Raw genomic sequence first — 57671 nt, 5'->3', positions numbered from 1 at the left:
CACCGCGGTGCGTGCCGAGGAGGAGATGGCCGACTCGGCCTCCTCGATGCCGATGGCCTCCTCGAGGACCTCCGGCTCGTCGAAGAAGTCGTCGATGATCTGGTGTTCCTGGGCACGCCGCGGGGTCCGCTGCAGGCGCTGGATGGGCCCGCGGTCCAGGATCAGCCAGGCGCGCATGCAGTAGGCCGCAGTGAGCGGCACGCTGGCGCCGACGGCGGCCAGGACGATGGTCCCGGCCGGGCCCACACCATCCTGCACGCCGTGCTCGGCCTGCGCGAGCACCAGCTCCTTGGACACGAAGCCGACCATCGGGGGCACGCCCGCCAGGGCGAGCAGACCCAGGCCCATCGGCCGGCGCAGGGAGCGGTAGCGCTTGGTGGCGGAGGCCACGTAGCGCACCACCGTTCCGCCGGTGAGCACGCCCATCCAACCGACGGTGAGGAAGAGCAGCGCCTTGAACCAGGCGTGGGACAGCAGGTGCATGATCGCCACGTCCGGCCCGGTGCCCCCCGGCACGACCGTGAGCGCGGCGAGCATCAGGCCGACCTGGCTGACGGTGGACCAGGCCAGCAGGCGCTTCAGGTCGGGTTGGGCGAAGGCCAGCAGCGCGGCGAGCACGACGGTGACCGACACCAGCACCGCGAGCAACAGGCGGGCGGGGCCGGCGGCCTGCAGCAGGGGAAAGAGCTGGGCGAGCACGACGGTGCCGGCGGCAACCATGGTCGCGGCGTGGATCAGGGCGGACGCCGGGGTCGGGCCCTCCATCGCGTCCGGGAGCCAGTCCTGGAAGGGCAGCTGCGCCGACTTGCCGGCGACGCCGACCACGACCAGGCACATGGCGACGCCGAGGGCGGCATAGCTGTCACCGGTCCAGTGCTCGATGATCGCCTCGACCGAGGTGGAACCGGCGCCGGCGGCCAGCCAGATCAGGCCGATCACGAAGCCGACATCGGCCAGGCGGGTGACCAGCAGCGCCTTGACCGCGGCCCGGTTGGCGGAGTCCTTGACGGACAGGTGCCCGATCAGCAGGAACGAGCACCAGCCCATCACCTCCCAACCGATGAGGGTGAGCAGCACGTCGCCGGAGAGGACGACCAGGAGCATCGCGGCGGTGAACAGCGACACGGTGGCCGAGAACTGGCGGTAGCGCGGGTCGAACCACAGATACCACCGTGCGAAGACCTGCACCACGAGGGCGACGAGGGAGACGACAGCTGCGACCAGCGCGCTGAGCCGGGTGGCGCTCAGCTCGAGCGGTGCCTCCAGCTCGCCGAGGGCGAGGGGCCCGACAGTGCCGGAGACCTGCTGGCCACCGAGCTCATACACCGCATACAGCTGCCAGACCGCGGCCAGCAGGACGAGCCCGGAGGACAGGACGGCCACCCAGGCCGCGGGCCGGGAGGATCGTCGGCCAACCGCCAGACCGAGTATGCCGGCAGTCGCCGTGAGCAGGATCATCACCTGGGCGGCGGTGACCGGGAGATCGGGGAGGGGGATGTCGGGCAGGTCCGGCAGGGGCAGGGAGGGGAGGTCCCAGTCCGGCCACGGCCAGCCGATCAGATCGAGCAGGTCGTTCACCGCGTCACCGTCCCCGCCCCGCTGTTGGCGGGCTGCTCCTCCGGGGCGGCCGGCTGCGCCTCACCGGTGAGGTCGACCTCGCCGCGGGTCCGGAACATCGCCATGATCACCGCGAGAGCGACCACGATCTCGGCAGCGGCGATGGTGATCACGAAGAGGGTCAGGACCGCTCCGGAGGCATGGGGATCGGGGCTGAACTGCCCGACGGTGACCAGGATCAGGCCGGCCGCTGCGAGGAGCAGCTCGATGCCGATGAGCATGAGGACAGCGTGCCGGCGAGCCAGGACGCCGTAGGTCCCGATTCCCGCGAGGAAGGCCGCCAGCAGCAGGGGCAGCGCCGGGCTCATGCGGCCCGGTCCCTGCTGTGCCCGGTCGTGGCGACGGCGACGGCCGTCACCAGGGCGGCCAGGAGCAGCAGCGAGAGCAGCTCGAAGGGCCAGACCCAGGTGCCGAAGATCTCCTCGCCGATGTGCTCGTTGCCGGGTCCGGCCACCTCGCGGGTGTCCCAGCCGTAGGCCGCGACCAGGGCACCTCCGAGCAACACGGTCATCCCGGCACCAACCCCCGCAGCGAGCCAGCGGTGCGCCGGCGAGGTGTCGACCTCTCCCCCACCTGACCGGGTCAGCATCAGGGCGAACAGGACCAGCACGACCACGGCGCCGACGTAGACGAGTAGCTGCACGAGGGCGACGAGCTCAGCGCCCAGGACCAGATAACAGCCAGCCAGGCCTCCCAGCGAGACCACGAGCCACAGGCCTGCGTGCAGCACCCGACGGTTCGTGACCGCCAACACGGCCGCGGCAGCGGTGATCAACCCCACTGCCGCGAACAGGACGTCGCGACTGGTCACTCCTCGACCTCCCGCGACGAGGTGTCCCCTGCGTCTGTGCCCTCCGCGGACGAGCCCGCCTCTCCTACGGACGGCTCCGTCACCCCGACGGGCCCGTCAGCGTCTTGGGCGGGCGTCTCCGCTCCGGGCCGCGCATAGCCCTCTGGGAGTGTCGCGTCGGGCACCCGCTCCATCCAGGTGCCGAGCTTGGGCTTCTCGTGCAGCAGGTTGCGGATGTCGCCCTCGGCGTAGGCGAAGTCCGGCGCCCAGAACAGCGCGTCGAACGGGCACACCTCGATGCAGATGCCGCAGTACATACACAACGAGAAGTCGATGTCGAAACGATCCAGCACGTTGTGCTGCCGTGCCCGGCCGCCCTCGGTGGTCGGCTCGAGGGTCTCCTTGTGAGAGTCGATGTAGATGCACCAGTCGGGGCACTCCCTGGCACAGAGCATGCAGGAGGTGCAGTTCTCCTCGAGCAGCGCGATGACACCGTGCGAGCGCTCGGGCAGGTCGGGCTCGACGTGGGGATACTGCCGAGTGTGGGCCGGTCGGGCCAGGGTCTTCGCGGTGGTGGCCAGCCCCTTGCCGAGCCCACGCAGCGCCTGCAGCGCCCCGGGCTTGTCCTCGTTCATCCCCAGACCACCACCCCGACGCCCGTCAGGGCCAGCTGCACCAGCGCCAGCGGGAGGAGCACCAGCCACGCCAGACGCTGTAGCTGGTCCTCCCGCACTCGGGGCCAGGCGATCCGCAACCACAGGATGAGTATGGCGACCAGAGCCGCCTTGAGTAGGGTCCACAGCGGCCCGAGCGTGTCGGACCAGGGGCCGGACCAGCCACCGAGGAAGAGCACGGTGAACAGCAGGGACATGACCACGATGCCGGCGTACTCGGCGAGCAGGAAGAAGGCGAACCGCAGGCCGGTGTACTCGGTGTAGGGACCGAAGACCACCTCGGAGTCCGCGAGCGGCGAGTCGAAGGGCACCCGCTGCAGCTCGGCGACGGCGGCCACCAGGAAGACCAGAGCCCCCGGCAGCTGCCAGATCAGCCACCACCAGGACCAGGCCTGCGCGATGCCGGTCAGCGACAGGCTGCCGGCCGCCATGGCGACCGAGGCCGCGGCCAGCACCATCGGCAGCTCATAGCTCACCAGCTGCGCGCCGGCCCGCATGCCACCGACCAGGGAGTACTTGTTGCCGCTGCCCCACCCGGCCATCAGCGTGCCGAAGACACCGACCGAGGTCACCGCCAGCACCAGCAGCAGACTGGCCGGGACGTCCGCCGCGACCCAGGCCGCCGACCAGGGGATGGCCGCCAGCGCCACGAGGTAGGGGATCAGCGCGACCGCCGGCGCCAGCTTGAAGACCCACCGGTCGGCCGAGGCCGGGGTGACGTCTTCCTTCTGGACGAACTTGATGCCGTCGGCAACAAGCTGCGCGATCCCGTGCGGCCCGGCCTCCATCGGCCCCAGTCGGCCCTGCATGTGTGCCATCACCTTGTGCTCGGTCTGGCCGATCGCCAGCGGCAGGGTGAGGAAGGCCGCCAGGACGACGACGGCCTTGAGGATGATCTCGACAGCCAGGGGCAGGTCCATCAGCGCGGCCCCCAGGACTCGTCGGGGACGCCGGGCGGCAACAGGCGGCGGCGAGCCCGCTTGCGCGGCTTCCTGTCGTCCGGACCTGGGCTGTCACCGCCACCCTCACCCGGCTCCTTGGCCCCGGGCCAGGCCTTCGAGGCCCGAGCGGTCAGCTGGAAGGACTTGCGCAGCGGCGTGCCCTCGAACCCGTCGGGCAGCAGCAGCGGGCGCATCGCATGTCCGGAGCCGTCCTCGAACCCGGTGAAGTCGATTCCGAACATCTCGTGGGTCTCCCGCTCGTGCCACGCGGCACCGCGGAAGACCTGGGTGATGCTGTCCAGCGCTGCGCCGTCCGGCAGGCGGGTGCGCAGCAGCACCCGCTCCCACGGGTCGGTGCGGATCAGGTGGCACAGCACGTCGAGCCCGGCGTCGTCCTCGGCGTCCGTCTGGTCAACGGCCGACAGCCAGTCGAAGAGGTCGAAGCCGTCCTCGCGGGCGGCCCGCACCTGCTCGGCCCACTCCGCCGTCTGCACCTCGCGGGTGATCATGACTTCTCACCGTCCTCCGGCGCGTCCGGTGGGGTGGTTTCGTCGCCCGTCGGCGCGCTCGGTGGGGTGGTTTCGTCGCCAGTCGGCGCGCTCGGTGGGGTGAAATCTCGCGCCACCGTGCGCTCGGTCGAGGTGGTGGGGGTGTCGGGGGGCGACAGCAGGCCGCGGGTGACCTCGCCGGCGGAGGCCGGCGCCTCGGCATACGGCCTGGGTCGCGACCCGGCCCTCGCCCGGCCCGGGGTCTCGGCACCGATCTGCTCCTGCAGGGTCAGGATGCCGTGCAGCAGGGCCTCGGGACGGGGCGGGCACCCGGGCACGTAGACATCGACGGGGATGACCTGGTCCACGCCCTTGGTGACCGAGTAGGAGTCCCAGTAGGGGCCGCCGGAGTTGGAGCAGGCGCCGTAGGAGATGACGTACTTGGGCTCGGGCATCTGGTCGTAGAGGCGCCGGACGGCGGGGACCATCTTGTCGGTGACGGTGCCGGAGACCACCATCAGGTCGGACTGTCGGGGGCCGGGGGCGAACGGGATGACGCCGAGCCGGATGAAGTCGTGCCGGGCCATCGAGGCGGAGATGAACTCGATGGCGCAGCAGGCCAGGCCGAAGTTGAACACCCACAGGCTGTAACGGCGGCCCCAGTTGAGGACGACCCGGACGGCGTCGGGCGCGGCTTCAGCCGCGCGACCGACACGCGGGGTGGGCAGGTCGACCGTCATCAGACCCACCTCAGCAGGCCGCGCCGCCAGACGTGACCGAGACCGATCAGGATCACGCCGAGGAAGATGCCCATCTCGACCAGCGACGCGGCACCGATCTCGGTGCGCAGCACCAAGGCCCACGGGAACAGGTAGACCACGTCCACGGCGAAGACGACATAGAGGAGGGCGTAGATGAAGTAGCGGACCGCGCCCTGGCTCCACCCCGACCCCACCGGGTCCACACCCGACTCGTAGGTGGTCAGCTTGCGCGGCTGAGGGTCGTGCGGGGCCAGCATCCTGCGGGCACCGGCAGCGGCCACGACCAGGAGGATCCCGGTCACGGTCACAGCAAGCACCACGAGGTAGTCGGTCATCAGGTGGAGCCTAACGCGCGGGGCGCCGCGGCGGCGGGAGCACAACGGCTCACGGCGGGCTCACGCTGGCCCATCACGTGCTCGACAGCAGCCCCGCTGCGAGTCAAGAGTCAGCATCACCTGGCACGCCCTGCACAGGTTGCCTCATGGTGAGGGCTAGAGTGACCCCGCCCAGCAGCATCGACCGCAGCAGCCTATCGGGAAGGTTCGAGGGATTGCGGATCCTCCTCCTGACCCACTACTACGACCCGGAGACCGGGCCGCCGCAGCTGCGGTGGTCCAGCCTGGTGCGGGAGTTCATCCGGGCGGGCCATCAGGTTGACGTGATCGCACCGCCGCCCCACTACCCGACCGGTCGGCTGCTCGACACCTACGAGGGTGACGGAGCCGGCAGCACCGAGGAGGGGCGCCACGGCGAGACCGTGCACCGCGTGCGCTTCCGCCCCACCTCGGGTCGGATCGGTTCGATCCTCTGGGACCAGCTGACCTCGGCGGCCTCCTCCGTCATCACCGTCCTGCGGCGCCGTGACCTGGCGCCGGACGTGATCGTCGCCACCGCCCCGGCGCTCCCCACCCTGATGGCCGGCTGGGTGCTGGCCCGCGCGCTGCGCCGGCCGTTGCTCCTGGAGGTGCGGGACGCCTGGCCGGACCTGCTCGCCGTGGTCGACCGCTGGGAGGGAGGCGAGGGCCGCCGGCACCAGCACGTCAAGCACGTGGTCGCCCACGTCGCCGCCCGGTTCATCACCGTGATGCAGCGCTCGGCCGACTACGTCGTGACCACCACCTCGACCTTCGCCGAGGTGCTGCAGGGCCGAGGTGTGGCCAACGTCGATGTGGTCCGCAACACCGCCCACCCGCTTCCCAACTACACCGACCACCAGCCACGTCAGCCGGACGGGCAGCTCCGGATCGTCTATGTCGGCACGGTGGGTCGCGCCCAGGGACTGGAGACGGCCGTCCGGGCGCTGCGCATCGTGCAGGACGCCGGGATCGACGTGGCGATGCGCGTGATCGGCACCGGCGCCGGCAAGAACCGCGTGCAGCAGACGGCCGAGGCGTTGGGCGTGCCCGTGACGGTTCGCGGCGCGCAGTCGCGTGACCAGATCCACCTGCACTACCGGTGGGCCGACACCTTCCTGATCATGCTGCGCGAGTGGCCCGCGCTGCGGATGACCGTCCCGTCCAAGCTCTATGAGGCCCTCCAGCTCGGGATCCACGTCTCGGCCTCCGTCGACGGTGAGGCTGCCCGGATCGTCACCACGACCGGGGCGGGGTTCGCCACCCCACCCGGCGACGCCGAGGCACTCGCCGCCGAGTGGATTGCCCTGGCGGGCCAGTTGCCTGCAGCGCCGGACCAACCCCAGATGCGCGCCTGGGTGGAGGAGTATGCCGAGGAGACCCGGGTCGCGAGCAACTACCTGGAGATCCTGCAGTCCCTCGCGGCGGCAGCGCGGTGATCACGGCCCTGCGTCAGCGGGTCACCCACGGCTGCGCCGTCCTGGCCGCCGCCGGCTCCCTCGCCCTCGACGACCCGACCTGGTTCCTGGTGCAGGCCGGCCGAACCCTGCCCGCCGCCGTGCGGACCCGCCTGGGGGCGGTCGCGGTGCGCTCCGGTGGCACGGTGGCCGCCTGGGGTCACCTGCTGATGGACCAGCCCGGCAGGGCCCGCGAGGTGCTCGCCAGCGGTCATCGCGGCCGACTCGGTGATGCGCTGGCCCTGCACGCCGGACTGCCTCCCTCGTCCGACTCCTCCCAGCACGCTGCCCGGTGGGGGTGGCTGACCGGCGATCTGGCGACCGCCGAAGCGGCGGCGACCGAGGGCTCGACCCGGCAGCGCCGTCGTGCCCTCGGCGACATCGCCGCCCTGGAGCCCGGTCCGCGGCCGGCGCCATCGGCCGTGCGCACGTGGCCGGCCGACGGCCGTCCCAGGGTGTTGCACGTGCTGACCAACTCCCTGCCCTGGACGCGCTCCGGCTACACCATGCGCAGCCACGACATCCTCACGGCCCAGCGGGCGGCGGGGCTGCACGTCACGGCCCTGACCAGGCCCGGCTACCCGGCGACGATCGGCAAGTGGCAGTCGGGTCCGGAGGACACCCTCGACGGCATCACCTACCACCGCAGCATGCCGTTGCCGATGCACCCTGGTGAGGCCGGGCGCATCGACCAGTGGGCCGTCGACCTGATCGCCCTGGCCCGCCGGGAGCAGTTGACCCACCTGCACTCCACGACGCACTACCCCACGGGTCTGGCGGCCCAGTCCGCCGCGACGGCGCTGGACCTGCCCTGGGTCCATGAGGTCCGGGGGCAGCTGGAGCGGACGTGGGCTTCCCGGAGGGTCAACGCCGGTGACGTCGACCCCTATGTCAGCAGCAGATACCTCCGGTGGCGGGCGCGCGAGGCCGAGGTCGCAGCGGCGGCCGATCACGTCGTCACCCTGTCGGGCCCGATGCGCGCGGACCTGATCGAGCGCGGCGTGGCGGCCGACCGGATCACCGTCATCCCCAACGGCATCGGCGAAGAGGTCCTGGGCCTGCCGACCGACGCCGCCGCCGTGCGGGCGCGCGACGGGCTCCCCCGAGAGGGAACCTGGGTCGGAGCCGTGACCTCGGTCGTGCACTACGAGGGTCTCTCGGTGCTGCTCGAGGCCGTGGCGCTCGCCCGGGCCGACGGCACGGACGTGCGGGCCGCCATCGTCGGAGACGGCCTGGCCTGGCCGGATCTGGCCCGTCAGGTGCAGCGGTTGGGACTGAGCGAGGTGGTGCTGCTCCCCGGGCGCGTCCCCCGGGAGCAGGCACGACGCTGGCTGGCGCGCCTGGACGTGGTCGCCGTCCCCCGGCAGCGACACGAGGTGACCCAGCTCGTGCCGCCGTTGAAGGTGATGGAGGCCATGGGTGCGGCCCGACCGGTTATCGTGAGCGCGCTGCCGGCCCTGACGGAGATCGTCCAGGACGGGCACACTGGGCTCGTGGTGAACCCGGGTGCTCCCGAGGAGCTGGCACGAGCCGTGCAACGACTGGCGGCCGAGGAGCACCTGCGTCGGTCCCTGGCCGAGGCAGGGCGCCAGCAGGCCACGAGGCACACCTGGCCCGAGCTGGTGCGCCGCTACCAGAAGATCTATCAGGAGGTGAGCAGAGCGTGACCAGCCGCAACCAGCAGGATGCCCAGGTTGCGACCGCCGCCCCCCGGCTGCGGACGATCGGCCGCCGACCGCCGCTCGGCAGTTACCTGCTCGACCTCTGGCAGCGGCGGCACTTCATCTACGCCGACTCGCGGGCACGTGCCTTCTCCGGCAACCGCGACTACATCCTGGGCAACCTCTGGCTGATCGGCAAGCCGATCCTGGACGGGATCACCTACTACATCATCTTCGCCCTGATCCTGCAGATCGACCGGGGCATGGACAACTTCGTCGGCTTCCTGCTCATCGGCATCTTCATGTTCTCGTTCACCACTCGGGCCACGAACTCGTCGGTGACCGCCATGATCTCCAGCCGCAACCTGCTGCAGTCGTTCTCGTTCCCGCGAGCCTCGATCCCGCTGGCGGTGCTGACCCGCGAGCTGCTCTCGATGATCCCGGTCCTGACGACGATGTTCCTCCTCCTGATCGTGCTGGCACCGAGCGACTACCCGGTGGTTGTCACCTGGAAGTGGTCGGTGTTCTTCCTGATCTTCGGCCTGCAGACCCTGTTCAACACCGGCGTCGTGCTCTACTGCGCCCGCCTGGGATCGGCCCTACCGGACCTGAAGTTCTTCCTTGGCTTCCTGACCCGGATGTGGTTCTACGGCTCGGGCGTGATCTTCCCGATCACCCGGTTCGTCCAGGACGAGTTCTGGATCGCTGTGCTGCAGTCCAACCCGATGTATCTCGTGCTGGACATGTCCCGCGACATCCTGCTCTTTGACGCGCTGCCGAGCGCCCGCAGCTGGATGATCCTGTCGGCCTGGGCGGTCGTCACGCCGCTGATGGCCTTCCTCTACTTCTGGCAGGGAGAGGAGAGCTATGCCCAGCAGCAGTAGGGGGCACCCCACGGTCGCCGTCGACCGGGTGAGCCGCTCCTTCAAGGTCCCCAGTTTGGAGGCGCTGAAGGACTTGGGCCCCGCCTCCCGCGCCCTCGCGCGCTTCGGCTGGCGCCCCACGGTCAAGTTGCAGGCCCTGAAGAAGGTCTCCTTCACCGCCCACTCCGGCGAGTCCATCGGAGTCATCGGCATCAACGGCTCCGGCAAGAGCACGCTGCTGCGCCTCATCGCCGGGCTCGACGTCCCCAGCAGGGGCACGGTGAAGGCCACCTCACAGCCGGTGCTCCTCGGGGTCAACGCAGCGCTGCAGCCGGAGCTGTCCGGGCTGGCCAACGCGCGGCTCGGGCTGCTCGCGATGGGCTTCTCGCCAGAGGCGCTCGAGGAGGCCATGGCGATGGTCATCACCCAGGCCAACCTGGGGCCGGCCATCCACCGCCCGATGAAGACCTACTCCGCTGGCATGGGCTCACGGCTGCGGTTCGCGATCGCTGCTGCCAGCCAGCCCGAGATCCTGCTGATTGACGAGGCCCTGGCCACCGGCGACGAGACCTCCCGCAACCGTGCGGAGGAACGGATGGACCAGATCCGGGAACAGGCCGGCACGGTCTTCCTGGTCACGCACTCCGGGCAGACAGTCGAGCAGACCTGCACCCGCGCGATCTGGTTGCACCACGGTGAGCTCGTCCAGGACGGACCGGCCAAGGAGACCGCCACGATGTATCGCTGGTGGGCCTGGAACGTCGCCAACGGCAAACACGACGTGGCAGACAAGATCCTGCGTCAAGAAACCGCCAAAGGCGCCGCGATGGCCGAGGCTCTGGCCAAGGCCACCACGGCCGACAAGTCTGCCAGGAGCGGCAAACCCAAGAAGCCCGGCAATCCGGGGCAGAAGCCGCATCGCGGCACGTCCCCGAAGAGTGACCGACCCGGGAGGGGCGATGAAGACGGCGTCACGTCCTAGGGAATCGCTGACCACGGGGCGATTGGGCTGTGCATAGGTCCACCTGTGTCCCGGGAATGCTCAAGTGGGTGGTGCCTTGCCCTGCTGCCGGGCTCTGTGGCCCCGGAGTGGTGAGGCTCAACTGATGTTGGCGGCGTAAACCGCGGACCGCCCTCGCACAATTTGGGGAGGTTCGGACCGCCTGCTCGTGTGTCAGTTGCTGCGGCACGGCCACTGCGCTCTGCATCGTGCGCGGCACGGCCACTGCGCTCTGCTGGTGGTGCCATATAGCGCATCAAGAGCAGAGCCCAACGCTGGGCAGCACCGAATGCAGACCCCACGCCTGGGCGGGATTTCGCCATACGGGGCGCCCGGGACGCCAGTGGTGCGCCCGGTTGGCCCACGTGTCGTGCGTCTCACCTGCACCACGAGACGGCGTCCGCTACGAGTCGGAATGTGCCGTCGGCGCCACTCCTGCGCTACGCTCATCCGTGGGGTTTTTGTGATCATGAGAGACGATTAACAGGTGACGACGCGCAGAGTCCGTGGTGCCAGCCTGGGGCTGGTCATCATTCTGATCAACATTCTGTTGGTCGCAGCACTCGTCATGGCGACGTCCAACCGGACCGTTTCCGACCTGTTCAATCCCGATGACGCTGCCCCGACCAGCGTGGGACCCGAGCCCGACGCCGTCCAGGACACCGCCTCCCGCACCGGCAGCCCCACGCTGGCACCGCTGCCCTCACCGGACGTGTCCCGGCAGACGGCCAGCGAGCCGGACCTCAGCGAGCGGTTCACCGAGGGCGAGGACCTGACGGTCGTCGTGCTGGGCGACCAGACCGGCACCGACCCGGCCGACTGGGTGCGCGCCTGGGCGGAGCTGCTGGCGACCGAGCGCACCGTCGAGTACCTCACGCCCACTGTGAGTGACCCGACCCAGTTCGGTGAGCCGACGCTCCTCGGGAACGGCGAGTCATCGGTGAGCATCTTCAACGCCAGTCTGGTCGGCGGCACGCCGGACTATGCCGCCGAGCGACTCGGCGCCTACCTGCCCCAGGGCACCGATCTGGTGCTGCTCAACTTCGGGCGGTCCAACACCGACGAGGACCTCGAGGAGGGTCTCGATGAGCTCTGGGACGCGCTGGAGGACTCGACCGGGGCCGAGGTGTATGCCGTGGTGCAGCCCCCGCGACAGGATGGGGCCGAGCAGCTCACCGACCTGACCCGCGAGTGGGCGCAGGACGCGGACGCCTCGGTCATCGACGTCGCGGAGGTCTTCGAGGACGAGGAGCTCACCGCGTTGACGGTCTCCACCCGCGATCCGCTGTCGGTCAACCTGGCCGGTGCTGCCCGCTGGGCCGAGATCGTGCAGCACGAGACCTTCGGCGTGGAGTTGGCGGCGGTCGACCCCACGACGCCCCCGGAGATCCTGCCGCCGACCCTGCCGACCGCGACCCAGCCCATCGAGCCTCCCGTCGAGGAGCCGCCGGTCGAGGAGCCGTCCGACACCCCGCCCCCGGCGGACCCACCGCCCTACACACCACCCCCGTACACACCTCCGCCCTACACGCCTCCTCCGACGAGCGACCCAGAACCCACGACCGCACCGGATCCGACGAGCGACCCGGAGCCCACCACGACGCCTCCGCCGTCGCTGACGTCCCCGCCCACGGTGGAGCCGCCTCCCACGTCAACGACATCGGAGCCGGAGCCGACCGAGCCGACCGTCACGTTCGACCCGGATGACCCTCCGGGCGGGCTGCCGCACGTTGTCCTGGAGCTGTTGCGTCGCCTGTGAGCCAGGCGGCCCCAGCCCCCTCAGCGGGTCGGCCAGGCCCACCGGGCGCCGTCCAGCAGGCCGCCTGCACCGGCCACGGACGTCCCGCCAGGATCCTTGACCAGCTCGTGACGGCGCGCGCCGTGTGCCGCTAGGGCGAGGATCAGCTCGGGGGCGTGCGTCACCACGATGACCTGGGTGGTGCGGGCCGCCCGCGCGATGAGTCCGGCCAGCGCCGGCAGCAGGTCGCGGTGCAGGCTGGTCTCCGGTTCATTGAGCACCATGAGACCAGGCGGCCGGGTGGTCAGCAGTGCGGCCACCAGGAGGAGATAACGCAGCGTGCCGTCGGAGAGCTCTGCGGTGCTCAGCGGCCGGAGCAGGCCGGGCTGGCGCAGTCGGACGTGGATCCGGCCGTCGTCTGAGGAGTCGACCGCGAGAGTGCACCCGGGGAAGGCGTCCTCCACGGCAGCAGCCACTCCCTCGCGGTCACCCTGGAACTCGATGGTCGCGAGCGCCGCCCCCAGGTTGGCGCCGTCGGCATCGAGGACTGGTGAGACGGTGCCGATGCACGGTTGCCTGGCGGGTGACTCCGCGTCGGTCCGGACGTGGTCATAGAACCGCCAGGAGCGAATGCCGTCACGCACGGTGGCGATCTCGGGCGCAGCCTCCAGCCCGACCGCCTCCGCGAGGACAGACTGCTGGGGCAGCATCTGCCAGTCCAGAGTGCGCCAGGCCTCATCACGCACGCGCACAACCTGGCCCCGTCGGTCGACGAGCAGACTGCCAGGACGGGCCACCGCACCGTGGAAGATCTGCTCCACCTTGACCTCGGGGTCATTGACGAAGGGGCTGTGCCCGGGTGGCGGGATTCCGAGATCGACGAGATAGCCGAGCGCATCGCTGGCATAGCCGAGCCGGAGACTCACCGGCCCTCGGCGGACCGTCCCCTGGGCACGCGCGCGACCGGCGACCACATCCCTGGAGGGCTGCTCCATGCCTGCCCAGAGCAGCGACGCCAGGCCTCCGTCCCGGGCGATCGTGCTGATGACCGACCCATCGGCGCATCCTGCGAGCAGCCGCAGGGCGCGGTAGAGGTTGGACTTGCCGACGCCGTTGGCCCCGGTGACGATGTCGAAGCCGTCGAGCTCGAGGGTGAGGTCCCGGACTGAGCGGTATCCGTGGACCGCGATCGTGCGGATCATGGCGCCGTGGCCAACAGCTGAAGCCCTGCCTGGGTGAGCTCGGTGAAGCTGGTGGGCATGATCGCCCGCTCGTGGGAGACCTGGACGGTCAGCACCCGGCCAGGAGTGATCTCCTCGGACTCCAGATAGAAGCTGTAGGCGAGCACTCCGGGCGCCGACCCGCCCTTGAACCCCTGGTAGGTGGCTGCCTCCGGCGGGGGCAGGCCGGGGTTCGCGCTGAGGATCTCCCGCACCGGCTGCCCGGCCTCGGTCCCGGCCTGCTGCTGCAGCACCGCGTGGGCCGAGCAGAGTTCCTCGCCGGTGAGAAACCACCCCACCCCTTCCGGCCAGGTGACCTCGGTGACCGCGAACGGGTTGTCCCGCAGCGCACCCAGGTCGGTCGGCAGGTCCTCCAGCAGTGCCTGCCGCTCGGCGGCACCTGCGCCTGCCCACTGCTCCCGGACCTCCGGCGCGTTCCACCCGAGCTGGAAGAACTGGCGTGTGCTGAGCAGTGGAGTCAGCCGGTCCGGGTCGTCGGAGATCCGCTCGACCATCGCCCGCAGCCGCTCTGCGCCCACGGCCTCCATGAGCAGGTCGGTGGCAGTGTTGTCGCTGACGGAGATCATCAGCCCGGCCGCTTCCCGGACGGGGACCGTGGACCCGTCCTCCCGGTTCTGCAACTCCCCGCTGGGCAGACTCTTGAGCTTCGCGGTGATCGTCAGGTCCTCGTCCCACGCCAGGTCGCCGTCCTCGACGGCCTCCACCACTGCTGCGAGCACGATGAGCTTGAAGGCCGACCCCGACGGCACCGGTTGCGCCTGGCCTCCGGTCACGTGGAGCTGACTGCAGGTGCCGTCAGTGACCTCGCCGACGAACACCCGCGCCGTGCCGCCGAGGGCGGCGAGCTCCTCGTCGAGCTCACTCCACGAGGTGAGCTCGGGCAGGTCGGTCGGGGGCCCCGGCTGCAGCAACAGGCCGGAGATCAGTCCGTCGGTGTCCACGCTGATCGACACCCGAACCGAGCGGTCACCGGCGAGCGTCAGCTGGGTGCCCGATCCCCCGCCCGGTGACTCCTGGACCTGACCGACACCGGTGAGGGCCAACGGCGTGCCCTCGCGGAAGGTGGCGAACACCGGCTCGAGCTGGTCGGCCCGCACCTGCGTGAGGAAGGTGGAGGAGAACCGATCTGCTGCCTCCGTGGCGCTCGGCCCGGTGGCCTCCGGAGCCAGCTGGTCCAGCACCCACTGGCTCTGCTCCCGCAGTGCGCCGTCCAGGGACCCGAGGTCGGCGACCGGCTCCGGAACCGTGGACGCCGACGCGGGCGCAGTGGAGGTCTGCGTCGTATCGGCGGCGGCCCTCTGCTGGTCCGTCTCGCGGTCAGCGCTGCAGCCTGCCGCCACCAGCAGTGCGGCACAGACGACCGCGGTTGTTCCCCTCATCACACAGACCCTAGCCAGAAGGCACTCCCATGACGGAACGGGCCTACGATGGTGAGGCAGACCTAACTACGAGACGAGATTTGGTGACTTTCGCCGCATGAGCAGCAAGCCTCTGCAACGGTTGGACCGTGTCGTGATCCGGTTTGCCGGCGACTCGGGCGACGGGATGCAGTTGACCGGTGATCGGTTCACCTCCGAGACTGCGGCCCTGGGCAACGACCTGTCCACCCTGCCTAACTTCCCAGCCGAGATCCGCGCTCCCGCCGGCACCCTGCCCGGCGTCTCCAGCTTCCAGTTGCACTTCGCCGACCACGCCGTGCTCACCCCCGGGGACCGACCGGACGTCCTCGTCGCGATGAACCCGGCAGCCCTCAAGGCCAACCTGCCCGACCTGCCGCGGGGCAGCACGATCATCGTCAACACCGATGAGTTCTCCAAGCGCAACCTGGCCAAGGTCGGTTATGACGCGAGCCCGGTCGCGGACGGCAGCCTGGAGTCCTGGCACGTGCACGAGATCGCCCTGACCTCCATCACGGTGGAGGCGCTGGCCGAGTTCGGGCTGACCCGCAAGGAGAAGGAGCGGGCCAAGAACATGCTGGCCCTCGGCCTGCTGTCCTGGATGTACTCCCGCCCGCTAGAGGGCACCGAGGCCTTCCTCCGCGCCAAGTTCGCCAAGGCGCCGGAGATCCTCGAGGCCAACCTGACGGCACTGCGGGCCGGTTACAACTACGGCGAGACGACCGAGGACTTCGCGGTGCGCTTCGAGGTCGCACCTGCCACGATGCCGCCCGGCACCTATCGCACGATCACCGGCAACGCCGCGATGGCCCTGGGTCTGGTGACCGCCGCCCAGCGGGCCGGGCTGCCGATGGTCCTGGGCAGTTATCCGATCACCCCGGCCTCGGACATCCTGCACACCCTGTCCGGGATGAAGCGTTATGACGTGACCACCCTGCAGGCCGAGGACGAGATCGGCGCGGTCGGCATGGCCCTGGGCGCGAGCTTCGGTGGCGCACTAGGCGTCACCTCCACCTCTGGACCGGGCCTGGCGCTCAAGGCCGAGACCATCGGGCTCGGGGTGTCCACGGAGCTGCCGCTCGTCATCCTGGACATCCAGCGGGGCGGGCCGAGCACCGGGCTGCCGACCAAGACCGAGCAGTCCGACCTGCTGCAGGCGATCCACGGCCGCAACGGGGAGTCCCCGGTCGCCGTCGTCGCGCCACAGTCGCCCTCGGACTGCTTCGACATCGCCCTCGAGGCGGTGCGCATCGCCACCACCTACCGGACCCCTGTGATCGTGCTCTCCGACGGCTACCTGGCCAACGGCTCGGAGCCGTGGCGGGTGCCGAGCCTGAAGGACCTGCCGGAGCTGGACGTCGATTTCGCCACCGGGCCCAATGACACGGACGACGACGGCGCGCCGGTCTTCCACCCGTTCCTCCGCGACCCGCAGACACTGGCCCGCCCCTGGGCCGTGCCCGGCACGGCGGGCCTGGAGCACCGCATCGGCGGCATCGAGAAGGCCGACGTCACCGGCCACATCTCCTACGACCCCGACAACCACGACCGGATGACGCGGCTGAGGCAGGGCAAGATCGACGGCATCGCCGACACGATCCCGGACCTCCAGGTCGAGGACCCGTCCGGCGAGGCCCGCGTGCTGGTGCTCGGCTGGGGCTCGACCTACGGCCCGATCGCCGCCGCCACCCGCCTGGTCCGGGCGGCCGGGACCCCCGTTGCGCAGGCCCACCTGCGTCACCTCAACCCGTTCCCGCGCAACCTCGGCGAGGTGCTCCGGGCGTACGACCACGTGGTCGTGCCGGAGATGAACCTCGGGCAGCTGGCGCTGCTGCTGCGCGGGACCTACCTGGTGGACGTGCAGTCGCACACCGCTGTGCGCGGCCTGCCGTTCCCCGCCGCCGACCTGGCCGAGGTGCTCCACACGGCCGTCGCGCAGACTCTGGAAGGAGTGCCGTCATGACGACCGAGACCGACGCGCCCCGAGAGGCCGCCCAGGGCAGCACACCGTTGCCGCTGCCCGGCACCCGTGGTGTCCCACGCGTGGACCAGGACGCCCCGGCACAGACCAAGAAGGACTTCACCTCGGACCAGGAGGTGCGCTGGTGCCCCGGCTGCGGGGACTACGCGGTGCTCGCGGCGGTCCAGGGTTTCCTGCCCGACCTCGGCCTGCGGCGCGAGAACATCGTCTTCATCTCCGGCATCGGGTGCTCCTCCCGGTTCCCCTACTACCTCGACACCTACGGGATGCACTCGATCCACGGGCGTGCCCCCGCCATCGCCACCGGTCTGGCCACCAGCCGCGAGGACCTGTCCGTGTGGGTCATCACCGGTGATGGTGACGCCCTGAGCATCGGTGGCAACCACCTGATCCACGCGATGCGCCGCAACGTGAACCTGACGATCCTGCTGTTCAACAACAAGATCTACGGGCTGACCAAGGGGCAGTACTCCCCCACCTCCGATGTCGGGTCGGTCACCAAGTCGACGCCGGTCGGGTCAGTCGACCGGCCGTTCAACCCGGTCTCCCTGGCCCTGGGCGCCGAGGCGACCTTCGTGGCGCGCACCATGGACTCCGACCGCGCGCACCTGACCACCGTCCTGAAGGCCGCTGCCGAGCACCGCGGCACCTCCCTGGTCGAGATCTACCAGAACTGCCCGATCTTCAACGACGGTGCCTTCCAGCTGCTCAAGGACCGTGACGAGAAGCGGGCGCGGGTGCTGCACCTGAGCGACGGCGAGCCGGTGCGCTCCGGTGCCGAGCACGTCGTGGTGCGACGCGAGGACGGGACCCTGGCGGTCGCCATCGAGTCCGAGGTCGACCCCGCCTCGATCCTGGTGCACGACACCGGGGCCGACGACCCCTCGGCCGCCTTCGCGCTCTCCCGACTGGACGACGGGTCGATGGCGCACCTGCCGATGGGGATCTTCCGTGCGGTCTCCCGACCGACCTATGACGACCAGGTCCGCGCCCAGGTGGAGGGCGCGCGGTCGACCGCCGGCGGCCCGGCGTCCGAGGACGACCTGGCAGCGCTGCTGCGCGGTGGTGACACCTGGACCGTGGGGTGAACCGACCCACCGCAGCGGGGGTGAGCCGACCCACCGCGGCGGAGACCGGCGAGCTCCGGCGCGGCACGGCATACGGCTTCCTGGCCTATCTGCTCTGGGGTGCCCTCCCGTTGTACTTCGCGGCGCTGGTGCCGGCGACCCCGTGGGAGGTGCTGGGTCACCGGGTGCTCTGGTCGCTGCTCATCTGTGCGGGACTGCTGGGGCTGGCCGGGCAGCTGCGCTGGACCCTGGACATGTTCCGGGACCGCCGGCTGCTGTTCACCATGACGGCCGCCGGGGCGCTGATCGCGACGAACTGGACCGTCTACACGGTGGCCGTCATGTCCGGTCACGTGACCGAAGCGGCCCTGGGCTACTTCCTGAACCCGCTGGTGACCGTCGCCATGGGGGTGCTGCTGCTGCAGGAGCGGCTGCGGCCGGCGCAGTGGGTCGCGGTCGGCACCGGTCTGGTGGCCGGCGTCTACCTCACCGTCAATTACGGCACCCTGCCCTGGATCTCACTGACCCTGGCGTTCAGCTTCGCGACCTACGGCCTGCTCAAGAAGCGCCTCGGCTCCTCGCTGTCAGCCGTCCAGTCGCTGACCGGTGAGACGGTGGTCATGGCTCCGCTGGCCATCGGCCTGGTCATCTGGCTGGCCGTCACCGGGCAGCAGACCTTCACCGGCCAGGGCGGGGGCCACACCACCTTGCTGGTGCTGACCGGCGTTGTCACAGCGGTCCCGCTGCTGCTCTTCGCCGCGGCCGCGCACCGGGTCCCCCTGGTCACCATCGGGCTCCTGCAGTTCACCGCGCCAGTGCTGCAGTTGCTCGGTGGCGTGCTCGTGTTGGGCGAGGTGATGCCGGCCTCGCGGTGGGTCGGTTTCGGCCTGGTCTGGGTGGCCCTGATCATCCTGTCGGTGGACTCGGTCGTCTCCAGCGGTCGGTCCCGCCGCCTGGCTCGGGCGGCCGAGGGCGCGGCAGTCTGAGCCGGCCGCGGGCACACCTGCCGTATGCCGACAGCCGGCCGGGCGGACCAGCACCGGTTGTGTGGTCGGCTGGCACGGGTCAGAGTGGAGCCATGCGCACACCCGTTGAGACTGTGACGGCCTGGCACGAGGCGGTCAATGCAGGGGACATCGAGGCGGCCGTCTCGTGCTGCCACCCGGAGGTGGCGGTCGGGGGCCCACGGGGCACGGGCCACGGGCACGACCTGATGCGCGGGTGGCTGACCCGCTCTGGCATCCGGTTGGAGCCCCAGCACGAGCTCACCGAGTCCGAGCCCGGCGTCGTCGTGGTCGAGGAGCTGGCGCGCTGGACGGCCGACAACGTGCCGTTTGCGGCGCCCACGGAGCCCACACCGACCTGGTGCATCTTCCGGGTCGAGTACGACTGCCTGGTCTCGGTCGAGCGCGTCGAGCAAGCGCCCACCCCGCCGGGCTGACTTGTCCAGTCGGGCGGTCGGCAGCCCAGGCCACTGTCGCCGCGGATGTCGCTGCTAGTCCCAACGTTCGCCTCTGCGCGTGCCGCAGCGCCAACGTTCCGCTCTGCACGTGCCGCGTTATATGACGCCACCTGCAGAGCCCACAGACCGCGCCGCACCACCTGCAGAGCCCACTGGCGCCCAGCACTTCTACGCGTCGCGTCCGCCTGTTGCAGTGTCATGAGGCCACGGTGATCCACCCACGAGGAACGGTGTGCACGGGCGAGCGGTGCTACCAGCAGCCTTCGGCCACCAGCGCGCCCCCGGCAGAGTTCACCAGCAGCCTTCGGCCGCTAGCGTCTGCCGCTCTGCTGGATGGTGCGTCCGGCAGAACGCAACAGGGCCCGCGCACCGGCGTCGGCGACCTCCTGGCCCTCGGTGATCTCGATGCCCAAGCGCCGGCCGGATGCGCGGTGCACCACCAGGCCCGGTCCGCCGCGGACGATGTAGGCCGAGCGGTCCGGAAGCCAACGCAGCCCGATGCCGCCCCACTTCATCGGGTCCAGGTCGGCCGTCTCGACACCCAGCACGTCCTCGGGCGCGACGCGCAGCAGGCCGATCGGCAGCACTGCCGACCGGATGGCGAGCCCGCCGGCGTCGACGCGCACCTCGACCCTGGACCAGGCAAGAACGAAGAGGAACAGCGCGACCGACACGAGGGCGATGCCCACCCCCATCATGGCCGAGCTGATCCAGGAGACCACGGTGGTGAACGTCAGCACGACAGCGACGAAGATCGCCGTCCCGGCCAGGACGCCGGAGCGGAGCTGTGTGCCCCAGGGCGCGACCGCACCATCGGCGACGGGCACCACCCTAGACCGCTCCGGCACGGCGTCGAGCACGGCCTGCCGGTCCACCGGCTCGGGCCGGTGCAGGAGGTAGGCCAGGCCCGCCCAGAGGACCCCGACCACGAAGGGAGCCAGCGCCCAGACCACGTGGACCTTCTCCGGGGACCCGGACACCTGGGTGCCCCAGGAGGATGCCCCGTAGGTCGCGGCGGCCGTGGCTCCGACACCGGTGAGCAACGCGACGATCCACCGGCTCCACAGTGCCGGGATGAAGGCAGCCAGCACCGCGACGAACGCCGCTGCGATCGCACAGAATCCGGCGACCGACAGAGCGACGGCGAACACACCGGACCCGGTGCTGAAGCCGTCGGGCAGGTCCGCGCTCCAGTGGGTGGGCACTCGGCCGGGAGCCGGCCAGAGGCTCGCGGCCAGGAGTAGGGCTGCGAAGGGCACCATGGCGCAGACACCGGCCCACAATCGGCGAGCACGCGAAGAAGTCACCGGGTCAGGCTAACCGTGGTTCGCCGCAGACCGATCCCTGACCTGTTCGTCGCCGGGACGACACCCACTTGTCCCCCGCTGTTCGGTCTTCCGGGCCGATCCGGTCACCGGAGGCTCCTAGCGTGCTGCGGAAGAACCGTGCCCGCCCCCGACAACCCCCGACCGAAGGACGATCGTGACCGCTCCCGCCGCTCCTCGCCCCCTCCCGCTGCTGTCACTGACCCCTGTGCACAACGGGGGCAGAGACCGGATGACCTGCCGCTACCGCTGTGGAGACGCGTGCTTCCACGAGATCCCCAACACCTCGGCCAACCCGACCTTCCGTGAGGTCGTGAACGCTCGCGTGTCCCGTCGCAACGCCCTGAAGGTGGGCGGGCTCGGCGCTGCCGTCATGGGCCTGGCCGGCCTCGGCGGCACCGCACCCGCGGCCGCCGCTCCGCCCTCGACGGGCAGCGCGCTGTTCCGCGGGATCGCCCCGACGCCACGCACTGTGGATGACGTCAGGGTGCCCGAGGGCTTCGTGTGGAAGCCGATCATCTCCTGGGGTGACCCGGTGGAGGCCGGCGCCCCCGAGTTCGACTTCTGGAACCAGACCGCGCAGGCGCAGCTGAAGCAGGCGGGCTACAACGCCGACTATGTGACCCTGATCCGCAACGGGAAGGGCGGCAACAAGGCCGTCCTGGTGTTCAACAACGAATACACCAACGACGAGCTGATGTTCGAGGTGTCCGGATCCGCCGACCTCACCGACGAGCAGCTGCGCATCGTGATGGCGGCCCACGGCATGACGATCGTCGACGTGCGCCGGCAGAACAAGCACGCTGCCTGGGAGTACGTCCGTGGCGGCGCCAGCAACCGTCGGATCCACACCTGGACCGAGTTCGCCGTGGACGGCCCGGCGGCCGGCCACGAGGCGCTCCGCACCTCGCAGGACCCGACCGGCACGGCTGTCCTGGGCACCCTCAACAACTGCGCGGGGGGCGTGACCCCGTGGGGGACGGTCCTGTCCGGCGAGGAGAACTTCAACCAGTACTTCAACACGACCGGCGCACCCGACCCGGACCAGAGGCTGGCCCGCTACGGACTGACCAGTGGCGGGCGCGGCTGGGAGCGGGTCGAGTCCCGCTTCCAGGTGGCGACCGAGCCCCACGAGGTGAACCGGTTCGGCTGGGTCGTGGAGGTCGACCCGTCGGACCCGACCTCCACCCCGGTGAAGCACTCCGCCCTGGGCCGGTTCAAGCATGAGGGCGCCAACGTCATCGTCGCCGACAACGGTCACGTCGTGGCCTACATGGGCGATGACGAGCGGCACGACTACATCTACAAGTTCGTGTCCAAGGAGAAGTACCGCCGGGGCAACGGGCACCGGGAGCACAACAAGCAGCTGTTGTCCGAGGGCGACCTCTACGTGGCCAAGTTCGTCGGCGACGGCATGGAGGACGGCGAGTGGGACGGCACCGGCAGCTGGCTACCGCTGGTCGTGGACGGCGCCTCACACGTCCCCGGCTGGAGCGTCGCGGAGGTCCTGATCTGGACCCGCCAGGCGGCTGACCTGGTCGGCCCCACCAAGATGGACCGCCCCGAGGACGTCGAGCCGAACCTGACGAACGGTCGGATCTACGCGGCGTTGACCAACAACAGCCAACGGGTCGAGGTGGATGAGGCCAACCCGCGGCTGGGCAACAAGCACGGTCACGTCATCGAGATGTCAGAGGTCGGGGGCGACCACACCGGTCGGGCCTTCCAGTGGCGCATCGTCCTGCTGGCCGGTGACCCCTCCGACCCCTCGGCCTACTTCCTGGGGTATGACCGTGAGGACGTCTCCCCGATCAGCTGCCCCGACAACGTGGCCTTCGACCCCCAGGGCAACCTGTGGATCTCGACCGACGGGCAGCCGGGCACGCTCGGCAACTGCGACGGGCTCTACCTCTACCCCGTCGACGGACAGGAGGCCGGACACCTGCAACAGTTCCTCTCCGTCCCGGTCGGCGCCGAGTGCTGCGGGCCCTATATCGACCTGGACGACAACACGGTGCTCGCCGCGGCCCAGCACCCGGGCGAGGTGTCCGGGGCCAGCCCCGGCAACCCGGTCAGCACCTACCCCTACCTGGGCGACGGACAGCCCCGGCCGGGTGTCTTCCATGCCTTCCGGCCGCACCCCTCGCGCGGTCGACCGCGCACCTGAGCCCTCACGCCACACGGCCCCGTCCCGCACTCGGTGGGACGGGGCCGTTCGGTCACTCCAGTCACATCGGGGTCGTGATTCCTGCGGCAGCTCAGACCCGGGTGGCGCTCAGGTGGGCTCGGAGCGCCTCGTCGGCCTGAGCCTGCAGCTCGTCCCGGTCCTCGGCGATCTCGGCGTCGGGGATCGCGTCGGGCAGGGCGTCCTCCATGCTCCGCAGTGCGGGCAGGCACAGGCCCAGGACACCCCAGCAGGCGATCAGGGCACCCGTGACGACCAGCGTCAGACCGACGCCCGCCACCGGCCCCAGCTGCAGCAGGCCCTCCATCGCTCCGAGAGGGCCGTTGTCGGCCTGACGTCCGACCCAGCCGGAGAGCGGCCCGACCACGAGGAAGCCGAACGGCATCGCCGACATCGCCATCATCTGGTTGATCGCCAGCACCCTGCCCTGCAGTTCCAGACCGACCTTGGTCTGAAGCAGGGCGAGCCAGTGGGCGTTGAGCACCAGCAGGGAGCCGTAGGTCAGCAGCATCGCCGCCCCCTGCACCACCGGGTGGGTGGTCGCGCCGAGCAGCACGACCGCCACGCCCAGCGTGATCGTGCCGCCGATCATCCCCAGCGCCCGGCGCCGGGTGCCGCCCCAGGCCGCCATCAGCAGGGTGCCCAGCAGGGCGCCGATCCCACCGCAGGCCAGGACTGTGCCCAGCACCTGCGGTGAGCTGCCCGTCAGCACCAGGGGAGTGGCCAGCACGACCGGCACGGCGAACAGGAAGTTGAAGACGACGAAGAAGACGACCATCACCACGAGGGGTCGACGTCGGGTGATGTAGCGCCACCCGCCGACGATCTCGGCCCGGAAGCTCTCCTCGCGTCGGACCCAGAGTCGGTCCGGGAACCGGACGCACAGCAACACCACGAAGGCCACCACGAAGGTGCTGGCGTCGATGGCCACCACGACGGCCAGGCCGAAGAAGCCGATCAGGATGCCGCCGAGCAGCGCCGCCACCAGGTCACCGGCCGAGGCCCCGAGAGTGACCAGGCCGTTGGCCTGCCCCAGATAGCGTTTGGGCACCAGCTGCGTCACGGCAGCCAGGTAGGCGGGGCGCTGGAAGGCGTTGGCCACCGACCCCACACCGGCGAACAGATAGATGAACCACAGCTCGAGGCGCCCGGTGGCGAGGAGGGCCACCAGCGCGGCGGTGGCCGCACCTGCCGCCGAGTCGGCCACGATCATCACCCGCCGTCGATCGAAGCGGTCGGCGACGGCTCCGGCCACGGGTGAGAGCACGATGGCCGGGGCCACGGCCAGCACCGAGATCAGCGCGAACCGGCTGACCGAGCCGGTCTCCTGCAGCACCCACACCCCGAGCGCAAAACTCGTGAGGCCGGTGCCGATCATCGACAGCAGCTGGGTGAGGGCGACCAGCAGGAAGGTGCGCGTCGTGGCCTCGCCGGCGTGGGCGGTGACCGGTTCGCTGCGGGGGCGCTCCCCGCGCCGCCACCGACCGATCCTGCCGTGCAGCACGCCGGCCAGCTCCTCCGCCTGGTGCTTGAGGAAGTAGTGACCCGCCCGGTTGATGACTGCGAGGTCGACGTCCGCAGAGAAGTCCGTCCACTCGGCGAACCGCTCCTGATAGAGCTCGGTGGCCCGGTCGCGGTCACCGACCACACACAGCAGCGGGGCACGCAGCTGTTGGACCGGGCGGCCCGCCTCGACCTCGCTGTAGCGCTCGGTGTAGTAGCTCTCGGCCTCACGGGCGTCGTGGCGCAGGGCCCGGATCAGGAAGGAGCGGTCGGCCGGGTCCACGACATCGGTGAAGCCGCCGAGTGAGCGGAGCATGTCGTGATAGGCGCGGTCGGACAGGAGACGGTCGGTCGGCAGGAACCGGTCGAGGACGCGAGCGACCCGGCCCGGGATCCGGGCGGCGGGGAAGGTCCCGGCCTCCACCACCCCGAGCACCGGGCTCCCGGCGGCCTCCAACTGCAGGGCCGTCTCGACCGCGAGCGCCCCGCCGAGGCAGTGACCGTAGAGCACCATGTCACCACCGAGGGCCTGGATCTCGGGGACCAGGTCAGCGGCCACCTCGACCAGCGGGCGCGGTGACTCCTCCCGTCGCGACGTGTCGTGTCCCGGGAGGTCGACCCCGTGGACCGCGACGTCGGCCGGCATCTCCTGGGCCAGCGGGGCAAAGGTCACCGGGCTGCCGCCACCGTAGGGAACGCACACCACGTGCACGTCCGCCGGGCCCCCGGTGTCTAGTCTGACCAGGAGGCCGCCCTGGGTGGAGCTCCCCTCGGCACGCGCATCGATCCGGGCGGCCAGGGACCGCACGGTGGGGTGCGTGAACAGGTCGACCACCGAGACGTCCTGGCCGAGGGCCCGGACGGCACGCACCGCGCTGAAGGAGTCGCCACCGATGTCGAAGAAGTTGTCCTCGGCACCGATCTCGTCGAGCTCCAGCACCTCACGCCACGCCGCGGCGACCCGGTGCTCGGTCGGCCCCGAGAGTGCTGCCGCCGGGCCGGCACGGCGCCGGGAGGTGTCGGGTGCGGGCAGTGCCGACCGGTCGACCTTGCCGTTCGCCGTCAGCGGCAGGGCGGGCAGCGGGACCAGGTCCGAGGGCACCTGATAGTCGGGCAGGGTGGCCCGCAGCTGCTCGCGCAAGGCCGCTAGGTCCAGCTCGACGCCACTGGTCGCCTCCGGGACGACATAGGCCGTCAGCGTGCGGTGGCCGGGCCGTTCCTCACGAACCAGCACGAAGCAGTCGGCCACCCCGGCACACTGCCGCACGGCCTGGGCCACCCCGCCCGGCTCGACGCGGTAGCCCCGGATCTTGACCTGGTCATCGGACCGGCCCAGGAACTCGACCACCCCGCTGGGCAGGCGCCGCACCAGGTCACCTGTGCGGTAGGCCCGCGCGCCACTGTCCGGACGGGCTCCGGGCAGCGAAGCCTCGGCGAGGAAACGACGGTCCGTCTCCTCCGGCATACCGAGGTAGCCGCGGGACACGGTGTCACCGGCGATGACCAGCTCTCCCGGGACCCCGACCGGCACGGGTGCTCCGGCATGGTCCAGCACGTGGGCACGGGTCCCGGGAAAGGGCCGACCGAGGGGGACGACGCCGCCGTGGCCGACCCGGTCGGCGCCGGACAGGTGCAGGGCCATGACCGAGACGGTGGTCTCGGAGGGTCCGTAGTGGTTGTGCACCGCCAGGTCCGGTGCCGCCGCGCGCACCCGGTCGACCAGCTCCCAGGGGCAGGGCTCCCCCGCCAGGATCAGGGCCGCACCGGGCAGCACCGCCGCCGGGTCGCTCTCGTCCCAGAGCGCCTGGAGGTGACTGGGCACCAGTTTCATCGCGTCGATGCGGTGGTTGCGGAAGTAGGCCGCGACAGCGGCAGGATCGGTGACCTGCTCATAGGTCAGCAGGTGCACCCGGCCCCCGCTGGTGAGGGCACCGAACAGGTTGGTCAGGCCGAGGTCGGCGGACGGGGTGGTCATCATCGCCCAGGACCAGCCGTCGCGGACACCGACGACCTCGCGCAGCCCCGCGAGATAGCTCTGCAGGTGACGGTGCTCGACCTGGACGCCCTTGGGTGCGCCGGTGGTGCCGGAGGTGAACAGCAGATAGGCCACGTCGTCGCCACGGGCAGCGTCGGGAGCGTCCGTGGGCGGGGTCGCGGGCACCTCCCCCAGGTCAACGGCGCGCTCCCGGACGACCTCGGGAAGCCGGGCCTCCAGGTCGGCGCGCGTCAGCACCGCAGCGGGCGAGGCTGCCTCGAGCAGGGCTGCCAGACGGCCGTCCGGATACATCGGGTCGAGGGGGACGTAGGCGGCTCCCACGCGGAAGGCGGCCAGCATCCCGACGACCACGTCACAGGACCGTTCCAGCAGCAGCCCGACCCGATCACCCCGCGTGACCCCCAGCGCGCGCAACTGTCCGGCGACCCCCTCGGCGCGGGCCACCAGGTCGGCGTAGGTCAGGTCCTCGCCCCGGGACGTCACGGCGATCCGCGTCGGGTGCTCCCTGGCCACCGACCGGATCACGTCGCCGACCGACCCCTGCCCGAGGGGGGCGGGGGCCGCGATCCCGTCCCCGATGTGCGCCGGCAGGTCGCTGAGCTCGGCCGCCGTCAGCAGACCCACCGCACTCAGCGGCTGCGTGGTGTCCTCGGCCATGGAGCACAGGGCCTGCTCCAGGTGCCCGACCAGCCGGCTCACTGTCTGCCGGTCGAACAACGCGGTGCGATAGGTCACCGAGATCGTGATGTCACCCGAAGGCTGGTCCGCGCCCTCGATCAGCCCGCCCTGCACGTGCAGCGCGAGATCGCACTTGGCGACCGGGGCCAGGACGTCGATCCAGGTGGCCCGGACGCCCGGGATCGTCAACTCTGCACCGGGCTCGGTGTGCACGGTCAACGACACCTGGTAGAGCGGGGTCGTCGAGACGTCGCGCTCCACCCCGAGGGCCTCGACGACCTCCTCGAAGCCGATGGCCTGGTGCCCGAGCCCGTCGATGGTGGTGGTGCGGGTGCGGTCCAGCAGCTCGTCGACGGTGTCGGTGCCGCTCGCCCGGGTGCGGAGCGCCACGGTGTTGACGAAGCATCCGACCAGGTCCTCGAGCTCGGCCCGCGAGCGCCCCGCCACGGGCGTGCCGATGACGATGTCGTCGGTCCGGGCCCACCGGGCCAGGACCACGTGCAGTGCGGCCCGGAAGGCCATGTATGCCGTGGTGCCGGTGGCCGCGGTCAGCTGGCGGACCGCGCGGGAGGCCGGACTCCCCAGGGCGTGGTGGACCGTGTCCCCGGCGGGGTCGGCCGTGGCCGGCCTCGGCCGGTCGGTGGGCAGCTCCAGCAGGCGTGGCGCACCGGCCAGGCGCTCGGTCCAGTGGGTCAGCTGGCCGCCCTCGGCACCGTCCGGCCCGGTGCGGTGGTGGGTGAAGTCGAGGTACTGCAGCCCACTGCCGGTGAGGTCCTCGCCGCGATAGGCCCGTGCCAGGTCCCGCAGCAGGACCGAGACCGACCACCCGTCGGCAGCGATGTGGTGCAGCACGATCAGCAGCCGGTGCTCCTGCGGACCGGTGCGGAGCAGCGTGACGCGCCAGGGCTGCTGCGTCGCCAGGTCGATCGGGCGGCGCACCTCGGCCTCCGTGAGGTGCCGCAGCGCCGCGGGGTCGGTGGCCGGGTCCAGGTCGCGCAACTGCCACGTCCCGGTCGGGTCGGCGTCGACGACGGGGACCGGCTCGCCGTCCCGGACCACGCAGCGGGTGCGGAGCACGTCGTGGCGCGCGACGACCCGGTCCCAGGCCCGGTGCAGCGCGTCCGGGTCCAGCGGGCCGCGCAGGTCCAGGCAGGCAGGGATCAGGTAGGCGGCCGAGTCGGGCTCCAGCTGCGCGAGGAACCACAGGCGCCGCTGGGCAGAGGACAGCGCGGCAGGCAGGTCCCCACGGTGCTCCAGACGACCGGCCGAGCGGTGGGCCGGGTTCCCGCTCCCGGCGTCGGCCTGCGCCTGCCGGCGTTGGCGGGCGCGGCGCAGCCGTTCGCTGACCAGATCCTTGCGTGCCGTGTCCTCGCGTGCGGTGTCCTCGCGTGCGGTGTCCTCGCGTGCGGTGTCGTCGCGTGCGGTGTCGTCGCGTGCGGTCGAGGTCACCGGCTCCCCTCCGTCGCTGCCTCGTCCTCGACCAGCGCCTGCTCCACGGCGTCGGCGAAGCCTCGCAGGGTCGGGGCGTGGAACAGGCTCGCGACCGTGAGCGGCAGCCCGAGTTCCTCGCGCACACTGGCCACCACGCGGGTGGCTGTCAGCGAGTGGCCGCCGAGGTCGAAGAAGCTGGTGGTCGCCGGGACCCGCTGCACCGGCAGGTGGCTCAGCCACAGGTCGGCCAGGAACTCCTCGAGCTCGGTTAGCTCCTCGCTCCCGGCGGGGGACGGTTCGAGGGCCGGCTCCGGCAGTGCCGCGCGGTCGACCTTGCCGCTGGTGTTCAGTGGCAGTTCGGTCAGCACCTGCCAGAGCGTGGGCACCATGGCGGCGGGCAGGACGGTGACCACGTGGTCTCGCACCGCCTGCTGGCTCAGCTCCGGACCGTCCGACACGAGGTAGCCCACCAGCTGACCTGCCGCGGGTCCCTGCGGGAGCACCCGCGATGACGCCCGGCGCACTCCTGGCGCCGACGCCAGTGCGACGTCCACCTCGTCGAGCTCGATGCGCACCCCGCGGACCTTGACCTGGTGGTCGAGGCGGCCGAGGCACTCCAGCAGCCCGTCGAGCCGCAGCCTCCCCAGATCACCGGTGCGATAGAGCCGCGGCCTGCCGGGCAGGTGCTCGCCGGTGGTGAAGGCGGCGGCGGTCAGCTCATCCCGCTGGTGATAGCCGTCCGCCAGTGAGGTGCCCGAGAGGTGGATGACCCCGATGGACCCGACCGCCGTCGGGTGTCCCGCAGGGTCGAGCACCCAGGCCCGCGTGTTGCCCAGCGGTCGACCGACCGGCACGGTGCTGCCCCGGGTGTCCTCCGGGCGCACCCGGTGGGCGCAGGACCAGATCGTGGCCTCGGTGGGGCCGTAGACGTTCCACGTCTCGGCGCACTGCTCCACGAGCCGGGCCGCCAGCTGCGGGGGAACGGACTCGGCCCCGACCAGGGCGCGGACGCCCCGGAGATCGGCGCGGTCGGCGTCCAGGAGCAGGGACCAGCCGGAGGGCGTCATCTGGACGACGGTCGCCCCGGTTGCTGCGATGGCGTCGGCGAGGGCGAAGCCGTCGCGGGCGGCGTGCTCCTCGATCACGGCCACTCGGGCGCCGGAGACGAGCGGGAGCCACACCTCCAGACCCGAGATGTCGAAGGACGGGGTGGTGACCTGGGTGATGGTGTCCTGTGCTGTCAGCGGCACCACCTCGCCCATGGCCTGCAGGAAGTTGGCCAGCGCGCCGTGGCTGATCCGCACCCCCTTGGGCCGGCCGGTGGAGCCGGAGGTGTAGATGAGATAGGCCGGGTCGGTGGCCACAGGAGCAGCCAGCTGCTCCGTGGGTGGGCCCACAGGTGCGGCCAGCGGGCCGTCGGCGTCGAGGACCGGAGCGAGATCTGCCAGCCCCGACGGTGCCGACGCATCCGCGACGATGGCGACGGCGCCACTGTCCTGCAGCACGGCGCGGAGCCGGGCGACCGGGTGCCCGGTGTCGAGGGGGAGGTAGGGACGACCGGCGTGCCAGGCGGCGAGCATCGCGATGATCGTGTCGGCCCCCCGACGGCAGGCCACCGCGACCGGCTCGGAGCCTGGGCCACCGGTGAGCGCCGTGAGACGGGTGGCCAGCCCACGAGCGGCAGCGTCGAGCTCGGCATAGCTCAGTGCTCCGCGGCGCGGACAGAGCACGGCCGTGGCCGAAGGCGTCCGTGCCACGGTGACCGCGACCGACTCCGGGGTGGTCGAGGCTGCGACGAGAGGCTCCGAGCGGTTGTGCTCGGAGACCACCGCCAGGTCCTGCGGCCCGGCCCAGGCGAGGTGGCTGATCGGTGCATCCGGCGCACCGAGCGCACCGTCCAGGAGCCGCAGCAGCTGGGCGCGATAGCCCGCGATGCCCTCGGCGGAGTGCAGGTCAGTGTCGTACTCGATGTTCAGGACCGGACCGCCCGGGGCATCCAGCTCCCAGAAGAAGCCGATGTCGGTCTTGGCCCCGCCGTTGGTGGGCTCGCTGTGGTAGCTCCAGGTGAGGTCGTCGACGACGTGGTGGGCGCTGCCGTAGTTCTGCACCGCGATGAGGAGCTGCCCGATGGGGTGGCCCGAGCCGTCCCGGGTGATCGCCAGCGGGGCCATCATGTCCTCCGACCTCGCCCAGGAGTGATCGAGGTCCCGGCGTGCGCTCTGCGCCACGCGCTCCGTGAGCTCAGCGAAGCTCGGGTCGCCGGCGAGGTCGATCCGGGAGACCGCGGTCTCCAGGAACGGTCCGACGACGTCCTCGAACGCGGGATGCCGCCGGGTGCTCACGGGCACGTGGAAGCAGATGTCGGTCGCGTCGGACTCACGGTGCACCCGGATGGCGGTGATCGCGGTCAGCACCGCGTAGGTCGTGACCTGCTGAGTCGCCGCGAACGCACGGACCCGAGCCAGCAGCTCCGGATCGACCGCGTGGTGCAGGACGTCACCGGGCCGCCCGGGGGTGCGCAGGGCACGGTGCGGTGCGGTCGGCGGCAGGGTGGCCGAGGGGTCTGCTCCGACCAGCCGGTCGGCCCAGAACGCACGCAGTCGCTCCCGCTCCGCCTCCCGGGCCTCCTCGAGCCACTGTGCACAGTCCGGGAAGGATGGGCTCTGCACCATGGTGGGCTCCCGGCCGGCGGCGAGCGCGCCGTAGACCTCCGCGAGATCCCGCAGGAGCAGGCGGATCGACCAGCCGTCGCAGGCGGCATGGTGCACCCGCAGGAGCAGGTCGGTCCGTCCCTCGGCGGGCGGCAGCACAGCAGCGGCCAGCAGGTGCCCGCTGTCCAGGGGCAGGGGCAGCCGTGCCTGCGCCTCCAGCTCAGCAGCCGAGCCGACGACGACCAGGGGCACCTCGAAGGGCTCGGCGATGGCTGCCACGACACCTTCCGGCCCCGCGGTCAGGCTGGTCCGCAGCACCTCGTGGCGCCGGGGCAGCAGGTCAAGGGCCCGGTGCAGGACGTCGAGGTCGAGCTCCTGGTCGATGGTGAGCCGCACCGGCATGACGCTCACCGCGGACCGACCCGCCGCCAGCTCCTCAAGCAACTGGAGCTGGGTCTGGGCGGGTGCGGCCGGATAGGTGCGGCCGGTCCCCCGGTCACCCGACACCAGCTCCGCCGCAGGCTGCCTCGCCGTGGTGGACAGGGTCGCCGCCAGGTCACGGACGGTGGCTGCGACCGGGAAGTCGGTCAGCGGCACCCGCCGCCCCGTGCGCTGGGCGAGCCGGTGCAGCACCGACGCCGCCTGCAGGGAGTTGCCTCCCAGGTCCGCGAACGAACAGTCCACGGGCACCTCCGTGCTCAGTCCGAGGACCGTGCTCCAGGTGCCCGCGACCAGGCGCTCGTCGTCGGTCTCGGCGGCCTCGCCGGCCATCAGGGGCGCCTGCGCGGCGAGGTCCACCCGGGACAGCGCGGCGCGGTCGGTCTTGCCGTTGGGGGTCAGCGGCAGGCGCTCCAGCACCACGACGGCCGAGGGCACCATGTAGTGCGGCAGCCGACCCCGAACCAGGGAGGTGAGCTCAGCAGCCAGCCCCTCGGCATACGCCCCCTGCACGTGGGCGACCAGCGCTGGCCCGGACCGGTCGTCCGGCTGGACCACGACCACCGCCGAGCTCACGGCGGGGTGCTGCACCAGGGTCGCCTCGATCTCGCCCAGCTCGACCCGGAACCCGCGGATCTTGACCTGGTGGTCGGTGCGGCCGCGATAGTGCAGCTGGCCGTCCGGACCGAGGAGGCACAGGTCGCCCGTGCGATACATCCGGTCGCCGGCCACGAAGGGGTCCGCCAGGAAGCGCTCCGCCGTCAGGTCCGGCCGGTGCAGGTAGCCCCGGGCCACGCCGGCACCGGCCAGGTAGAGCTCGCCCACGGCACCGTCTGGGACAGCGCTGCCCTCCTCGTCGAGCAGGTAGGCACGGGTGCCGGGGAGCGGGACACCGATCGAGGGCTCCTCGGCGGAGTCACGCGGGACCGTGCTGGCGGTGCTGTAGGTGGTGTCCTCGCTCGGCCCGTAGAGGTTCAGCAGCCGGTGCACGTGCGAGTTGGCGTAGACGGCGTCGCTCAGGGCACGGGTGAGGGGCTCTCCCGCGAGGTTGACGGTCCGCACCGACGCCGGCAGGGCACCGTGAGCGGTGAGCACCGTCATTGCGGACGGCACCGTGTTGATCAGCCGCACGTGGTCCCGGTCGGCCAGGGTCGGCAGCTCCAGGGCGTTGTCCGCCAGCACCAGGGTGCCTCCAGCGGCCAGGGTCACGAAGATCTCGAAGACGGACAGGTCGAAGCACACCGAGGTGCTCGCCAGGACGCCCGCCAGCTCCTCCTCGGAGTAGGTGTCCAGTCCCCACCGCACCAGCTCGATCACCTGGCGGTGCTCAATCAGCACCCCCTTGGGCGTTCCCGTGGACCCCGATGTGTAGATGACGTAGGCGACGTCGTCCGGTGAGCCGGCACCCTCGGCCGGATCGTCCGGGGTCCCATCGGTCTGGGCCGGGTCGCTGGCGGCACGGCTGGGCAGCTCCTCGGCGAGGACTCGGTCGCGACCGCCCAGCACGTCGGCGGTGCCCGCCTGTGCGAGGACGAGGGCGGCACCGCAGTCCCGGAGGATGAACTCGATGCGCTCGGTCGGGTAGCCGGGGTCCAGCGGCACGTAGGCGGCGCCGGCCCGGTGGATGCCGATGAGCGCCGCGATCAGCATCGGGGTCCGCTCCAGACACACGCCGACCAGGTCACCGGGTGCCACCCCGCTGCGCTGGAGTGCGTCCAGCCACCGCGAGGAGTCCGCCCACAGCTCGGCATAGCTGATCTGTGTCCCCTGGTGCCGCACCGCCGGTCGGCCGGGACGCCGCAGGGCACTGTCTCGGACCATCGAGGCCAGGGTGCTCCCTGAAGCGCCCGTGACCGGTCGGCTCGGCGTTGTCATCGTTGACATGCAGTGGCTCCCCACCATGGTGTTCGTGCTCGGCCACCCCCGGTGGCCGCGTGGCCAGTCCGGCCGGTCACCGATGTTAACGCAGCCCGGAAGGGTGGGACACCATGCGGACGGAGGTGGTGGGCGTCCCGGCCCTGCGGTCGTGGGCAGTGGCAAGCAGCGTATGCGGAGTGGTCCGGTCCTCGTCCGGGTGCCGGAGGGCCCCGTGGTCCAGCACGGCCCACACCTCCGGCGGTTGGCTGTGCACGATCCCGACGTGGACCTGGCGGGGGTCGGTCAGGAAGCCGGCGCCGTCGGCCTTGAGGACCGCCTCCTTGCGCACCCACCAGCGCTGGAAGGCGGCTGCGCGCTCAGTCATCGGCAGCTCCCTGAGCTGGTCCACCTCGCGCCGGGTCCCGACCACCTCGGCCAGGGCGAGCAGGTCCTCCCCCGCTGGCGGCGGTTCCTCGACGTCGACGCCCACGCGGCTGCCGGAGAGTGCCAGCACCAGGACGTGGCCGGTGTGGGACACGTTGAGGTCGCGGGGCCGAGCCACGCCGGCGACCGAGAGTCGGCCCCGGCCATCGGTCCGCAGCGGGACGGCGGCCGGCGCGCACCCTAGGCGCAGTGCGAGACGTGCCCGCACCCAGCACCGGGCGGCGGCCCACTGCTCACCCAGGGGTGGCACGAGGCGCGCGGCCCGGGCCGCCTCGGCCGGGGACAGCCAGTTCGGTTCCGGCACGAGGTGCGCCCGGGGAGTCCACTCGATGAGGGTGTGCCCCTCCTGCGGCCACTGGGAGCCGGCGAGCTGCCCGCGGGTCATCGTGCGGCTCCCGGGCGGGTCAGGAGGAGCGGAGGGCGACGCCGTCGACCAGCAGTCGCAGGGCCTGGACGGCCGGGCCGTCCCCGAGCGGCTCGAGCGTTGCCCGCGCCTCGTCGGCCACCCGCAGCGTGTGAGAACGGGCGGCATCCATGGCAGGGTGCGCGCGCAACAGTGTCAGCGCCTCCGCCAGCTCGGTCTCGTCCTGGACGGGTCCCGCGACGAGCTGCTTGAGCCGGTCGTCGGCGGGGTCGTCCGAGGCACGGGCGATGAGCACCGGCAGGGTGGCCTTGCCCTCGCGGAGGTCGGTGCCGGGTGTCTTGCCGGAGTCCGTGGCCTCGGAGGCGATGTCCAGCAGGTCATCGGCGAGCTGGAAGACCATCCCCACGCGCTCGCCGTAGTCGGTGAGCAGCCGCACCGTCGCCTCGTCGCTGCCCGCGAACATGGCACCGTAGCGGGCCGCGGTGGCGATGAGGGCTCCGGTCTTGTCCGCGAGCACACCGAGATAGTGCTCGACCGGGTCGGTGTGGTCCGGCACCGGACGATCGTCCCGGATCTGTCCGGCGCAGAGCCGGACGAAGGTGTCGGCCTGGATGCCGACCGCCTCTGCGCCGAGGCCAGAGATGATCTTGGAGGCGGTGCCGAAGAGCAGGTCGCCCACCAGGATCGAGGTGGAGTTGTCGTAGGCCACGTTGGCGCTGGGGACGCCGCGGCGTAGCTCCGCCTCGTCCATGACGTCGTCGTGGTAGAGCGAGGCCAGGTGGGTCAGCTCCACGCCGACCGCCGCGTCGACCACGGCTGCCCTCGCGGACGGCTCCGCGGAGTGTGGGCCGACCTCGGCCGCGAGCAGCGTCAGCATCGGCCGGAACCGCTTGCCCCCGGCGTCGCTCAGGTAGCGGGCGGCACCGGCAATGAACTCATCGTCGTGGTCAACGACCTCGAGCAACCGTCGCTGGACGGCCTCGAGGCCCTCCAGCAGCCGGTCGTTGAGGTCAGGATCGACCCCGGGGACCAGCTGGGCTGACCCGGCCTGTCCGGTCACCGCAGGAACTGTGCGGCGTTGGCGGCCAGGTCCAGCACGGGCGCCGGGGCGACCCCCAGACCGAGGGTCACCAGGACCCCGCAGACGACCGCGAAGGTCGTCAGCGCGGACGGCGTCACCACGACGGTGTCGGTGCGGGACTCACCGAAGTAGAGGAGCACGATCAACTTGAAGTAGATGTAGGCCGTGACCGCGCTCGCCAGGACACCGATCACCGCGAGCCACGCGTAGTCGTTGGCGATGGCCGCCGCGAAGACCGCGAACTTGCCGGTGAAACCGGAGGTCAGCGGGATCCCTGCGAAGGCCAGGAGCAGGAAGGAGAAGGCCGCCGCCATCCAGGGGGCGCGCCGGCTCAGGCCGGCCCACTGGTTGACGTGCGTGGCCTCACTGCCGGCCGAGCGCACCAGCGCCACCAGCGCGAAGGCCGGGACGGTCATGAAGCCGTAGGCCGCCAGGTAGAACATCGTGCTCGAGGCGCCGACCTGCTCCAGGGCCAACAGGCCGGTGAGGATGAACCCGGCGTGCGCGATCGAGGAGTAGGCCAGGATGCGCTTGATGTCGGTCTGCACGATGGACACCACGGCGCCGATGACCATCGTGATGGCGGCGACGGCGGCCAGGATCGGTTGCCAGTCCAGACGGGCCGCCTCGACACCGACATAGAACACGCGCAGCATCGCACCGAAGGCCGCGACCTTGGTGCACGCCGCCATGAAGCCGGTCACCGGGGTGGGAGCACCCTGGTAGACGTCGGGGGTCCAGGAGTGGAACGGCACCGCGCCGATCTTGAACAGCAGACCGGTGGCCACCAGCAGGATGCCGGGGATCAGCAGCCCGTCCAGACCGGTCTCGGTGCCGATGGCCTCGGCGATGACGTCCAGGCGCATCGAGCCGGCGAAGCCGTAGAGCAGGACCGCACCGAACAGGAAGAATGCCGAGGAGAAGGCGCCGAGCAGGAAGTACTTCAGGGCGGCCTCCTGGGAGAGGAGGCGGCGGCGCCGGGCCAGACCGGAGAGGATGTACAGCGGTAGGGAGAGGACCTCCAGCGCGATGAACATCAGCAGGAGGTCGTTCGCGGCCGGGAAGAGCATCATGCCGCCGACCGCCAGCAGCGCCAGCGGGTAGATCTCTGTGGTCGTGCCGCCCAGACGCACCGCGTCGGCCTCCTCGGCCGAGCCGGGCACCGAGACGCCCGACTGGGTGAAGGCGTCGGGGGTGGTCCCACCCAGGCGCTCGCTCATGACGAGCACGCCCAGGATGGACAGGACCAGCAGCAGCCCCTGGAGCATCAGCGTCGGGCCGTCGATCGTGACGGCACCGGCCGCGGTGATTCCCTGGTTGTCGCGGGCCACCCAGACCAGGGTGACCAGAGCGATGACGAGCGTGCCGATGGTGAGCCAGAGCTGGGCGCTGACCCGCACCGAACGCTTCAGGAAGCCCTCGAGCAGACAGCCGATCAGGCCACCGGCGAAGACGACGATGAGCGGCAGGAGCGCCAGGTAGTCGATCTCGGGAGCGGTGAACATCAGCCCTCACTCCCATCGGCAGAGGTGGCGGACGCCGGGTCCGTGACGCCGACGTGCTGCAGGGTGGTGGTCACCGCGGGCTCCAACATCTCGATGACGGGCTTGGGGTAGAAGCCGAGGACCAGGAAGGCCGCGACCAGTGGAGCGACGACGAACTTCTCGCGGACCGTCATGTCGCGGGTGGTGCTCGACAGGTTCTCGGGTGCGGGTCCGGTGGCGATCTTCTGATACCAGAGCAGGATGTAGAGGGCTGCCAGGATCACGCCGGTGGCGCCGAGAACGGCCGCCGCCGGGTACCGCTGGAAGGTCCCGATAATGACCATGAACTCCGAGACGAAGGCGTTCAGGCCGGGCAGCGCCAGGCCGGACAGCCCGGACACGAGCAGGGTGCCCGCGATGAGCGGCGTCACCCGCTGCCAGCCGCCGTAGTCGGCGATATTCCGCGAACCGCGGCGGGCGATGAGCATGCCGGCGATGAGGAACAGGGCAGCGGTCGTGAACCCGTGGTTGACCATGTAGAGCGTGGACCCGGTCTGGCTGATCGTGGTCATCGCGAAGATGCCCAGCACGATGAACCCGAAGTGGCTGATCGAGGTGAACGCGATCAGGCGCATCATGTCCTTCTGGCCGATGGCCAGGAGGGCGCCGTAGATGATCGAGATCACCGCGAGCACCAGCACCATCGGGGTGGCCCACTGGCTGGCCTCCGGGAACAGCTGCAGGCAGTAGCGCAGCATCCCGAAGGTGCCGACCTTGTCCAGCACGCCGACCAGCAGGACCGCCGTGGACGGCCTGGCCTCGGTGGCGGCCTGCGGGAGCCAGGTGTGCACCGGGAACATCGGCGCCTTGATGGCGAAGGCGATGAAGAAGCCGAGGAACAGCAGCTTCTCGGTCACCCCGCCGATCTCCAGGCCGGTCAGGTTCTCCAGGAGGAAGCCGTCGCCCCCACCCGGACCCGCCACGTAGAGGCCGATGACGGCCACCAGCATGATCAGGCCACCCAGCAGGGAGTAGAGCAGGAAGGTGGTCGCTGCGCGTGCCCGCTCCGGGCCGCCGTACTGACCGATCAGGAAGTAGACCGGGACCAGCATGGCCTCGAAGAAGACGTAGAAGAGGAAGATATCGGTGGCCGCGAAGACACCGATCATCATCGCCTCGAGCAGCAGGATCCAGGCCACATATCCCTGCTGCCGCCGGGTTCCGTCGGCCGGGACGTCGTCCCAGGCAGCGACCAGGCAGATCGGCACCAGGATCACGCTCAGCAGGATCATCGACAGCGCGATGCCGTCGACACCCAGGGCGAAGCTCACGCCGAACTGCGGGATCCAGGAGTAGGTCTCCTGCAGCTGGATGTGGCCGTTGCCGACGATGAACTCCACGGCGACAAAAAGCGCCAGCACGAGGGTGACCAGGGAGACACCGAGGGCGAGCTCTCGGGACCGGGCGAAGCCACGCGGCATCAGGACGAGCGCGAGGGCGCCGAGCGCCGGCAGCGCCAGCAGGATCGTCAACCAGGGCATGTCGGACATCACTGAATCACCCACACAGCACCGAGGATGGCGACGATGCCGGCGAGCATCGTCAGGGCATAGGAGCGGACGAAGCCGTTCTGGGCCTGTCGCACGACGTTGGCCAGGCTGGCCAGGCCGCGGCTGGTGCCGCCGACCATGGCGTTGTCAACGACGTCCTTGTCCGCGGTCTCCAGGCCGACCACGAGGGCCGCACCCGGGCGCCGCAGGAACTGCTCGTTGAACTCATCCTGGAACAGGTCCTGGCGGGCCGCGCGCGTCGCGAAGGAAGCCTCCGGAGCGACCTGCGGCACCTCGTCCCGGCCATAGCGGAGCCAGGCCAGTCCGACGCCGAGAACCATGAGAACGAAGACGCTGACCTGGATCGCGATCAGCGGGAGGAGCGACTCATGCCCCTCTGCGTGGCCGAAGACGGGCTCCAGCCAGCCGGAGAGCAGGCCCGTGGGGTAGAGGACGGCACCGAGCACCAGTGAGCCGACCGCCAGGACCATCATCGGGATGGTCATCGTGAGCGGGGACTCGTGCGGGTGGATGTCGTCCTCCCAGCGGGCCTTGCCGTGGAAGGTCATGAAGAACAGCCGCGACATGTAGAAGGCGGTGATCCCAGCGCCCAGGAGTGCGACCAGGCCGAAGACCCAGCCCTGCCACCCCGGCGCGGAGAACGCGGACTCGATGATGTGGTCCTTGGAGAACCAGCCCGCCGTGAACGGGAACCCGATGATGGCCAGCCACCCGGCACCGAAGGTGATCCAGGTGATCTTCACCTCCCGGCTCAGCGCACCGAACCGGCGCATGTCGACACGGTCGTTCATGGCGTGCATGACCGAACCGGCCCCCAGGAACATGCCCGCCTTGAAGAAGCCGTGCGTGATCAGGTGGAAGATCGCGTAGATGTAGCCGATCGGTCCGAGACCGACAGCGAGCATCATGTAGCCGATCTGGCTCATGGTCGAGGCCGCCAGGGCCTTCTTGATGTCGTCCTTGGCACAACCCACGATCGCGCCGTAGAGCAGGGTGATCGCCCCGACGACCGCCACGGCGAGCCGGGCATCGGGAGTGAGGTCGTAGATGGCCTGGCTCCGGGCCACCAGGTAGACACCCGCGGTGACCATGGTGGCGGCGTGGATCAGCGCGGACACCGGTGTCGGGCCGGCCATGGCGTCACCGAGCCAGCTCTGGAGGGGGAACTGTGCGGACTTGCCACACGCGCCGGCCAGGAGCAACAGCCCGATGATGGTCAGCGTGGTCTGCGTCGCGGAGCCCGCGCTGCCGTGGACTGTCGCGAAGTCGAGCGCACCGAAGGTGGCGAGCATGTAGGCCATGGCGATGATGAGCGCGAAGTCACCGATGCGGTTGACCACGAAGGCCTTGTTGGCCGCGCTGGCGTAGGCCGGGTTGTGGTTCCAGAACCCGATGAGCAGGTAGGAGGCCAGGCCGACACCCTCCCAGCCAACGAAGAGCACCAGGTAGGAGTCGGCCAGGACCAGGATCAGCATCGCCGCGACGAACAGGTTCAGGTAGGCGAAGAACCGTCGCTTGTCCGGGTCGTTGGCCATGTAGCCCAGCGAGTAGACGTGGATCAGCGAGCCGACGAAGGTGATCAGCAGGACGAAGGCCATCGACAGCGGGTCGACGAGCAGCCCGGCGTGCACCGACAGCTCGCCGGCACTGACCCAGTCCCACAGCTGCACGGACATGCTGCGATCCTCGGCGGCCCGGCCGTAGAGCTGGACGACGATCAGGGCGCCCAGCACGAAGCTGCCCCAGGAGAGCGCCGTCGCCAGCAGGGGTCCGAAGGTGTCGGTGACACGCCCGCCCACCAGCAACAGGGCAGCGCCCAGCAGCGGCAGGGCAATCACCAGCCAGGCCAGGGCAGAGGTCCCGGTGGCCTCGACGGCGGTGACCGCACTGGGGTCAGCGAGCGCGACGCCGACCGATGTCTCGAGAACAGACACGCAGCTCGCTCCTTACAGCTTCAACAGGTTGGCGTCGTCGACCGAGGCCGAGCGACGCGCCCGATAGATGGACATGATGATGGCCAGTCCGACGACGACCTCGGCGGCTGCGACGACCATGACGAACAGGGCGTAGACCTGTCCGTCCAGCGTGCCGTGCATGCGCGCGAAGGTGATCAGCGCCAGGTTGCAGGCGTTGAGCATGAGCTCCACCCCCATGAACACGATGATCGTGTTGCGACGCAGCAGGACGACCAGCGCCCCGAGCGCGAACAGCAGCGTGGCCAGATAGATGTAGGCGGACAGGTTCATGCCTGCTCCCCCCGGTCTGTGGTGGTCGGCGCCGGGAGGTCGGCGGTCTCGGTCTCGGTCTGGTCCCCGGCGGGGTCGACGCCCCGGTAGGGCACCGGCTGGGCCTGACCGCGCGCCACGAGGACGCGTGGCACCGAGATCTCGGCCGGTGTGCCGTCGGGCAGCAACGCCGGGGTGTCCGACGCGTTGTGCCGGGCATACACGCCAGGAGCCGGCTTGCCGGCCACGAAGGTGTTGGAGCGGATGCGGTCGACGGCGAGCTCACGCTGGGTGCGCTTCGGCGTGAGGCGCTCGCGGTGCGCCAGCACCATGGCTCCCATCACGGCGATCACCAGGAGCGAGCCGAGCACCTCGAAGCTGAACACCTGGCGGCTGAAGATCTCTCGGGCCAGGGCGGTGACGGTGCCCTCGCTCTGGGCCGCGCCGAGGCCGACCGGCTCGGGGAAGGTGACCTTGCCCAGGCCGAAGACCGCCACGCCCATGAAGAGCAGGGCGAGGATCCAGCCCCAGACGCGCTGGCCACCGATGGTCTCGACACTGGAGGTGGTCGAGCCGACGCCCACCGTCATGATGACGAACAGGAAGAGCATCATCACCGCGCCGGAGTAGACGAAGATCTGGATGATGCCGACGAACTCGGCGTACTGGGCGATGTAGAAGATGCCGAGACCGACCATGACCAGGGCCATAGCCATGGCGGCGTGCACCGCCTTGCGTGCAAACAGGAGCCCGAGGGCACCCAGGACGCAGGCGGGGCCCAGCACCCAGAAGAGCAGGGCCTCACCTCCGCTCACCGGGACACCTCCTCGTGGTCGTTGCCGTGCTGGTCGCCGGCGGGCACCGCGTCGCTGTGCTCGGCCTCGGCCGCGCGCTGGGCGGCCTTGTCCCGGGCGAAGACGTAGTCACGCTGTGCCAGCGTCGGGGCTGTCACGGTGCCGCGGTAGTAGTCCTGCTCGGAGGCACCGTCGGCCATCGGGAACGGCGGGGGCAGCTGCCCCTCCCTCAGCGGCGCCAGCAGCTGGTGCTTCTCGTAGATCAACGGTGCCCGCTCCTTGTCGGCGAGCTCGTACTCGTTGGTCATCGTCAGGGCACGGGTGGGGCACGCCTCGATGCACAGCCCACAGAAGATGCAGCGCAGGTAGTTGATCTGGTAGACGCGGCCGTAGCGCTCCCCCGGGGAGAACCGGGCCTCCTCGGTGTTGTCCGCGCCCTCGACGTAGATGGCGTCCGCGGGACAGGCCCAGGCGCACAGTTCGCAGCCGACGCACTTCTCCAGCCCGTCAGGGTGACGGTTGAGCTGGTGACGTCCGTGGAATCGGGCTGCTGTCGGGCGCGGCTTCTCGGGGTACTCCTCGGTGTAGACCTTGCGGAACATGGTCCCGAAGGAGACGCCGAACCCGGCCACCGGCGCGAAGAGCTCCTCGAGGAAGCCTGGCTTCTCGCGGGTGCCGTCGGGCCGGGTCACCAGCGCGGGCGCCGGCTCCTGGGCAGTCACCTTGGCGACCTCACGTCCCTGGTTGGTGTCCGGCTCCGGTGTGCCGGCCCCGGTGTGTCTTGGTTGCTTGCGCTCAGCCACGGGTGTCCTCCCCGTCGGTGTCGTCGTGCTCTGCGGTATCGGGAGCGTCGTCCTCGGCCACGACGGTCGTCGTGGCCCCCGCGGCGCTCGTCGCGGAGTCCTCGCCGGTGCTGCCCGTGAGCGGCGCGGCGGCGGTCACGGCAGGCCGTCGGGTCGTCGGCTCGACCAGGGTCTGCCCCGGCAGCGGTGGCACCGGGAAACCACCGGCGAACGGGTCCACCTCGGCCGGCGGCCGCCGGTCCTCGATCGTCTGCTGTTCCTTCTTCTCCAGGCGCGACATCAGCAGAGTGATCCCGCCGACCACACTGAGGATCACCACTGCGGTGGTGATGATGACCGGCAGCCGGCCCTCGCCGAAGTAGCCGATGCTGGGGTCTGCCGCACGCATCAGGATGACGGCAATGACCCAGACCAGGGACAGCGGGATGAGCACCTTCCACCCCAGCTTCATGAACTGGTCGTAGCGCACACGCGGCAGCGACCCACGCAGCCAGACATAGAAGAAGATGAACAGCCACATCTTGGCGGTGAACCAGATCAGGCCCCACCAGCCCTCGTTGAACATGCCGTCGTTGATGGCACCGATCGGCCAGGGAGCGTTGTAGCCACCCAGGAAGAGGGTGGTGGCCAGCCCGGCGACGGTGAACATGTTGATGTACTCGCCGAGGAAGAACATGCCGAACTTCATCGAGGAGTACTCGGTGTGGAAGCCACCACCGAGTTCGCCCTCACCCTCGGCGAGGTCGAACGGCAGGCGGTTGGTCTCGCCCACCATGGTGATGACGTAGACCACGAAGGAGAAGAACAGCGGGAAGGCGAACCACCACCGGTCCTGCGCGGCGACGATCTCGCTGGTCGACATGGATCCGGCGTAGAGGAAGACCGCCACCAGCGACAGGCCCATCGCGATCTCGTAGGACACGACCTGGGCCGTCGAGCGGAGCCCACCGAGCAGCGGGTAGGTCGAGCCGGAGGACCAGCCGGCCAGCACGAAGCCGTAGGCACCGACACCGGCGACGGCCAGCACCACCAGCGTGGCGACGGGCGTGTCGGTGAGCTGCAACGGCGTGGTGTGGCCGAACATGCTGACCTCGCCGCCCATCGGGATGATGCCGAAGGAGACGAACGCGAGCGATCCCACCATCATGGGGGCGAGGATGAACATCGCCTTGTCGGCGTTCTTGGGGGTGACGTCCTCCTTCATCATCAGCTTGAGGCCGTCGGCGAGCGTCTGCAGGAGGCCGAAGGGACCGAACCGGTTGGGTCCGGGACGCTGCTGCATCCGGCCGATGATGCGCCGCTCGGCCCAGATGACGACCAGGACCGAGAGCAGCAGGTAGACGAAGATACCGACTGCCTTGATGAGCGAGATCCACCATGGGGTGTCACTGAAGTCGGCACGGGGACCGTCGGCCATCGGCAGCGGGACCGCTGCGAGCAGGGACGGGGACTGCGCCGCGATCTCACCGACCGCGCTCAGCGCACTCATGCCTGGCCTCCTGTGACTGTGTGGTGCCCCGAGCCCTCGCTGGCCGCTCTCGCAGCGGCCGCGAGACGCACGACCGCGCCGGACTCGGCGCCGAGGGTGGCCCGAACGGCGGACCCGGGCGAGTTCGTCGGGAGCCAGACCACGTGGTCCGGCATGACGGTGATCTCGATCGGCAGCGTGATGGTGCCGCGGTCGGTGCTGACCGACAGCTCGCCGTCGGGCGCGACACCGGCGGCCGCGGCAGTGGCGGCAGAGATCCTGGCCACCGAGCGCGGGGCGGTGCCAGCCAGGAACGGCTCGCCGTCCTGGAGTGAGCCCTGGTCGAGCAGGTGGTGCCAGGTGGCCAGGACGGCCTCTCCGGTGGACGGGCGCGCCGGCTCCGCCGAGGCCACCCGCTGGACCGAGCTCGTGCCCTCCCAGGACCCGAGGTCGGTCATCTCCCGCCGCAGGTCGTGCAGGTCACGAGCCCCGAGCTGGACACCCATCTCGGCTGCCACCAGATCCAGGATCGCGTGGTCACTGAGGGCATTGGACTCAAGCGCCTGCTCGAAGGGCCGCAGACGCCCCTCCCAGTTGGCGTAGGCACCGGCCTTCTCCTGCTGCGGCGCCACGGGCAGGATGACGTCGGCGTGCTCGTGCACGACGGACTCGCGGAACTCCAGCGACACGACGAATGCGCGCTGCAGCGCGGCCCGTGCCAGCACGGGATCCGGCAGGTCGTCCGGGTCGACGCCCCCGACCACCAGGGCCGTGAGCTCACCGGCAGCGGCCGCCGCCAGGATGCCCTGCGTGTCCCGGCCGGGCCGCTCCGGCAACCCGGCGCCCCAGGCCCGCGCGACGGCGTCCCGAGCGGTCTCGTCGTCGACGGGTCGACCGCCGGGCAGCAGGGTCGGCAGAGCGCCGACCTCGACGGCGCCACGCTCACCAGCGCGACGGGGCACCCAGGCGAGACGGGCTCCGGTCGCCTCGGCCAGCACCGCGGCACCAGAGAGCCCACCGGGGACGAGCGCCAGGCGCTCGCCGACCAGGATGATCGAGTCGGTGGTGAGGGCAGCGGCGGCAGCCGTCACGGGGTCGGCGCCATCGGCGGCCTCACCGGAACGGTCGGCGGCCAGCGCCTGCAGGATCTCGGTCTCGGTCCCGGGCGCTGCCGGGACGAGGGTGCCGCCCATCTTGTCCAGGCCCCGCGTGGCGAACGGCGCGACCGAGTAGATGGCGTTCTGGTGCTTCCGGTTGCCCTTGCGCAGTCGCAGGAAGAGGATCGGGCTCTCGTCCTCGGGCTCCAGACCAACCAGCAGCACCGACGGGGCGGACTCGACGTCGTGATAGGTCACCGAGGTGCTGCGCGCCACGTGGGAGCCGAGGAAGTCGGCCTCCTCGGCGGAGTGCGGCCTCGCCCGGAAGTCGATGTCGTTCGTGCCGAGCACCGTGCGGGCGAACTTGCTGTAGCCGTAGCTGTCCTCGACCGACCCACGGCCGCCCACGAGCACCCCTGCTCCGCCGTCGGCGCGCGCCGCGGCGAGCCCACGAGCGGCGGCCGCGAGAGCCTCGTCCCAGGTGGCCACGTGATACTGCCCGTCCTCGCCGCGGACCACCGGGTCCCGCAGGCGGTCCGGCTGGGTCGCGTAGGTGAAGGCCCAGCGGCCCTTGTCGCAGTTCCACTCCTCGTTGACCTCGGTGTCCGCCAGGGCCATCCGCCGCAGCACGCTGCCCCGCCGGTGGTCGGTGCGCATCGTGCAACCGGAGGCGCAGTGCTCACAGACGCTGCTGGTCGACACCAGGTCGAACGGGCGGGAGCGGAACCGGTAGGCAGCACCGGTGAGCGCACCGACCGGACAGATCTGGACGGTGTTGCCGGAGAAGTAGGACTCGAACGGCTTCTCCTCGTAGATGCCGACCTGCTGCAGGGCGCCGCGCTCGATCAGCGCGATGAACGGGTCGCCGGCGATCTCATCGGAGAACCGGGTGCACCGGGCGCACAGGACGCAGCGCTCGCGGTCCAGCAGGACCTGGGAGGAGATGTTGATCGGCTTGGGGTAGGTCCGCTTGATGTCCTCGAAGCGCGAGGTCGGCCGCCCGTTGGACATCGCCTGGTTCTGCAGGGGACACTCGCCGCCCTTGTCGCAGACCGGGCAGTCCAACGGGTGGTTGATCAGCAGGAACTCCATCTGGCCGTGCTGCGCCTTGTCGGCGACCGGTGAGGTGTGCTGCGACTTGACCTGCATGCCCTCCGACACCGCGAGGGTGCAGGAGGTCTGCGGCTTGGGCATCGGCTTGACGTTGCCCTCGCGGTCGGGGGTGGCGACCTCCACCATGCACTGCCGGCAGGCGCCGACGGGATCCAGCAGCGGGTGGTCGCAGAACCGTGGGATCTGCACGCCGATCTGCTCTGCGGCGCGGATCACCAGGGTGCCCTCGGGGACGCTGACGTCCACGCCGTCGATGGTGAGCGAGACCATCTTCACGTCCGGCTCGGCCGGGACCTCGGCATTGTCGCCGGTGGACACCGCGTTGCCGCCGGAGGCGGGAGAGGTGTTGACAGTCATGCTGGCTGAGTCTCCTTCGCGAACAGCACCGAACGCTCGGGCGGGAAGAGCTCGGAGGCCGGGGTGTGCATCCCGGCTTCGAACTCCTCGCGGAAGTACTGCACCGCCGAGGTGATCGGGCTGGTCGCACCGTCGCCCAGGGCGCAGAAGGCGCGACCCAGGATGTTGTCACAGATGTCGACGAGCTTGTCGATGTCGTCCTGGCTGCCGCGGCCGGCCTCCAGCCGGTGCATGATCTGCTTGAGCCAGAAGGTGCCCTCGCGGCACGGAGTGCACTTGCCGCAGGACTCATGGGCATAGAAGTCGGTCCAGCGCGAGACCGCCCGCACCACCGAGGTCGTCTCGTCGAAGATCTGCAGGGCACGGGTGCCGAGCATTGACCCCTCGGCCGCCACCGACTCGAAGTCCAGCGGCACATCCAGGTGCTGGTCGGTGAAGATCGGCGTCGAGGACCCACCGGGCGTCCAGAACTTCAGCTGGTGTCCCGCGCGGATGCCGCCGGCCATGTCCAGCAGCTCCCGCAGAGTGATCCCCAGCGGTGCCTCGTACTGTCCCGGACGCGTGACGTGCCCGGAGAGGCTGAAGATGCCGAAGCCCTGCGACTTCTCGGTCCCCATGCCGGCGAACCAGTCCGCGCCGTTGGCGGCGATGGGGGCGATCGAGGCGATGGACTCGACGTTGTTGACCACGGTGGGCCGGGCGTAGAGACCGGCGACCGCTGGGAACGGCGGCTTCAGCCGCGGCTGACCGCGCCGGCCCTCCAGGGAGTCGAGCAGCGCTGTCTCCTCACCGCAGATGTAGGCGCCCGCGCCGGAGTGCAACGTGATGTCCAGGTCGAAACCGGTGCCCAGGATGTCCTGGCCCAGGTACCCCGCGGCATACGCCTCGGCGATGGCCCGCTGGACGCGCCGGTGGACGTGGGCCACCTCACCGCGCAGGTAGATGAAGGCGTGGTTGCTGCCGATCGCGAAGGACGTGATGATCATGCCCTCGATCAGGAACTGCGGGGCGGCCAGGAGCAGCGGGATGTCCTTGCAGGTGCCCGGCTCGGCCTCGTCGGCGTTGACCACCAGATAACGCGGCCCACCGTCGGGCGGAGGCAGGAAGCTCCACTTCAGCCCGGTTGGGAACCCGGCGCCACCACGACCGCGCAGACCCGAGTCCTTGGCCATCTGCACCAGGTCGGACTGGTCGGTCTGCAGGGCCTTGCGCAGGCCGGCATAGCCGCCGTTGGCCTCGTAGGTCTCCAGGGTCCAGCTCGTGGGGTGGTCCCAGAACTTGGTCAGGATCGGGGTCAGCTGGGTGCTCACGCGTCCTTCTCCTTGTCGGTGCCCGACGGCGTATCCGTGCCCGACGCCCGCGCCGAGCTGTGTGCCTCGCCGGTCTCCGGCTCGGCGTCGCGCGTCGTCTCCTCGGCCTCGCCGTCGGTGGAGGCGTCGGCGGCAGGTGCGGTCCAGCCCTGCTCCTTGGCGAGTCGGAGGCCCTCGAGGGAGGCGTGCCCTGCTCCGACACCCTCGTCCGCCAGACCGTCCTCGAAGCCCGCCAGCATGCGGGAGACCTGCTTGAAGGAGCAGACGCGCGATGCGCCGCGGGTGGGGGCGACCGGGACGCCGGAGCGCAGGTCGTCGACCATCTTCTTGGTGGTCTCGGGCGTCTGGTTGTCGAAGAACTCCCAGTTGGCCATGACCACCGGCGCGAAGTCGCAGGCCGCGTTGCACTCGACGCGCTCCAGGGTGATCTTGCCGTCGGGCGTGGTCTCGTCGTGCCCGATGCCCAGGTGCTCGCTGACCTCGTCGAAGATCTGGTCGCCGCCCATGATCGCGCAGAGCGTGTTGGTGCAGACCCCGACGGTGTACTCACCGTTGGGGTGGCGCTTGTACTGCGTGTAGAAGGTCGCGACCCCCGACACCTCGGCGCGGGTCAGGTCCAGCATCTCGGCGCACAGGTCGACCCCGCGCCCGGTGACATAGCCGTCCACGGACTGGATCAGGTGCAGCATCGGCAGCAGCGCAGAGCGCTTCTGCGGATACTTGGCGATGATCTGCGCCGCGTCGGCCCGCAGACCGGCCAGGACGTCCTCGGCATACGGCTCGTCACTCGCCTGCAGCGGGGTGTAGCGGTGCAGCGGGTCGGTGTGCGCGTCAGCCGTCATCGGTCAACGCCTCCCATCACGGGGTCGATCGAGGCGACCGCGACGATGACGTCGGCGACCAGGCCGCCCTCTGCCATCACGGACGCCGCCTGCAGGTTGTGGAACGAGGGGTCCCGGAAGTGGGCCCGGAACGGTCGGGTCCCGCCGTCGGAGACGGCGTGGACACCGAGCTCGCCCTTGGGTGACTCGATGCCGACGTAGGCCTGGCCGGGTGGCACGCGGAACCCCTCGGTCACCAGCTTGAAGTGGTGAATGAGGGCCTCCATGGACTCACCCATGATGTTGCGGATGTGGTCCAGGCTGTTGCCCTGGCCGTCGGCGCCGACGGAGAGCTGGGCCGGCCAGGCGATCTTCTTGTCGGCGACCATCACCGGCTCTCCGACGCTCTCGCGCAGGCGGGCGATCGCCTGCTCGGCGATCTTCAGCGACTCCCACATCTCCTCGATGCGGATGCACGCGCGGCCGTAGGCGTCGGCGCTGTCCCGGGTCACCACGTTGAAGTCGTAGGTCTCGTAGCCGCAGTAGGGCGTGACCTTGCGCAGGTCCATCGGCAGGCCTGTCGAGCGCAGCACCGGACCGGTGACCCCGAGGGCCATGCAGCCGGTCAGGTCGAGGGTCCCGACATCCACGGTGCGCCCCTTGAAGACGGGGTTCTCCAGGAGCAGGTTCTCCAGGTCCCGTATGCCGCGGCGCAGGTCCGGCAGCTCGGCCTCCAGGGCGTCGAGGGCCTCGGTGGGGACATCCTGGGCCACCCCGCCGGGTCGGATGTAGGCGTGGTTCATCCGCAGGCCGGTCACGGCCTCGAAGAAGCGCAGGATCCGCTCGCGCTCCCGGAAGCCGATCGTCATCACGGTCGTCGCGCCGAGCTCCATGCCGCCGGTGCCCATGCAGATCAGGTGCGAGCCGATCCGGTTGAGCTCCATCATCAGCACGCGGATGTCATTGGCCCGCTGCGGGATCTGGTCGGTGATGCCGAGCAGCTTCTCCACGGCCAAGCAGAAGGCGGCCTCGTTGAAGAGCGGCATCAGGTAGTCCATCCGGGTGCAGAACGTGGTGCCCTGCGTCCAGGTGCGGAACTCCATGTTCTTCTCGATGCCGGTGTGCAGATAGCCGATGCCGGTCCGCGCCTCACGCACCGTCTCGCCGTCCAGCTCGAGGATCAGCCGCAGCACGCCGTGGGTCGAGGGGTGCTGGGGCCCCATGTTGACGACGATGCGCTCCTCGCCCAGGGTCGCCGCGTCCGCCGCGATCTGGTCCCAGTCGCCACCGCTCGCGGTGAAGACTGGCCCGAGGTCCTCGCCGTCGCCGTAGAGGTCTTCGTGTGTCTGGGTCGCCATCAGCTGTAGCTCCTGCGCGTGTCCGGCGCCGGGATCGTGGCGCCCTTGTACTCGACCGGGATGCCACCGAGCGGGTAGTCCTTGCGCTGCGGGTGACCCGGCCAGTCGTCCGGCATGAGGATCCGGGTCAGGGCCGGGTGGCCGTCGAAGATGATGCCGAACATGTCCCACGTCTCCCGCTCGTGCCAGTCGTTGGCCGGGTAGATCTCGACGATGGAGGGCACGTGCGGGTCCTCGTCGGGGCAGGCCACCTCGACGCGGATGCGTCGACCACCGTGGGTGATCGACTGGAAGTTGTTGACCGCGTGCAGCTCGGCACCGGTCAGCTGCGGGTAGTGCACGCCGTTGACGCCCAGGCAGAGCTCGAAGCGCAGCGCGGGCTCGTCGCGCAGTGCGCGCACGATCGTCAGCAGGTGCTCGCGCTCGACGTGCAGCGTCATCTCGTCGCGGTCGATGACCACCCGGACGCCCTCGGTGAAGGCCTCGCCGGTCGCCTGCTCGAGGACGTCGGCGATCTCGTCGAAGTAGCCGCCATAGGGGCGGGCGGACTCGCCGGGGAACAGGATGTCGCGCTGCAGGCCGCCGTAGCCGGAGGTGTCACCGCCACTGCTGGAGCCGAACATGCCCTGCTTGCGGGCGACGACCACCGGCTCACCGGGCGCGGCGGCGGCATCGGTCTGCTCGACCGGCAGGTCGTCCGTCGGGCTCTGCGGGGTGTCGGGCGAGGTCATGCCAGCAAGCCCTTCATCTCGTGCGTCGGTGTGGCTGACAGCGCCGCGGCCTCGGCCTTGCGGGCCGCCTCCACCCGGTCCACGCCGAACTTGGTCTCACGGATCGAGTCGTGCAGCGACAGCAGCGCGTTCAGCAGCATCTGCGGGCGGGGAGGGCACCCCGGCAGGTAGATGTCGACCGGCACGATGTGGTCGACGCCCTGCACGATCGCGTAGTTGTTGAACATGCCGCCGGAGCTGGCGCAGACGCCCATCGACAGCACCCACTTGGGGTTGGGCATCTGGTCATAGACCTGGCGCACGACGGGAGCCATCTTCTGGCTGACGCGGCCGGCGACGATCATCAGGTCGGCCTGCCGGGGGGTCGCGGCGAACCGCTCCATGCCGAACCGGGCGATGTCGTAGTCGGGCGTGCCGACGGCCATCATCTCGATCGCGCAACAGGCCAGGCCGAAGGTGGCCGGCCACACCGAGCGGGCCTGCATCTGCCCGACCATGCCCTCGACCGTGGTCAGCAAAAATCCCGATGGAAGCTTGTCCTCAAGTCCCACGTCTCACACCGTCCCTAGACAAAATCTCTGCGCACTCACGTCTGCGGTCCCACGCACCGGGACCCTCGGCATACCGCGTCTGTCGGTGGTCAGTCCCACTCCAGACCACCTCTGCTCCACTCATAGACGAAGGGCACCGAGACCACCACCAGGAAGAGCATCATCGCCAGCAGCGAGAACAGCCCGACCTGGTCGAAGGCCACGGCGAACGGGTAGAGGAAGAGCACCTCGACGTCGAAGATGATGAAGAGCATGGCCGTCAGATAGAACTTGATCGGCACGCGCTCGCCGTCGCGGGCGTGCGGCGTGGGCATGATGCCGCACTCGTAGGCGTCGGCCTTGGCACGGTTGTAGGTCTTGCGGCCGACAAGAGCCCCGGCGCCCATCGAGCCCCCGGCAAACAGCAGGCCGAGTGCGAAGAAGAACAACAGCGGCACGTATGGATGGATATCCATCACCCACGCTCCTTTCGGCGCTGGCTGGTCGGCGCCCCAATCCTAGGGGTGCTAGCGGTCATCATGCCGCAGGTCCGATCTGCGTGAGTGCCTTCGCGAGGACGCTGCACGCATCCGCCGACTCGGCCCGCGCGCTGGGGGGACCACTCGGAGTGGGCTGGAACACCTGGGCTGCCTCGCTTGTGAAGGGATTCACGAACTTCCGCGCCAGTCTAGGACGGAGCAATCGGGGCGGTCACTAAGGGTTGCCTCACCTCGCTCCGACCCGTGCCGGCACCGGAATTCGGGACCGTTTCCATGCCCTTTTTCAGGTCCCGCGGTCCGGACCGAGACTGGTCCGGACATGAGTGATGAGACCACACCGAGGACCTCGGGCGGCTGGGCGCCCAAGCCCGCCGACACCCTGACACCGCACCAGCAGTCGATGCTGGTCCTTGGGCGCCTCTCCGGCGCCCAGGTGCGGGCCTATCTGCGCTCCAGCGGCCTGCCCGCGGGAGCCGGCCGACCGGAGGCGGCCCGGCACCTGGCCCAGCACCGGGTCACCGCGCTGCAGGAGGCGGCGGCCTTCCGTGAGCAGGCGTCTCGGCGGGGGGTCCACCGGCGGCGAGGCGGGCGGGGACGCCGGAGCCATGGACGGCCGTATGCCGAGGTGCGCCCTGCGCTGCCGACCGCGGCGCGGGAGGAGCTCGCGTCGGCCCAGGAGGTGAGCAGGGCCGCCGGGCGGGGCTGGCAGCGCCTGTCCCGCTGGACCGGCCTCGCAGGCTTCCTGGTCGGCTGGGGCTTCCTGGTGACCGGCGTCGTCGGGATCGTGCCCGGCCTGCAGTTCCTCCTCGGCGTGAGTGCGGTGTGCCTCGTGCTGGCCTCGCTGCTGATGTTCTGGGCCTCCCCGGCTCTGTATGCCCGCGGCCAGAGGGCCTCCCGCGCCGCGCTCCTGGAGTGGGCGGTGCACCGCCCCGGTCAGCTGGAACGCGGTCTCCCGGGACTGCACAAGCGGGTCGACGAGGACGCGACCTCGGGAGGCTCGTTCTGCCTCGGCCTGATCAGCACCGGAGCCGGTGGCTTCTGCGCGGTGATGGGAATGGTGATGGTCCCGATCTCGCTGCTCGACCAGCAGGCCACGTCCTGGCAGATCACCGGGGTCCTGCTCGGCCTCGGCGCGGTCCTGCTGCTCTCACCGGCGCTGGTGGGCCGCTGGAGCCGGTGGGTGATGCACCGCAACGACGCGGTCGATGAGGCCGTGAGCTGGGTCTACGCCGCCGCCACGCACACCGACGCCAGCTCCCGCGCCGGCTCCTGATCAACGGAGCAGCTGACGCAGGGTGAGGTCCTCCCCCAGCGCCGCGACCTGGGCGAGATAGAGCTCGGCGCACGCGAGGGCGTCGGTGAGGGCATCGTGCGGGTGGTAGCGCGGCAGACCGAGGTGGCGACGTGCCGCGCCCAGAGCGAGATCGTCCTCAGCCACCTGGCTGTGCACGTGGCCGCGGCGCAGCACCCGCCGCTGCAGCCGCACCGTGTCAACGACGGTGAGGTCCGGCACGCTCAGCCCACGGTCCCTGCACGCTCGGGTCAGGAAACCCACCTCGATGGACGCGTGGTGGGCCAGCAGCACCCGCCCCTCGAGCGCGGCGAGCACCTCGGGAAGCACCTGCTCGAGCGGGGCCGCCCCGGCCGCCACGTCATCGGTGATCCCGTGCACGGTCGCGCTCGGGCCGACGCCGGCCGTCCCCGCCGGTCGCACCAGAAACTGGCGGGCACCGCCCAGCTCGATGGCGAGCCCGCGCACGGGGATCATGCCGATGCTGAGGATCTGGTGCCGCGAGGGGTCCAGGCCGGTGGTCTCCAGATCGACCGCGAGCAGGTCGAGCTCACGCACGGCACGATCCGGTGCCCGCCTCCGCCACAGCCTCATGTCGCCCGCCCGACGCGGAGTCTCATGCCGCCCGCCCGACGCGGAGCCTCACGCCGCCCGCCCGACGGGGAGCCTCATGACAGGCTCTCCAGCGGCAGTCGCTGCGTCAGGGCCTGTTGGGCGGCGCGGACGATCCGGAAGGCGTCCCGCAGGTGCCGCCGCTCGAAGTCGGTCAGTGTCGCGGGGTCGACGAAGTTGTCCGGCTCCCGGCCGGCCCGCACGGCCCGGCCCTGGTGCCGCAGCCGCAGGTAGCCCACGAACTCCAGCGCGTCCGTCAGCTCGGCCGCGAGGTCCGCGGAGATCGACCCGGCCCGGGCCGCGGCATCGAGACGGGCGTGGGAGTTGACCTCGGGCGACCCGCTCAGCAGGGCATGCACCCGAGCCAGCTCGACCACGGCCGCCACCCCTCCGGCCTTGAGGTCGAGGCGGTCCCGGTGCCGTCCCTCCCGCTCGAGCACCAGACCGCGGAAGAAGCCGATCGGCGGGCGGCGGGCGACGGCGTGGCGGGCCAGATAGGCCAGGAAGAGATCTGCCCCTCGGGTCCGGGCCAGGACGTCGGTGCGCAGGCCCTCGACCAGGTCGACGGCGCCGTGCAGCGGCCGCATGTCGAAGAAGATCGACCCGTTGAGCACGGCCTGCGGCTCCGGGGTGTCCACCCAGCGGCTGAAGTGTGCCCGCCAGGTCGCCACCGGCACGCGCCAGCGCGGGTTGGTCGCCATCACCTCGCCCGGGCAGGGCGGGTAGCCGCACTCGGCCAGTCCAGCCGACACCTGGAGCGCCAACTGTGCGAAGTAGTGCTCGTGCTCCTTGGTCATCTCGTCGCCGATGACCAGTGCGTTGTCCTGGTCGCTGGCCAGCCCCTGCTCGTGGCGGGCCTGGGAGCCGAGGACCACCCAGCAGTAGGGCACCGGTGGCGGCCCGAGGTCGGCCTCGGTCAGCAGGAGCAGCCGCCGCTCGATGGCGTCACCGAGGGAGGTGACGACGCGGCCGATGTCCTGCGCCGTCGCGTCCTCGGCCACCAGTTGGTCCACGATGACCGGGATGCGGGTCGCCAGTGTGGCCAGTGTCGCGACGTCCCGTGCCGCCTCGAGGTCGGCCACCAGATAGACCGGGTTGTTGTGCTCCAGCCGCATCAGGTCCGTGCCGGTCACCATGCCCCGCAGTCCGCCGGCTCGGTCCAGCACGGGCAGGTGATGGATCCGGCGGTCGATCATCTCCATCAGGCCCTCGAAGGCGAGGGCGTCGGTCCGGGTGGTCGCCGGGTCGGGGGTCATCACCTCCCGCACGGTGCCCGCCGGGTCGAGGCCGGCGGCGAGCACCCGGGTGCGCAGGTCACGGTCGGTCACGATGCCGACCAGGCGCCCGTCCTCCTGCACCAGGACCGAGGAGACGTGCTGGGCGGCCATCAGCTGGGCGACCGCGCGGATGGAGGCTCCGGGCGCGACGCTGATCGGGTCGCGACGCACCAGGTCGCCCATCCGGGTGCGGAGCACGGCGCCGCCGCGGTCGGTGGTGTGCAGCAACGAGACGGCGCGCCGCAGCCGAGCGGTGTGGGCCGAGGTGAAGAAGGTGGCAAAGGCCTGGTCCTGCTCGCAGGTGGCGTGGAAGGTCGCCCCCGGGACCACGAGCAGCAGGCTGTCCTCGATCGCGGTGAAGTCAAAGCGCGAGGGTGCGCGCTCCACCAGCGTGGACATCCCGAAGCAGGTCCCCGGGTCGCTGCGCTCGACCAGTCCGCCCTCCGGGTCGGTGATGTCCACGGCCCCCGAGCGCAGGACGAACATCGAGCCGCCCGGCTCCCCCACGGACAGGATCCGCGTGCCCCGTCGCACATACCGCAGCTCGCTGTGCCGGACGAGCGACCGAAGCAGCCGGCCGGGAAGCTCCCGGAAGGGCGCACGGGCCGTCAGGAAGTCGGTGACCTCGGTGAGGTCGGCGCCCATCAGCCCTCCTCGTCAGCTCTCGGTCACCGCACCGCGTGGTGCACCGCGACGATGCCTCCGGAGAGGTTGCGCCAGCGCACGCCACCCCATCCGGCGGCACGGATCTGCCGGGCCAGGGCGGGCTGGTCGGGCCAGACCTGGATGCTCTCGGCGAGATAGACATAGGAGTCCGGGTTGCTGCTGACCCGCTTGGCGACGGCGGGAAGCGCACGCATCAGGTACTCCTGGTAGACGGTCCGGAACGGCGCCAGCGTCGGGGTGCTGAACTCACAGATCACGAGCCGACCGCCCGGCCTGGTGACCCGGTGGAACTCCTCCAGCGCCTGCCCGGTGTCGGCGACGTTGCGCAGGCCGAAGCTCATCGTGACCACGTCGAAGGAGCCGTCGGCGAAGGGCAGGGCCAGGGCATCGGCCGCGGTGAACGGCAGGTCCGGCCGGCGCCGGTTGCCCTTGCGGAGCATCCCGAGGGAGAAGTCGGCGGGCACCACGTCGATGCCCTGGTCCGCGAACGGCTCGCTGCTGGTGCCCGTGCCCGCGGCGATGTCGAGGATCCGCTCGCCGGGCCGGGCATCGATCGCGCGGACCACCGCACGGCGCCACAGCCGGTCCTGCCCCAGCGACAGCACATCGTTGGTCAGGTCGTAGCGACCGGCCACCCCGTCGAACATCTCCGCGACCTCGTGAGGGGCCTTGTCCAGACTCGCGCGACTCATGCGGCTCATCCTCCCACCTCGGCACCGCATAGGCTGACCTGCCGTGACCGTCCCCGTCCTCCCCCGCCTGCGCGTCCGCACGCTCGCGGCGCCACCCCAGCCCGACCTGTTCGACCTGCTGCCCTCGGACGCCGACCCGGCGACCGTGGTCAGCTGGGTGCGCGAGGGCGACGGCCTGATCGGCTGGGGACGCGCCGCGTCCAGCACCGCAGAGGCCGGTGTGCCGAGCGGCCCGGAGCGCTTCACCGCCGCCGCCCGGTGGTGGCGGGACCTGGTGGCCTCGACCGAGGTCGAGGACGAGGTCGGTCTGCCCGGCACCGGTCTGGTGGCCTTCGGCGCCTTCGCCTTCTCCCCCGACTCCGCCGACCTCGGGGGGCTGGTCGTGCCGCGGGTGGTAGCCGGGCAGCGCGACGGCCGGGCCTGGGTGACCAGCATCGAGGCGCTCGACGACGACGGCGGCCTGCTCACCTCGGCCACTCCCCAGCACCACCGGCCCACGCCGGGGGCCAGGGGCCAGGGGGACCCGGCTGACGGCATACGACTGGAGCCGGGAGCCGTCGCGGGCGAGGACTGGCCGGCTGTCATCCGGGCGGCCATCGGGCACATCGAGGCCGGTGAGGTCGACAAGGTCGTGCTGGCCCGGGATGTCCTGGCGGTGGCCGACCGACCGATCGACACCGTGACGCTCCTGCGCCGGCTGACGGCGCGCTATGCCGCCACCTGGACCTTCGCCGTCGACGGGTTGATCGGGGCGACGCCCGAGATGCTGGTGCGACTCCAGGACGGCCGGGTCCGTTCGCGGGTTCTGGCCGGCACCGTGCGCCGCGACCGCAGCCCCGCCCCGTCGGTGACCGAGGCGCACCCCGAGCTGGAGGACCAGCACACCCCGGACCCGCGGCTGCACCTGGTCTCGGACGCCAAGGAGCTCGAGGAGCACGCCTTCGCCGTGCGGTCCGTGGCGGAGAAGCTGGCCCCGCACTGCGAGAGCCTGGAGGTGCCCGAGCAGCCGTTCGTGCTGGAGCTGCCGGATGTCTATCACCTGGCCACCGACCTCAGCGGGCAGGCTGCTGACGACGCCACCTCGCTCGACCTGGCCGCCGCACTGCACCCCTCCGCTGCCGTCTGCGGCACGCCCTCGGCGGACGCCGCGCGCCTGATCTCCCAGCTCGAGGGGATGGACCGGGGCCGCTATGCCGGACCGGTCGGCTGGCTCGACGCCACCGGTGACGGCGACTGGGGCATCGCCCTGCGTTGCGGGCAGCTGGCCGACGACGCCGGCTCGATGCGGTTGTTCGCCGGCGGCGGCATCGTGTCCGCCTCCGACCCCGAGGCCGAGCTCGCCGAGACCGAGGTCAAGCTGGCCGCGATGCGCCACGCCCTCGGCCTCAGTTCCTGACATCCCAAAAAAAGGGCTCTTCTGACTCACCTGTGGGTGTTCTGAGGGTGCCTGGGTAGGGCGCACGCCGTTCCCTGCATAGGTTTCTGAGCTGTCAAGGAACAGAAGCCAGTGGTCAGGAGAACGGCGTG

44 protein-coding genes (1 of these 44 running past the window's edge) are annotated in these 57671 nt (G+C 70.7%); 12 read left to right on the top strand and 32 right to left on the bottom strand.

The annotated features are described in order from the left end of the window. The 8 genes in view from DPQ65_RS09345 to DPQ65_RS09310 are tightly spaced (each overlapping or abutting the next) and all read right to left on the bottom strand, a layout consistent with a single transcriptional unit that may run on beyond the window. Positions 1-1578 carry the 5' portion of an NADH-quinone oxidoreductase subunit 5 family protein gene (locus DPQ65_RS09345; protein WP_238146760.1) on the bottom strand. 450 nt of this gene lie to the left of the window's left edge, so only the first 1578 of its 2028 coding nucleotides appear in the window; its start codon is at positions 1576-1578; its stop codon lies beyond the left edge, outside the window. Further along, complete coding sequence (gene nuoK / locus DPQ65_RS09340; protein WP_114907085.1) at positions 1575-1925, bottom strand: NADH-quinone oxidoreductase subunit NuoK; 351 nt, start codon at positions 1923-1925, stop codon at positions 1575-1577. The genes DPQ65_RS09345 and nuoK (DPQ65_RS09340) overlap by 4 nt, the downstream gene beginning before the upstream one ends. Beyond that, complete coding sequence (locus DPQ65_RS09335) at positions 1922-2428, bottom strand: NADH-quinone oxidoreductase subunit J family protein (RefSeq protein ID WP_114907084.1); 507 nt, start codon at positions 2426-2428, stop codon at positions 1922-1924. The genes nuoK (DPQ65_RS09340) and DPQ65_RS09335 overlap by 4 nt, the downstream gene beginning before the upstream one ends. Further along, a complete protein-coding gene (locus DPQ65_RS09330; protein ID WP_114907083.1) occupies positions 2425-3042 on the bottom strand; it encodes a NuoI/complex I 23 kDa subunit family protein in 618 nt (205 codons plus the stop codon). The genes DPQ65_RS09335 and DPQ65_RS09330 overlap by 4 nt, the downstream gene beginning before the upstream one ends. Next, on the bottom strand, positions 3039-4001 hold the full coding sequence (nuoH, locus tag DPQ65_RS09325) for an NADH-quinone oxidoreductase subunit NuoH (protein WP_114907082.1): 963 nt from the start codon (positions 3999-4001) through the stop codon (positions 3039-3041). The genes DPQ65_RS09330 and nuoH (DPQ65_RS09325) overlap by 4 nt, the downstream gene beginning before the upstream one ends. Then, on the bottom strand, positions 4001-4531 hold the full coding sequence (locus tag DPQ65_RS09320; protein WP_114907081.1) for an NADH-quinone oxidoreductase subunit C: 531 nt from the start codon (positions 4529-4531) through the stop codon (positions 4001-4003). The genes nuoH (DPQ65_RS09325) and DPQ65_RS09320 overlap by 1 nt, the downstream gene beginning before the upstream one ends. After that, positions 4528-5250 carry an NADH-quinone oxidoreductase subunit B gene (locus DPQ65_RS09315; RefSeq protein ID WP_475120346.1) on the bottom strand — a complete coding sequence of 241 codons (723 nt, stop codon included), beginning with the start codon at positions 5248-5250 and terminating at the stop codon, positions 4528-4530. Before DPQ65_RS09315 ends, DPQ65_RS09320 begins: the two co-directional genes overlap by 4 nt. Further along, complete coding sequence (locus DPQ65_RS09310; RefSeq protein WP_114907080.1) at positions 5250-5606, bottom strand: NADH-quinone oxidoreductase subunit A; 357 nt, start codon at positions 5604-5606, stop codon at positions 5250-5252. Before DPQ65_RS09310 ends, DPQ65_RS09315 begins: the two co-directional genes overlap by 1 nt. Positions 5607-5821: 215 nt before the next feature. On the opposite strand from DPQ65_RS09310, the gene DPQ65_RS09305 reads away from it, so the two are divergent. The 5 genes from DPQ65_RS09305 to DPQ65_RS09285 all read left to right on the top strand — a co-directional run bounded on the left by DPQ65_RS09305 (position 5822) and on the right by DPQ65_RS09285 (position 12364). Next, positions 5822-7063: a glycosyltransferase family 4 protein gene (locus DPQ65_RS09305; RefSeq protein WP_162802141.1), complete on the top strand. Its 1242-nt coding sequence runs from the start codon at positions 5822-5824 to the stop codon at positions 7061-7063. Further along, the gene (locus DPQ65_RS09300) at positions 7060-8748 is read left to right on the top strand and encodes a glycosyltransferase family 4 protein (protein ID WP_114907078.1); all 1689 of its coding nucleotides are present in this window, start codon (positions 7060-7062) and stop codon (positions 8746-8748) included. Before DPQ65_RS09305 ends, DPQ65_RS09300 begins: the two co-directional genes overlap by 4 nt. Then, the gene (locus DPQ65_RS09295; protein ID WP_162802140.1) at positions 8745-9626 is read left to right on the top strand and encodes an ABC transporter permease; all 882 of its coding nucleotides are present in this window, start codon (positions 8745-8747) and stop codon (positions 9624-9626) included. Before DPQ65_RS09300 ends, DPQ65_RS09295 begins: the two co-directional genes overlap by 4 nt. Further along, complete coding sequence (locus tag DPQ65_RS09290) at positions 9610-10587, top strand: ABC transporter ATP-binding protein (protein WP_114907077.1); 978 nt, start codon at positions 9610-9612, stop codon at positions 10585-10587. Before DPQ65_RS09295 ends, DPQ65_RS09290 begins: the two co-directional genes overlap by 17 nt. 505 nt (positions 10588-11092) lie before the next feature. Next, positions 11093-12364, top strand: a complete 1272-nt coding sequence (locus tag DPQ65_RS09285) for an SGNH/GDSL hydrolase family protein (protein WP_114907076.1) — start codon at positions 11093-11095, stop codon at positions 12362-12364. A 20-nt stretch (positions 12365-12384) separates the two neighbouring features. Here DPQ65_RS09285 and DPQ65_RS09280 read toward each other — a convergent pair whose 3' ends face one another. Both DPQ65_RS09280 and DPQ65_RS09275 read right to left on the bottom strand, forming a co-directional pair. Beyond that, entirely contained in the window at positions 12385-13545 is a 1161-nt protein-coding gene (locus DPQ65_RS09280) for an AAA family ATPase (protein WP_114907075.1), read from the bottom strand. Then, entirely contained in the window at positions 13542-14963 is a 1422-nt protein-coding gene (locus DPQ65_RS09275; protein WP_114907074.1) for a serine hydrolase, read from the bottom strand. The genes DPQ65_RS09280 and DPQ65_RS09275 overlap by 4 nt, the downstream gene beginning before the upstream one ends. Before the next feature lie 97 nt (positions 14964-15060). On the opposite strand from DPQ65_RS09275, the gene DPQ65_RS09270 reads away from it, so the two are divergent. The 4 genes from DPQ65_RS09270 to DPQ65_RS09255 all read left to right on the top strand — a co-directional run bounded on the left by DPQ65_RS09270 (position 15061) and on the right by DPQ65_RS09255 (position 19470). After that, complete coding sequence (locus DPQ65_RS09270) at positions 15061-16944, top strand: 2-oxoacid:acceptor oxidoreductase subunit alpha (protein WP_114907073.1); 1884 nt, start codon at positions 15061-15063, stop codon at positions 16942-16944. Next, a complete protein-coding gene (locus DPQ65_RS09265) occupies positions 16941-18050 on the top strand; it encodes a 2-oxoacid:ferredoxin oxidoreductase subunit beta (RefSeq protein ID WP_114907072.1) in 1110 nt (369 codons plus the stop codon). The genes DPQ65_RS09270 and DPQ65_RS09265 overlap by 4 nt, the downstream gene beginning before the upstream one ends. 20 nt (positions 18051-18070) lie before the next feature. Continuing rightward, positions 18071-19015, top strand: a complete 945-nt coding sequence (gene rarD / locus DPQ65_RS09260) for an EamA family transporter RarD (RefSeq protein WP_114907094.1) — start codon at positions 18071-18073, stop codon at positions 19013-19015. Positions 19016-19107: 92 nt separating this feature from the next. After that, on the top strand, positions 19108-19470 hold the full coding sequence (locus DPQ65_RS09255; protein WP_114907071.1) for a nuclear transport factor 2 family protein: 363 nt from the start codon (positions 19108-19110) through the stop codon (positions 19468-19470). A gap of 332 nt (positions 19471-19802) precedes the next feature. Here the strand turns inward: DPQ65_RS09255 and DPQ65_RS09250 are convergent, their stop codons facing one another. After that, on the bottom strand, positions 19803-20798 hold the full coding sequence (locus DPQ65_RS09250) for a hypothetical protein (protein WP_162802139.1): 996 nt from the start codon (positions 20796-20798) through the stop codon (positions 19803-19805). Between the two features lie 175 nt (positions 20799-20973). On the opposite strand from DPQ65_RS09250, the gene DPQ65_RS09245 reads away from it, so the two are divergent. Then, positions 20974-22983 carry a PhoX family protein gene (locus tag DPQ65_RS09245; RefSeq protein ID WP_238146759.1) on the top strand — a complete coding sequence of 670 codons (2010 nt, stop codon included), beginning with the start codon at positions 20974-20976 and terminating at the stop codon, positions 22981-22983. Positions 22984-23074: 91 nt separating this feature from the next. Here DPQ65_RS09245 and DPQ65_RS09240 read toward each other — a convergent pair whose 3' ends face one another. The 18 genes from DPQ65_RS09240 to DPQ65_RS09155 all read right to left on the bottom strand — a co-directional run bounded on the left by DPQ65_RS09240 (position 23075) and on the right by DPQ65_RS09155 (position 51582). Then, complete coding sequence (locus tag DPQ65_RS09240) at positions 23075-28627, bottom strand: non-ribosomal peptide synthetase/MFS transporter (protein ID WP_114907069.1); 5553 nt, start codon at positions 28625-28627, stop codon at positions 23075-23077. Continuing rightward, positions 28624-33582: a non-ribosomal peptide synthetase gene (locus DPQ65_RS09235; protein ID WP_162802138.1), complete on the bottom strand. Its 4959-nt coding sequence runs from the start codon at positions 33580-33582 to the stop codon at positions 28624-28626. The genes DPQ65_RS09240 and DPQ65_RS09235 overlap by 4 nt, the downstream gene beginning before the upstream one ends. Before the next feature lie 76 nt (positions 33583-33658). Continuing rightward, on the bottom strand, positions 33659-34384 hold the full coding sequence (locus DPQ65_RS09230; protein ID WP_114907067.1) for a 4'-phosphopantetheinyl transferase family protein: 726 nt from the start codon (positions 34382-34384) through the stop codon (positions 33659-33661). Positions 34385-34403: 19 nt separating this feature from the next. Further along, positions 34404-35423, bottom strand: a complete 1020-nt coding sequence (locus DPQ65_RS09225) for a polyprenyl synthetase family protein (protein ID WP_114907066.1) — start codon at positions 35421-35423, stop codon at positions 34404-34406. Then, positions 35420-36949, bottom strand: coding sequence for an NADH-quinone oxidoreductase subunit NuoN (gene nuoN / locus DPQ65_RS09220; protein WP_114907065.1), 1530 nt, complete (start codon positions 36947-36949; stop codon positions 35420-35422). Before nuoN ends, DPQ65_RS09225 begins: the two co-directional genes overlap by 4 nt. Beyond that, positions 36949-38478, bottom strand: a complete 1530-nt coding sequence (locus tag DPQ65_RS09215) for an NADH-quinone oxidoreductase subunit M (protein WP_114907064.1) — start codon at positions 38476-38478, stop codon at positions 36949-36951. Before DPQ65_RS09215 ends, nuoN begins: the two co-directional genes overlap by 1 nt. Next, positions 38478-40433: an NADH-quinone oxidoreductase subunit L gene (nuoL, locus tag DPQ65_RS09210; protein ID WP_114907063.1), complete on the bottom strand. Its 1956-nt coding sequence runs from the start codon at positions 40431-40433 to the stop codon at positions 38478-38480. The genes DPQ65_RS09215 and nuoL overlap by 1 nt, the downstream gene beginning before the upstream one ends. A 12-nt stretch (positions 40434-40445) precedes the next feature. Continuing rightward, complete coding sequence (nuoK, locus tag DPQ65_RS09205) at positions 40446-40745, bottom strand: NADH-quinone oxidoreductase subunit NuoK (protein ID WP_114907062.1); 300 nt, start codon at positions 40743-40745, stop codon at positions 40446-40448. Continuing rightward, positions 40742-41539 (bottom strand): NADH-quinone oxidoreductase subunit J, encoded by a 798-nt coding sequence (locus DPQ65_RS09200; RefSeq protein WP_114907061.1) that lies wholly within the window; start codon positions 41537-41539, stop codon positions 40742-40744. The genes nuoK (DPQ65_RS09205) and DPQ65_RS09200 overlap by 4 nt, the downstream gene beginning before the upstream one ends. Then, positions 41536-42213: an NADH-quinone oxidoreductase subunit NuoI gene (gene nuoI, locus DPQ65_RS09195; RefSeq protein WP_238146764.1), complete on the bottom strand. Its 678-nt coding sequence runs from the start codon at positions 42211-42213 to the stop codon at positions 41536-41538. Before nuoI ends, DPQ65_RS09200 begins: the two co-directional genes overlap by 4 nt. Before the next feature lie 100 nt (positions 42214-42313). Then, positions 42314-43810: an NADH-quinone oxidoreductase subunit NuoH gene (nuoH, locus tag DPQ65_RS09190; protein WP_114907060.1), complete on the bottom strand. Its 1497-nt coding sequence runs from the start codon at positions 43808-43810 to the stop codon at positions 42314-42316. Next, on the bottom strand, positions 43807-46356 hold the full coding sequence (locus DPQ65_RS09185; RefSeq protein WP_114907059.1) for an NADH-quinone oxidoreductase subunit G: 2550 nt from the start codon (positions 46354-46356) through the stop codon (positions 43807-43809). Before DPQ65_RS09185 ends, nuoH (DPQ65_RS09190) begins: the two co-directional genes overlap by 4 nt. Then, positions 46353-47666, bottom strand: coding sequence for an NADH-quinone oxidoreductase subunit NuoF (gene nuoF, locus DPQ65_RS09180; RefSeq protein ID WP_114907058.1), 1314 nt, complete (start codon positions 47664-47666; stop codon positions 46353-46355). The genes DPQ65_RS09185 and nuoF overlap by 4 nt, the downstream gene beginning before the upstream one ends. Beyond that, complete coding sequence (gene nuoE / locus DPQ65_RS09175; protein WP_114907057.1) at positions 47663-48508, bottom strand: NADH-quinone oxidoreductase subunit NuoE; 846 nt, start codon at positions 48506-48508, stop codon at positions 47663-47665. The genes nuoF and nuoE overlap by 4 nt, the downstream gene beginning before the upstream one ends. Next, entirely contained in the window at positions 48505-49845 is a 1341-nt protein-coding gene (locus tag DPQ65_RS09170) for an NADH-quinone oxidoreductase subunit D (protein WP_114907056.1), read from the bottom strand. The genes nuoE and DPQ65_RS09170 overlap by 4 nt, the downstream gene beginning before the upstream one ends. After that, positions 49845-50576 (bottom strand): NADH-quinone oxidoreductase subunit C, encoded by a 732-nt coding sequence (locus DPQ65_RS09165; protein WP_114907055.1) that lies wholly within the window; start codon positions 50574-50576, stop codon positions 49845-49847. The genes DPQ65_RS09170 and DPQ65_RS09165 overlap by 1 nt, the downstream gene beginning before the upstream one ends. Next, positions 50573-51127: a NuoB/complex I 20 kDa subunit family protein gene (locus tag DPQ65_RS09160; RefSeq protein ID WP_114907054.1), complete on the bottom strand. Its 555-nt coding sequence runs from the start codon at positions 51125-51127 to the stop codon at positions 50573-50575. Before DPQ65_RS09160 ends, DPQ65_RS09165 begins: the two co-directional genes overlap by 4 nt. Positions 51128-51216: 89 nt before the next feature. Next, the gene (locus tag DPQ65_RS09155; RefSeq protein WP_114907053.1) at positions 51217-51582 is read right to left on the bottom strand and encodes an NADH-quinone oxidoreductase subunit A; all 366 of its coding nucleotides are present in this window, start codon (positions 51580-51582) and stop codon (positions 51217-51219) included. Between the two features lie 343 nt (positions 51583-51925). Here DPQ65_RS09155 and DPQ65_RS09150 point away from each other — a divergent pair, with 343 nt between their 5' ends. Continuing rightward, positions 51926-52879: a hypothetical protein gene (locus DPQ65_RS09150; RefSeq protein WP_114907052.1), complete on the top strand. Its 954-nt coding sequence runs from the start codon at positions 51926-51928 to the stop codon at positions 52877-52879. On the opposite strand, the gene DPQ65_RS09145 is transcribed toward DPQ65_RS09150, so the two are convergent. The 3 genes from DPQ65_RS09145 to DPQ65_RS09135 form a co-directional block, all read right to left on the bottom strand. Continuing rightward, positions 52880-53455, bottom strand: coding sequence for a 3'-5' exonuclease (locus DPQ65_RS09145; RefSeq protein WP_202863067.1), 576 nt, complete (start codon positions 53453-53455; stop codon positions 52880-52882). A 110-nt stretch (positions 53456-53565) separates the two neighbouring features. Further along, a complete protein-coding gene (locus tag DPQ65_RS09140; protein WP_114907050.1) occupies positions 53566-55431 on the bottom strand; it encodes a DUF294 nucleotidyltransferase-like domain-containing protein in 1866 nt (621 codons plus the stop codon). 23 nt (positions 55432-55454) lie between these two features. After that, the gene (locus DPQ65_RS09135; RefSeq protein ID WP_114907049.1) at positions 55455-56144 is read right to left on the bottom strand and encodes a demethylmenaquinone methyltransferase; all 690 of its coding nucleotides are present in this window, start codon (positions 56142-56144) and stop codon (positions 55455-55457) included. Between the two features lie 43 nt (positions 56145-56187). Between DPQ65_RS09135 and DPQ65_RS09130 the strand changes: the two genes are divergently transcribed. Then, positions 56188-57540: an isochorismate synthase gene (locus DPQ65_RS09130; RefSeq protein ID WP_202863066.1), complete on the top strand. Its 1353-nt coding sequence runs from the start codon at positions 56188-56190 to the stop codon at positions 57538-57540. The last annotated feature ends 131 nt before the right edge of the window (positions 57541-57671 follow it).

It is taken from the genome of Ornithinimicrobium murale (genome assembly GCF_003352835.1).
In the GTDB taxonomy this organism is placed as follows: domain Bacteria; phylum Actinomycetota; class Actinomycetes; order Actinomycetales; family Dermatophilaceae; genus Ornithinicoccus; species Ornithinicoccus muralis.
Note: the sequence above shows the minus strand (reverse complement) of the source record. Positions and strands in the feature narration are given on the sequence as shown.

Excerpts from the sequence above, each read along its gene's own strand:
- nuoK (WP_114907085.1), bottom strand. The coding sequence starts at position 1,925 with ATGAGCCCGGCGCTGCCCCTGCTGCTGGCGGCCTTCCTCGCGGGAATC.
- DPQ65_RS09330 (WP_114907083.1), bottom strand. The coding sequence starts at position 3,042 with ATGAACGAGGACAAGCCCGGGGCGCTGCAGGCGCTGCGTGGGCTCGGC.
- nuoH (WP_114907082.1), bottom strand. The coding sequence starts at position 4,001 with ATGGACCTGCCCCTGGCTGTCGAGATCATCCTCAAGGCCGTCGTCGTC.
- DPQ65_RS09320 (WP_114907081.1), bottom strand. The coding sequence starts at position 4,531 with ATGATCACCCGCGAGGTGCAGACGGCGGAGTGGGCCGAGCAGGTGCGG.
- DPQ65_RS09315 (WP_475120346.1), bottom strand. The coding sequence starts at position 5,250 with ATGACGGTCGACCTGCCCACCCCGCGTGTCGGTCGCGCGGCTGAAGCC.
- DPQ65_RS09310 (WP_114907080.1), bottom strand. The coding sequence starts at position 5,606 with ATGACCGACTACCTCGTGGTGCTTGCTGTGACCGTGACCGGGATCCTC.
- DPQ65_RS09290 (WP_114907077.1), top strand. The coding sequence starts at position 9,610 with ATGCCCAGCAGCAGTAGGGGGCACCCCACGGTCGCCGTCGACCGGGTG.
- DPQ65_RS09280 (WP_114907075.1), bottom strand. The coding sequence starts at position 13,545 with ATGATCCGCACGATCGCGGTCCACGGATACCGCTCAGTCCGGGACCTC.
- DPQ65_RS09275 (WP_114907074.1), bottom strand. The coding sequence starts at position 14,963 with ATGAGGGGAACAACCGCGGTCGTCTGTGCCGCACTGCTGGTGGCGGCA.
- DPQ65_RS09270 (WP_114907073.1), top strand. The coding sequence starts at position 15,061 with ATGAGCAGCAAGCCTCTGCAACGGTTGGACCGTGTCGTGATCCGGTTT.
- DPQ65_RS09265 (WP_114907072.1), top strand. The coding sequence starts at position 16,941 with ATGACGACCGAGACCGACGCGCCCCGAGAGGCCGCCCAGGGCAGCACA.
- DPQ65_RS09255 (WP_114907071.1), top strand. The coding sequence starts at position 19,108 with ATGCGCACACCCGTTGAGACTGTGACGGCCTGGCACGAGGCGGTCAAT.
- DPQ65_RS09235 (WP_162802138.1), bottom strand. The coding sequence starts at position 33,582 with ATGTCAACGATGACAACGCCGAGCCGACCGGTCACGGGCGCTTCAGGG.
- DPQ65_RS09230 (WP_114907067.1), bottom strand. The coding sequence starts at position 34,384 with ATGACCCGCGGGCAGCTCGCCGGCTCCCAGTGGCCGCAGGAGGGGCAC.
- nuoN (WP_114907065.1), bottom strand. The coding sequence starts at position 36,949 with ATGTTCACCGCTCCCGAGATCGACTACCTGGCGCTCCTGCCGCTCATC.
- DPQ65_RS09215 (WP_114907064.1), bottom strand. The coding sequence starts at position 38,478 with ATGTCCGACATGCCCTGGTTGACGATCCTGCTGGCGCTGCCGGCGCTC.
- nuoK (WP_114907062.1), bottom strand. The coding sequence starts at position 40,745 with ATGAACCTGTCCGCCTACATCTATCTGGCCACGCTGCTGTTCGCGCTC.
- nuoH (WP_114907060.1), bottom strand. The coding sequence starts at position 43,810 with ATGAGTGCGCTGAGCGCGGTCGGTGAGATCGCGGCGCAGTCCCCGTCC.
- DPQ65_RS09185 (WP_114907059.1), bottom strand. The coding sequence starts at position 46,356 with ATGACTGTCAACACCTCTCCCGCCTCCGGCGGCAACGCGGTGTCCACC.
- nuoE (WP_114907057.1), bottom strand. The coding sequence starts at position 48,508 with ATGACGGCTGACGCGCACACCGACCCGCTGCACCGCTACACCCCGCTG.
- DPQ65_RS09170 (WP_114907056.1), bottom strand. The coding sequence starts at position 49,845 with ATGGCGACCCAGACACACGAAGACCTCTACGGCGACGGCGAGGACCTC.
- DPQ65_RS09165 (WP_114907055.1), bottom strand. The coding sequence starts at position 50,576 with ATGACCTCGCCCGACACCCCGCAGAGCCCGACGGACGACCTGCCGGTC.
- DPQ65_RS09155 (WP_114907053.1), bottom strand. The coding sequence starts at position 51,582 with ATGGATATCCATCCATACGTGCCGCTGTTGTTCTTCTTCGCACTCGGC.
- DPQ65_RS09150 (WP_114907052.1), top strand. The coding sequence starts at position 51,926 with ATGAGTGATGAGACCACACCGAGGACCTCGGGCGGCTGGGCGCCCAAG.
- DPQ65_RS09140 (WP_114907050.1), bottom strand. The coding sequence starts at position 55,431 with ATGGGCGCCGACCTCACCGAGGTCACCGACTTCCTGACGGCCCGTGCG.
- DPQ65_RS09135 (WP_114907049.1), bottom strand. The coding sequence starts at position 56,144 with ATGAGTCGCGCGAGTCTGGACAAGGCCCCTCACGAGGTCGCGGAGATG.